This window comes from Corynebacterium sp. MSK012 (assembly GCF_030232435.1).
Lineage (GTDB): Bacteria > Actinomycetota > Actinomycetes > Mycobacteriales > Mycobacteriaceae > Corynebacterium > Corynebacterium jeikeium_D.
Window position 1 is genome coordinate 57,672 of record NZ_JASPJU010000003.1, and the last position, 44,034, is coordinate 101,705.

Genomic DNA, 44,034 nt, shown 5'->3' on the forward strand with positions numbered 1-44,034 from the left:
AAACAAAAATCCGCCCGGATTCTCCATTACAAGAATCCGGGCGGATTATGTCTGTGCGGCGAGAGGGTTTCGAACCCCCGACCGCTGGTGTGTAAAACCAGAGCTCTACCGCTGAGCTATCGCCGCGCTGCTGCGAAACTTTAACACACGGCAAACATAGATTGCCAATTGCGCACTACACACAGCGTTTATGCAGATTATTTCAATAGCTCGGCTAGTAGCCGATTCAAACGGGACAGCGAAAGCCGGCTAGCTAGAGCGCTGCACCAGGCAATTGCCCTGCCAATCCCCCAGACGAAGCGCCGAGGTGTTGGAGAAACCTGCCAGCTGTGCGGACTCATCAATCACGCCAGGATCAATGGCACCCGGCTGACCAGCACCCGGCGTGAGCAACCAAACGCGGCCTTCATCCTCCAAAGGGCGGGAAGCATCCACAAGACCATCGACCAAGTCGCCGTCTTCTTCACGCCACCACAGCAATACGACGTCGACAACCTCATCCGTGTCTTCGTCGAGCAGGTCTGCATCCAGGAAATTCTCGACCGACTCACTGATTGCTGAGTCACAGTCCGTATCCCAGCCAACCTCCTGGACTAGCTGACCTTCCTTGATGCCGAGCCTGCTCGCATATTCATGAGCAGCGCCTGTGGCGTTGACCACTTCCCTTTTCCTCCTCTAGAAAAAATATCCAGCTCGATTTTTCGAGCTATGTGGGGAAATTTTACCGCTCAAATACATTTTTCACAGCTGCAAAATAAGAATTTCCCCAAAAAGGTGCAGTTTTCGCAATGCTCGTCGTAAAGCGGAGCGGATTGTTCGGTGAAAGCGTGTGCAAGAAACGGCTAGGGGCACAACAAACGATTCAGACGTAGAGTGGAGAAAAATAACCTTTGCCTTTCCTTCAGGGACTGAAAGGAGCTCACAATGTCCGATACATCGTCAGGCACGCCACAAGCCCACTCTGATGAGTCAAACTTTGCCCTTATCCGTGATGGGGTCGCCTCCTATCTCACGGATGCAGATCCTGAAGAGACCAAGGAGTGGCTTGAGTCTCTCGACGGCCTGTTAGAAGAGGCAGGTCCGGAGCGCGCACGTTTCCTCATGCTGCGCCTGCTGGAACGTGCCACGGCAAAGCGCGTGGCTCTACCGCCGCTGACCTCGACAGACCTCGTCAACACCATCCCAACTGAGATGGAGCCAGAATTCCCAGGCGATGAGGACATTGAGCGCCGCTACCGCAAGTGGATTCGCTGGAATGCGGCAATTATGGTCCATCGCGCACAGCGTCCGGGTATCGGCGTGGGCGGACATATCTCTACCTATGCGGGCGCCGCACCGCTTTACGAGGTCGGCTTTAACCACTTCTTCCGCGGCAAAGACCACCCAGGCGGCGGTGACCACGTCTTCTTCCAGGGCCACGCTTCGCCGGGTATGTACGCCCGCGCATTCCTAGAGGGGCGTCTGACCGAAGAGGACCTCGACGGTTTCCGTCAGGAAGTCTCCCTCGGCGAGGGCAATGGCCTTCCCTCCTACCCGCACCCGCATGGCATGCCAGAATTCTGGGAGTTCCCGACGGTGTCCATGGGCCTTGGTCCGCTCAACGCCATCTACCAGGCACGCTTCAACCGCTACCTGCATGACCGCGGCATCAAGGACACCTCCCAGCAGCACGTTTGGGCCTTCCTCGGTGACGGCGAAATGGACGAGCCGGAATCTCGTGGCGCCATTCAGCATGCGGCGCTGAACAACCTGGATAACCTGACATTCGTCATTAACTGTAACCTGCAACGCCTCGACGGTCCGGTGCGCGGCAACACCAGCATCATCCAGGAGCTGGAGTCGTTCTTCCGCGGCGCTGGTTGGAATGTCATCAAGGTCGTTTGGGGCCGCGAGTGGGACGAGCTCTTCGCTAAGGACAAGGACGGCGCACTAGTCGACCTGATGAATAAGTTCTGCGATGGCGACTACCAGACGCTGAAGGCTAACAACGGCGCTTGGGTGCGCGAGCACTTCTTCGGCCGTGACCCGCGCACTGCCAAGCTGGTCGAGGACATGACCGACGAGGAGATTTGGAACCTCCGTCGCGGTGGCCACGACTACCGCAAGATTTACGCTGCCTACAAGAAAGCCTTGGAGACCAAGGATCAGCCGACCGTCATTCTGGCGCACACGGTTAAGGGCTATGGCCTCGGCCATAACTTCGAGGGCCGCAACGCGACCCACCAGATGAAGAAGCTGACGCTCGATGATCTGAAGCTTTTCCGCGATAACCAGCGCATTCCGATCTCCGACGAGGAGCTGGAGAAGGATCCCTACCTGCCGCCGTACTACAACCCGGGCCCAGAGTCCGAGGAAGTGCAGTACATGCTGGAGCGCCGCAAGGAACTCGGCGGTTTCGTGCCGGAGCGTCGCACTAGCTACGAACCACTGACAACGCCAAAGCCGGAAACCCTGAAAAACCTCCTCAAGGGATCAGGTAAGCAAAAGGTTGCCACCACTATGGCGACGGTGCGTGTTTTCAGGGACCTGATGCGCGATAAGGATCTCAAGGACCGCTTCGTGCCTATCATCCCTGATGAGGCCCGCACCTTCGGCATGGACTCCTGGTTCCCGACGCTGAAGATCTACAACCCGCACGGCCAGAACTACACTCCGGTCGACCATGAACTGATGCTGTCCTACAAGGAAGCGAAGGACGGTCAGATTCTGCACGAGGGCATTTCCGAGGCGGGCTCTGTGGGGTCGTTTACCGCTGTCGGCTCGGCGTACGCCACCCATGGCGTGGCCATGATTCCGCTCTACATCTTCTACTCGATGTTCGGTTTCCAGCGCACGGCTGACTCCATTTGGGCCGCTGGTGACCAAATGTCCCGCGGCTTCCTGCTCGGGGCGACAGCTGGCCGCACGACGCTGACAGGTGAAGGCCTGCAGCACATGGACGGTCACTCCCAGTTGCTGGCGGCTACGAACCCGTCGGTGGTCTCCTTCGACCCGGCATTCGCCTACGAGATTGCCTACATCGTCTGCGATGGCATTGACCGCATGTACGGCCCGGAGCGCGGCGAAGATGTCATTTACTACCTGACTATCTACAATGAGCCGACTTCGCAGCCGGCTGTCCCAGAAGATCTCGATGTCGAGGGGCTGCTTGGCGGTATCTACCGCTTCCGCAAGGCCGAGGGCGACAAGCATGTCAACCTGCTGGCTTCCGGCATTGGCATGCAGGAGGCGCTGCGTGCCGCAGACATCCTGGAAGACTACGGCGTGGCTTCCTCGATTTACTCGGTGACCTCGTGGAATGAGCTGGCTCGCGATGGACACGAGCGTGACACTGAGCGTCTGCACAACCCGGCTGAAGAGGTCGAAGACGCCTTCGTAACCCGCCAGCTGTCCGACACCGATGGGCCATTCATCGCAGTGACTGACTTCCAGCGTGCGGTCCCGGAGCAGATTCGCAAGTGGGTTCCAGGTGACTACACCGTCCTCGGCACCGATGGCTACGGCTTCTCGGATACCCGTCCGGCCGCTCGCCGCTACTTCAACTCCGACGGCGAGTCAGTCGCTGTTGCGGCCCTGGCCGCACTGGCACGCGCTGGCAAGCTCGACAAGAGTGTCGCCCAGGAAGCAGCCGAAGAGCTGCAGATTACCGACCCAACCGCAACCACTCAGGACGCTGAATAATGACCTCTAGCCTTGGAGATCAGCTCAGCGCCCTATTGGGCACACAGGTCACCGGAGCCGGTGACGCTGACGATGCCTCTCTCAATGCAGCGAACGCGGGCTCGAAGAAGGGTTCCGCCGACGCTGACCTGCCCGCAGGTCTTCACGGAGAGGTCGCGGCAATCGTCAAAAAGATGGCTAACGACGAGGTGGAGTCCCTAGAGCTCCCCACTCCGCTGACCGACTACGGCTTTGACCGCTTGAGCGTCGTAGAGTTGGCCGTCCGCTGTGAGGAAGGGCTGGGAGTCCGCATTGAGGACGAGGACATTCCCTCGTTTAAGACCCTTGGCGATGTAGTTGACTACATCGCCGCCCGGCGCGGGTAGAGCTGCAGCACGTTAGCTGCCTCTACCCCGCCGAGGTCTGCGTTGCCAGCGGTCGAGTTGCCGCTGGCACTGTCGGGTCCGGCAGGGGTGGACGTCGTAAAGCACTCTTCGGGGGCGTAGCCTGCCGTCATCATGCGCATCGGCTCTAACACGCGATCCCACGGCCCGCCGATGGCCGCGTCGAGGGCGCCTGCGATGTCGCCGCCGCGTGCCATGATGGAACGCAGCGCATCCTCGTTGACCACGATGTTTCCGGCGGCATCGGTCTGTCCGGCGAAAGTCCCCAGCTGCGGGGTATGACAGTAGCGCATGCCATCGATGGCGGAGCCGTCATCATCCACGGCTGGGTCTTGCGCCAGCTCGAAATAGAGGCGGGGCCACCTAGCCAGGTTGTCCACCAGTGTGGCGATGGTGTCAGCACTTGCAGTGAAAGGCACCTCGGCGCACAAAGTGGCATCCTGGTCGGTCGCACGCCAAATATCCCGGCGTGGCTTCGTGCCATCGGGCATGCTGAGTCGGGCCAGCGCCCACGTGATGTGTGGTTGCAGCGGCCCTGGCATGCTGTGAATCCACAGAACGCCTGAAAGTTGGGTGCGCATAGACGAAGGTCCTCGGAAAAGTTGCGGTCAATTGGTGTAAGACGAGATTCGTCTTCCCCTACGAACTCATCCAACGACACTTGCCACACTGCAGAAAAAAGCACTGCGGTAAAACAACACTTCTGAGGTTTGCGTTGCACGTGTTTATGATTGTTATTTCCGAGACGGCTGCTGGCAACCCTCAAGTTGTCCTTAATCCCCCAGATGTGATTTAACGCTGAGACGAAAAATCGGCGCCGCAAGCGACGCCGGCTTACTCCACATCCCCTTAATCCTCAGCGTGTTCTTCCAGCTCACTCCAGAGTTCGTCGTTGAAGTCGGCCCATAGAGGCTTTGCCCACTCGCCGAAATCTCGGTCGGTCAGCGCGATTGCCGCCCGTCCGGTTGGACGATGCAGCCACAGGAATGTGCCCGCTTGCCCAAAATGGCCTGCGACATCCTTGGGCATCGAGGCACCAAACCACAGCCCCTGCTTGGAATCGGGGTGCCCGAAGATTTCAAAGCCCAGGCCCCAATCGGCCGGACGTTGCATACCATAGCCAGGCACAACACCATTCAGCCCCGGGAACTGCACCGTCAACGCCTCAGTCACGGTATCGGGATGCAGAAGAGTCGGGGCGAGAATCTCATCGACGAAGGCCATGAGATTAGCGACGCTGCTACGCGCGCCATGCCCTGCCGATCCATCCAGCACGGAATCTGACATCCCCAGCGGCTCAAACACGGCCTGGCGCAGGTATTCACTAAACGGCATGTCTGCCTCCGCAGCGATGGCATCGGCGATGATTTCAAAGCCCGCGGAGGAGTAAATGCGCCGCTCCCCTGGTTCTTTTTCCAGCTCACGGCTGGCAAACCTCACCCCGCCGGCGTGCGCCAGAAGGTGACGCACAGTCGCGCCGTGACCGGGTGGCGTGAGCTCTTGGTCGAGCTCCACCGCGCCCTCCTCGACGGCCACAAGCATGCCCACAGCGGCCAGTAACTTGGTCACGCTAGCGAGCTCAAAAACGCGACCGCTATCACCGTGGGTATGCCAACTGCCATCGTCGGCACGCACGGCAGCCGCGACCGTGTCAACTGGCCACTGATCAACTTGCGCAAGAACAGAGGGCTTCCAAGAAGTCATGTCCTCAAGACTACGCAAGCGTGGCGGACTCGGATTTTTCGGCGGACTCGGACTTCTCAGCAGGCGCGTCTGCAGACTCGTCGGCTGGCGACAGGTCGGCGTTGGCGCTGGCGTCCCACTCGTCCTTGTCCCAGATTCCCGCACGCTTTGCGACGACCAATGGGACCACGGCCTGGCCAGTGACGTTCACCGCGGTGCGTCCCATATCCACAATCGGCTCAACAGCCAGCAGGAGGCCGACGCCGGCAAGTGGCAAGCCGAGAGTCGACAGAGTCAGGGTCAGCATGACGGTAGCGCCGGTGGTGCCAGCAGTTGCAGCCGAACCGATAACGGAGACGAAGATGATGAGCAGGTAGTCCGTGAAGTCCAGCGGTACCCCGTAGAACTGCGACACGAAGATAGCTGCGATAGCCGGGTAAATGGCAGCGCAACCATCCATCTTCGTGGTAGCACCCAGCGGCACTGCGAAAGAGGCGTACTCATCCGGCACTGCCAGACGACGCGAGACAACGCGCTCAGTGACCGGCATGACGCCCATCGACGAACGAGTAAAGAAGCCGAGCGAGGTCACTGGCCAGACGCGACGGAGGAAGTCGATTGGGCTAATGCCATGAATCTTCAGCACAACTGGGTACACAACTGCGATAACCAGGAACAGGCCAATGTAGATGGCAATGGCGAACTTGCCCAGGCTGCCAAGTGCTTCCCAACCGTACTCAGCGACAGCATGACCGATCAGAGCCGCAGTACCGATTGGTGCCAGACGGATAACCCACCACAGCACCTTCTGCACGATGGTCAAAAGAGAGCCGGAGAACTCGATGAACGGTTCAGCCTTCGGGCCGACCTTTACTGCGGCAATACCGAAGACAATCGCGATGACCAGCAGCTGCAGGACGTTGAAGTTCAGCGAGCCGGATACAGCACCGTCAGATTCGCTGATCTTCACACCAAGGCCGAGGAAGTTCTGCGGGACAATGCTCTGCAGGAATCCCCACCACGACCCCACAGAATCCGGTTCCTGTGCAGCCGAGGCATCGACGCCGGAGTTAACGCCCGGCTTGATAAGCAAGCCCAGGCCAATGGCAATAACCACCGATACAAAGGATGTTATGGCGAACCAAATAAGCGTCGAAACAGCCAGCTTGGCTGCGCCTGCGACCTGGCGCAGGTTGGCAATCGACACCACGACTGCGGTGACCACCAGCGGCGGAATGAGCAGCTTCAACAGCGTGACGTAGGTACTGCCGACCTCGTCCAGCGCTGTGCGCAGCGAGGAGTCATCGCCAGTACTGCGGGCCATGAAGCCCAAAATGAGACCAATAATCAGGCCATAGACAACTTGGGCACCGAAGCCGGTCGCCCATTTAAATTTATTCACTTTTCCTCCTGGAGTTTTATTTCTCTGAAAACACTTGTGCCGCGCCTTATGCCGTCTGACAAATGCGCGCGACGGGATCCGAGGCCGCTGAGCTCAGCCTCGAAGAGACAGGCGCAGCGAGGCGGAAGCCCCGAAGTGTTTAGCGACAGGAGGAAGTGGAGATTCGGCCGTAATCGAGCCAACGCCGCTTTGTGAGCATTTTCATGTTGGTCATTTCTATCTAGCAAGTCCGGTTAAGAGACAAACGATAAGACTGCCACGATTGATGTTGTGACACCAATTTCCAACACGGCCCCTCACCCGAATATTCCACATCGCTAATTCGACTTCTCAGCCTGCCTGCGCAACTGCAGTACCTTCAGCGAGCAGAGGAAGCCAATAGTCAACGCGCCGACAGCGGAATACAGCGCAAACTGCGTGGCATGTGCAAACGCATTTGTCAGCGGCACCAACACACCGTCGGGAGCACCCTGCGCACGCAGACCAATCAGCATCGAGCCAGCGGAATCCTTCAGCCCCTGCCCCATCTGCTCCAGGCCCGGCGACAGCTTCGCGATCTCACGATCCAGCCCAATCGTCAGCGCCATACCACCGAGCGCAGCACCGAGCGCCGAACCAATCTGCCGAATCGTCGACTGCGTTGCCGATGCCTGCCCCGACAGCCGCACCGGAATATCACCAAGCACCAACGAGGTCAGCTGCGCCGATGCCAGACCAAGACCCAGACCGTAGACAATCAATGCAAACACAACCAGCCACAGCGGCAGGTCAACGCGCTCTTCGGCCGCCAACTGCAGCGAACCAAAGACCTCGAGACCAAGGCCCACAATCACCACACCGGCCGGGGTAATCCGAGCTGCCAGATGACGCGCCATGGCACCTGCGAAGAACGCACCGAGAGCCATTGCTGCCAGGACCAGGCCGGTTGCGATCGTCGATAAGCCAATCGCCGACACCAAGTAGAGCGGCAGCACGAAGACCAGCGCGAACTCACCCACCGCGACGAGCATCGCCGTGGTATTCCCCCAGCTAAACGTGGCGTAGGAGAACATCGACACGTCCAACAGCGCAGAATCCGCGTTCTTCCGACGACGGTTTTCCCACAGCACGAAAGCGACAAGCACCACCGCACCAACCAAGAGCGTGACGACGGGTGCGGAGGGAAAAGCAAACCCTATCTTGGCGCCTTGAATGATGCCGAAGACCACGGCACCAAAGCCAATTCCAGACAACACCAGGCCAAGAACATCGAAGCGACCCGCGCCATTGGTATCGCCTGCGGTGTTCGGCACCCAGCGCAGCGCAAGGACAAAAAGCACGACGGCGATAGGCACGTTGACCCAGAAGATAGCTTCCCAACCAGCAAACTGCGTAAGCACGCCACCCAGGAGTGGGCCGACTGCTGCAGCACCAGACATGACCGCACCCCAGATGCCGAATGCGGTGGCACGATCTTTATCACGGAATAGTGCGTTCACGCTGGACAGTGTTGATGGCAGAATGCACGCGCCGCCAATGCCTTGGATGACGCGGGCAATGACCAGTGGCGCCAAGGCTGTGGAAAGTGCGGCCACGACGGAGCCGACCGTGAAGATGACCAGACCGACGAGAAAAAGCGTTCGACGGCCGAAGCGGTCGCCAGCGCGGCCAGAGGTCAGGAGTAGTGCGGCGAAAACGACGGAGTAGATTGTGGTGATCCACTGCGCGCCCACGATGTCGAGACTCAGCTCCGAAATGATGGTCGGCAATGAAACACCGACGATGGTGCCGTCCAGGACGATCATGCCGAGGCCAACCGCGAGCACGAGCAACCCCCACCATCGCTGTGGTGAGGCCGCGAACTCAGCGATCTGATCCTCGTTGGCGATTGCCATGACGGGGGTGCCCTTCGCTTTCGCTGTGGCACCGGCTTGTGCGTCGGCTGAGACGTCGGCGCTGCTCAAGGGAGGTTTTGTACTCATAGGATTAATGCTAGAAGTGTCCAAGCACTGATTCATCAACCGAAAGTCGTAACTTTGCGGGGGCTTTGGTTCGTTGAGGATGGGGAGGCAGCTTGCTTCATCCCGCCCGGGAGAGGAGGTCATTGAGAACGAGGGACAGATTCATTGGGCCTGTGTAACTGCTCCCAGAGTCGCTGGCTATAGGGCTTTTATCACCGCACGGTGGCAGATTGCTATGATGCTATGAGGTTTTGGGCATTGGTTCATAGTGCTTAATTGTCACTTCATAGTGCCCAATCCTTGCCCCTATAGCTCAGTCGGTTAGAGCAGAGGACTCATAATCCTTTTGTCGCAGGTTCGAGCCCTGCTGGGGGCACGATGTGAAGTCTCGCAGCATTCTTGACAGTGTGCTGTGGGACGTTTCCGCTTCCCAGCGCCGATTTTGGGGGCTGCTGTCTCGCAACCTGCTTGCCAAGGTGTCTCATGACATTGTTGACACTTTTAGGCGGTGGGGTTACTCCGGCAGGTGGGTGGTGAGCGGCGTGGGGCGAAGTCCTCTATGTTGGTTTTCTTTTGGTAGTTGGCCGTTGGGTCGATGATGTGTCGAGCCCTGGAAGACCGCTCGGTCCCCCATTGCGGGCGTTCGGCACGCCTGACTTGGGTTACCGAGTTAGCTATCACTATCGAGCCCACAGCCGGGCATAGGCCGGCGACGAATCTAGCAAATCCTCATGCGTCCCCGCTGCGGCCACGCGCCCGCCGTCCAACATAACGACCTGATCGGCAGCCGCCAACGTGTGCTCCTGATGCGCGATTACTAGCACTGTCGCCAATCCGCTGAGTTCGCGCAGTGCCTCCTGCACAGCCACGGCGGCGGACGCGTCGAGCGATGAGGTCGCCTCATCCAGCAGTAACACAGGCGCTCGCTTCAACACAGCGCGGGCCACTGACACACGCTGCCGCTCGCCGCCCGAGAGCAGTCTGCCACCTTCACCGACGCGGGTCGCCCACCCTTGTGGCAAGCGATCGACGATCTCGTCGACCCGAGCTATTTTCGCGGCGGCGTTCACCTCGGCGTCCGTGGCTTCTGGACGACCGAGCAACACGTTCGCGCGCAGGGTGTCGTCAAGGAGATAGACGTCCTGGAACACCAACGACGTTGCCCCGAGGACATCGGCACTGGCCATGTCGCGAACATCCACGCCGTCGAGCCGCACGGCCCCTGCGTCCACGTCATGGAAGCGGGCGATCAAGCGAGTGAGCGTGGTCTTGCCCGACCCGGATGGCCCGACGATGGCAGTAACTGATCCCGGCGCAACAGTCAGATTGAGATCATCAAACACCATCGCGTCTCCGTAGCCGAAGCGCACTGCGTCAATCGCAATCTCCGGCGGATGCGTCGGTGCTGGGACTGGCTGCTCGGGTTCCGGTAGCCCCGGCTCGTCTAGCAAATTGACCACCTGGTCGAGTTCACGATCCATGCGGCGCAGCGCCGTGCCGAGTTCAGAAAGTGTGCGGAGGGGGCCCATTACCTGGGTGACGATCAGGATAAGACCGATCATCACGAGCGGGTCCACACCGCCGAGACTGCGCCATACGGCCACGGTGACCACAGCGCCAAAGACCGTCTGTACCACGACACTCTGGACAATCATCGATGCGGCGGAGGCCAGCTGGGCCGACATACCGAGGCGACGTTGTCGGTCAAGTGAAGATGCCAGGGGTGCATAGCCAGAACCTGCCACTCGCGCCCCGCGCAGCGCCGTCTGGTGCTTGGCCAGGTCGAGCAGCGCGGCATCCGTGCGGTGTTCCGCGGTGGTGAGTCGGGCGTCGGCCCGGGCACTCCAGGAGCGAGCCAGCACAGTCGAGGCGTACACGAGCGGGACCCCGACGGCGAGCGAGAGTCCCAGCCGCCAGTCAAGGAAGAAGGTCACGAGCACTAGAGTCAACGGAGTCGCCACGTAACCGATGAGCGGAGCAAGCACGTCGCCGATCGCGGTGGCGACGAACATTGTGCCGCGGACCGAGAGCCGTGAGGCGTTGGCTGCGGACCCGCCATCGAACCACCCCATCGGCAGACGCATGAGCTGCCGCGCCAGTTGGCGATGCATCGACGACATCAGAGACATGGTCAAATCGACGCTCCCGCGCGTGACCCACACCGTGAGTAGGGCATGGACGCCGGCGCAAACCACCATTGCGATCAACCACCAGAGCGTCGAGCTGAAAGTCTCCTGGGCCAGGTGGGCCAGTACTGGGACCAGACATGCCAGTGACAGTCCCTGTGCGACTCCGGCCGCCACAGCCACTGCTGTGAATCGCTGGAGTGTTGAGCGTCCTTCTTGTCCAGCGATCCGTTCAATCTGCGTGATCATCGAGCACCTCCCGTGACGGCGGCCTGGTTGCGCCATAGCGCGGCGTACTGCCCATCGGCGGCGAGCAGGGATTCGTGTTCGCCTTGTTCGACGATTCGCCCTTGGTCGAGGACGACGATCTGGTCTGCGTGGGTGATCGTGCCAAGGCGGTGGGCGATCATGATGACCGTGCGTCCCCGGGTCAGTTCGGCGAGGGCCTGCCCGATCGCGGCCTCATTCTCGGGGTCGATCGCGGAGGTGGCCTCGTCGAGTATGAGCACGTGAGGGTCGGCGAGGATGGCCCGCGCGATGGCCACGCGCTGGGTCTCACCGCCGGAGAGCCGAGCGTCTTCTCCGACAACGCTGCCGTATCCGCGGGGTAGTTCGCGGATCCGCGCGTCGATCGCCGCTAGGGAGGCGGCGTGCTGGATGTCCTCGTCGGTCGCGCCCGGACGCCCGAGCGCGATGTTGTCGCGGATGCTCATGGAAGGCAGGCTCGGGCTTTGCAGCAGGATGCCGACGTGTTGATGGAGCACGTGCGGGTCGATGTCGCGCACGTCGACGTTGCCGATCCGGATCGCACCGGCGTCAACGTCACGGAAGCGGGCGATGAGAGATGCGAGGGTCGATTTGCCCGAGCCAGAGGCCCCGACCAACGCGGTGACCGATCCTTCTCGTGCGGTGAGCGACACCCCATGCAGCACCGGCTCATCTGGCGCGTACCCGAAGGTCACGTTCTCGATCGAGACATCGGTCCCGGCGGGCTCGAGGGGATGTTCAGCCACGAGGAGTTCGGGCTCGTCGAGAAGGGTGATGAGTCGTCCGGCGGCTTCTAGCCCGTCGTTGATGTGTTGTTGCCCGGCCCCGACCGTGAGCAGCGTGGCGGGCAGCGACAGAGCGATCATGGTGACCACGACGACGTCGGCGACATCGCTCCACCCGGCGGCGACCATGGCAGCACCGGGAACGACGACAGTCAGCGCGACGACCGGCAACCCCAGGGCCGTGAGAGCGATGGCGTGGGCACGCATCTGGGGTGTGACAAGCGTGCGGAACTCCGAGGTGAAGTCGTCTGACGCCCTGGTGAAGCGCGCCGAGCCAGTCTCCTCAGCCCCGAACACGCGCAGCACTGCGATCCCATCGACGAACTCGATTACCGCGGCGGAGACCTCGGAGAGCGACTCGGCAATCCGGGCCATGACAGAGCGCATGTCTCCGGGCGCGAGCACGGAGAACAGGACCATGTAGGCCACCGGACTGATCACGCAGCACAGCCCGAGTCGCCAGTCGATGGTCAGTGCGACGATGACGCCGACCACCGGTGTCAGAACCGCCGCGGTGATCTCGACCAGCGCGTGGGCGACAAGGTGGTGGAGGCTCGCGACATCGTCTTGGATTATGCGGCGGACGCGTCCGGAGGAGCTCTGATCGAACCATCCCAGTGGGAGTCGGCTCAGCTTGTCGGCCAGTTGCACGCGCAACTCGGCCTGTAGCCGCAGGTCGACCAGATGGGTGATGAGCAGCGCCAGCGACCCCAGGGCGAGTGCGCCACCGAGTCCACCGATGAACCACCATACTGCTGGCCACACCTTGTCAGTGCCCAGGAGTAGTTCATTGACGATCCGGACCAACGCCAGCAGTGGAATGGCACTGGCCAAGCTCCCGAGCACCTGCAGCAAAAGGGCGACGGCGATGGGGGCGGACACCGGGCGGAGAATGCGCCAGGCGGGTTTCTCCGTGTTCGCACTATCCTCCGTCGGCTGACTTGTCGGCTCCTTGGGCGCCGTGGTGGGTTCGTCAGTCGCGTCCGACACTGCGTTACCTCCTCAGTAGACAACCACTCTTGTTTTATATAAGGCTATCCTAACCTAACTAGTAACGCGTCTGTAAGTACGTCGGTGATTCCGAGGCACCCACAGCCATGAGCGGTGGACAGCCGGTACCGCCGAGGACATCGCGGTGTGACTGAAGAAGATCAGGTGTCCGTAGAGGTCAAGCCCCGTGTAGGCGCTTTGTGTTTAGAGCACGTATTTGACGACACCATGGTGAGTTTCGAGTAACACCCGAAGCGTTCGGTCTTTGGGCAGGGTTGGAGGTCAAGGGGGCTAGTTCATCGACTGCCGGGGCTATTCCCTTTTTGTCCCTTTTCCTCTTCGCCCGTTTTCTTGTCCCACTCCTAGCTCCCGGGACTACCCTAGGCAGCTCACGCCCACTTCCCCGACATCCGGTTGTAACAGCTGGCGCACAGGGAGATGTACTTCGGCGCTTCGAGTGCCTCAATTTCCACGGTTTCGCCGTCGAGGATAATGCTGCCGTCCGGATTCAACCGTGCAGTAAAGATGGCCTTCTGCCCACAGGTGCAAATTGTCTTAATTTCCTCAATGGTGTGGGCAACTTCGAGCAAGCGCTGGGAGCCTGGGAAGGCATGCGTGCGAAAGTCGGTACGCAGACCGTAGCAGAGCACCGGAGTACCGCGAAGGGTAATTCCCAGCAACTGATCGACCTGGTCAGGGGTAAGAAACTGTGCCTCATCGATGATTAGACAATCGTAGCCGTCGGCAAGCGAGGAGAGGTCATCGCCATCGTGGATGAGGTGTGCGCGTTCCGCGATGCCGATGCGGGAGTGCACGTCGCCGTCAGCCAAAGTATCCACGGCCGGCTTGGCGATCAACGGCCGCATATCGCGCTCGCGGTAGTTGTGGGCGACGCGGAGGACCTCGATGGATTTTCCGCTGTTCATGGTTCCGTAGCGGAAGTACAGTTTTGCCATAGCCATCGATTGTAGGGCATCGATTCGCGGGCTCTGACGGCTGTAAACTCGGGCCGCCAACACGGATTTGAATTCCCGACTATCCTATATTTTTATGCAGCCGATTCCTGACCTGAATGAGAATCCAACAGTTGTTGTATGTGGATCTATCCACCTAGATACCCTGGTACAGGTCGATAGCGTACCCGCAGAAGGTGGCACGCTCATCGTTGATGACGGCACGAATATGCTGGGCGGCAAGGGCGCCAACCAGGCCGTTGCTATCGCTTATGACGGTGTCCGTGCGATTATGGCCGGTACGGTTGGTGAGGATCGTGCCGCGGATTTCGTGGTCGAGGAACTCAACGCACACGGCGTAGATGTCCACTCCATTCAGACTTCCTGGGATTTGCCGACCGGCAGCGCTTTCGTCGCAACGAACCGCAAGGGTCGCCCGGTGATTTTTGTCCAGCGCGGTGCCGATGCGCTAACCGACCCCACCGATTTCGTCGACGAGTTCGCATCAGCGGATGTCGTGCTCGCACAGGGCGAGCTCCTCCCGGAAGCAACTGAGGCCATCGCGTCCGTCGCATCCATGTACAGCGCGCGACTGGTGCTGAACCTCAATCCGGTCGTAACCGTTACACCTGCCCTGATTGACCATGCAGATCCGCTGATCGTCAACATGAAGGGCGCCTGGGAAACAATCCGTCGCCTGGACATCGCCGAGGGCATCCGCGCTACCGACTACCGCGCACAGCTCGAGGCGCTTCTGCAGTACTGCCCCAGCGTCGTCATGCTCCGCGGCGACCACGGCTGTCTCTTCGCACAGCACTCCGACGGTCTCGATGACGAGCCGACAATCTACGAGCACCCCGCGCTCAAGCTGCCAGAGGAGAAGATTGTCGACGGCACTGGCTCCGGTGATGCGTTCGTCGGCACGCTCACCGCGGAACTGGCTAAGGGCACCTCGCTTTACGACGCCGTCCCCCTGGCCACCGCAGCAGGCGCAGCAGCTGTACAGGCGGTCGGCGCATGCTCCGCTTTTGTCCGTCGCGAAAAACTGCTGGAGATGGTCGAGGCGGAGGATTTTCCCCCTGTGAAAGAGTACGCGGGCTAAGAATTGTCAACAGCCTGGTGTTCGAGCTGGCGCCGATTAAGTCAGTGCCAGTGCAGCCAGTGGGGCCAGTGGGAGAACCTACCCAGCATTGTCTGGCAGAACGGGCTCAAGCGCCAGCATCACCAAGTACCAACTCAACGCGTACCCGATAAGGAAGACATAGGTAGCAATCGCGTAGATCTTCGCCGGGAAAAAGAATATGGCCGCGGGCACGATGAGAAGCGCCAAAACTGCGAGCGCAGTCCGCGGCAGGTTTTTGACGGTCATGCTGGTGGCCGTTGCCAGGGTTCGGCGGAGCGACGAGTGACCGTCGGAAAGCGAGCACAGCGAGTAGACCCACGCGGTAATTCCCAGCAGTATTAGCGCCCCGGAGGTAACTCCTGCGGCGAAGACTAGGCCGACAGTGCCGAGGTCCGCGCGGGAAATAACGTAAAACTCATAGCCAATGGCACCGGCGAGAACCACGGTGAATAGCCACCACACGGTTGGTGTGCGCCAATTGTCCAACAGTGCGCGCAAGAAGCGCCGGACGGGCCTCGAGCCTTCGTCCCGGACCATATCGCGAGCGACTACTACTCCAGCGCGAGTTGCGGCGCCTGCAGTGACTATCGGGATGGATGCGACGATCATCAGCAGGTTGATGATTACAAGGTCTGCTAACAGCGACCAGGCTGCGTAGAACTTTGTATCGGTGCTGAAAAATCTATCCACGGGTTCATATCCTAATAAAGGCTGATTAACAGACGAAAGCCTCAACCTACGCGGTTGAGGCTTTCGCTTTCGTAAAACACGGTGCTTGGTGCCCTATGCGCTAACGCTTAGGCGACTATCCCTTAACGGCACCCGCAGCAACACCCTCGATAATGTGCTTCTGGGTGGCGACGTAGAAGATCACAATCGGAATGATTGCGAGCACCAGCATTGCCATCATCGCGCCAAGGTCACGGTTACCGTTGGAGCCAACGAAGCTCTGCACGACAACCGGGATGGTCTTGTACTTAGTGGACAGGCCGATGACCAGGTACGGCAGCAGGTAGTCGTTCCAAACCCACATTGCGTTCAGAATGGCGACTGTCACTGCAGTCGGCTTGAGCATGGGCAAAACGATGCGGAAGTAGTTCTGCATCGGAGATGCGCCATCAATCATCGCGGCTTCCTCGATGTCAATCGGGATGGACTTGATGAAGCCGGCAAACATGAATACCGACAGGCCGGAGCCAAAGCCCAAGTAGAGAACCACAATGCCGATTGGGTTGTTCAAATGCAGCATGTCGGCGATCTTGACGGTCGGGAACATCACCATCTGGAACGGGATGACCATCGAGAACACAAACAGGTAATACAGCAGCGAGGTCCACCACGTCTTCACTCGCGTGATGTAGTAAGCCGTCATCGCAGAGAAGAACACAATCGCAATAACCGAGAGGATCGTGATGACAAAGGACCACACGATCGCCCAGCCGAAGCCCTCCTTCATCAGGCCGACGGCGTAGTTTTCGAACCCGACCCACATGTCACCTAGTGGCAGCTGGAAGGGATTATCTGAAATTGCGAACTTGGACTTGAACGAGTTGAAGATAATGAACGCGATTGGCCCCAAGAACACGACGGTCAAAAACACCAGAATCGCGTAGATGATGACCTTAGATACGCCTCCCACCTTGGCCTCGTCCTGCTTAGCGGGCTTGGCCTTGGGGAGCTTGGTGGCCGTTTCAGTGGTCATTGCAGCGTCGACAGACATTTATGCCTCCACTTCCTTGCTGCGAGTAGCACGCAGCTGCAGCATCGCGATCGCTACGACCACGACGACGAAAATTACTGCCTTGGCTTGACCAACGCCCTCCACACCAATTCGGTTGAACATGGTGTTGACGATGTTCAGAGCAACCATTTCTGTCTCTGAACCCGGCGCACCATTGGTCAGGGCCAAGTTTTGGTCGAAGAGTTTGAAAGTGTTCGACAGGGTCAAGAAGAGGCAAATGGTAATCGATGGCATGACCATCGGGATAGTAACGTGCCGCAGAATCTCCCAGCGTCCGGCGCCATCAATCTCCGCAGCTTCGATGAGCTCCGGTGGGACATTCTGCAGACCGGCAATATAGATAATCATCATGTAACCGACCAGCTGCCAGTTGATGAGGATGATCAGACCGGCGTAACCGAACTTCCAGTCGGACACAATCGTCGTACCGTACGATGCCAGCACGGCGTTAATCATCGACTGCCAGGTGTAACCGAGCACGATGCCACCGATAAGGTTCGGCATGAAGAAGACTGTGCGGAAGAAGTTCGTGCCCTTCAGCTTGCGCGTCAGAATCCATGCGATCCAGAACGCGAACAAGTTCACAGTAATGATGGAAACAACAACCACCATGAGAGTGAATCCGAAGGAAGCGACGAAGCCCTCGCGCTCACTAAATGCCTTCTGGTAGTTCTCGATACCAACCCACTGCGCATTAGTGATGGTTGTGAAGTCAGTAAATGATAGGAAGAAACCGATAACGAACGGCACCAGGAACGCGATTGCGAAGGCAATCAGCGTGGGTAGCACGAAAATTGGGAAATACTTTTTCAATGTTGCTTGCATCTACAACACCGCTCCTAAAGCTAAAGGCGGAGCCCGGTGCCTCGAGACCGGTTTAACAGGTCACCGAGCCCCGAGCTCCGCCTTGCCATTGGATGAACTCATTCCGTCGGTTGTTCATGCGCGAGAAGCTTTCGCTTCACACTCACCGATGGAATGGATCACCATTGATTTGCTGGTATTTAATTGTTCGGAGATTCCGCATTCCAGCTGTCGGCGAAAGTCTCGACAACCTTGTCCCACGGCATCTTTCCGGAAGCGTACTGCGCCAGCGCTGCGCCAAAATCATCCTTGAACTGCTGAGACGGGAAGTACTGGAAGTCCCACGGGATGGTGGTCAGGTCCTCGTTCTCAATTGCTGCGGCCACTTCCTTGGCCAGCGGGTCATTCGGAGTGTCGGCTTCAGTGAAGTTCTGGAACGGAGCGATGAATCCAAGATCCTCGACGACGTACTTCTTGCCCTCATCGGTGTTGAACAGCCAATTGACGAAGTCCTTCGTTGCCTTTTGGGAAGCCTCCGAAGCCTTAGAGTTGACCGTCAGGTAGTTCTCAGTACCAACCGAGATGCCGGTCTTATCCTCGTCCTTCAGGCCCATGTACATAGGCATGAACTTAATCTTGTCCTGCTTGACCACGTTGCCGGAGACATCGTTGATCTGGGACCATGCCCAGTTGCCATTCTGAACCATAGCGGCCTTGCCCTGAGCGAATTCAGCCATCGAGTCGGACACAGCCTTCGACGGGGCCAGAGTCTTTTCGACAGTGGAGTTATTCAGGTACAGATCAAAGAGGTTCTTGAACTCCTTGTTGTACTTGAACTTCACATCAGCGGTTTCCTTGGTGCCGAGGTCCTCGAATTCATAATGAACCGGTCCGTTGGCCAAGTGTGTCTGCCAGCGCCAATCCTCACCGGATGCGAGCGAGGTGGAAGCGAAGGTGCCGGAAATCCCCAGCTTGTCCTTCTTGGCCTGCATGTCCTCAGCGACTTCCTTCAGCTTTCCGAAGGCCTTAATCTCGTCGATGCTCTTGGCCTTGGCATCGGGCAGCGCGAAGTACTTGTCCATGATCTCTTCGTTATAGATCAAGCCAAACCCCTCGACTGCAAACGGGACGCCGTATACCTTGCCGTCCTCGCCCTTCAGCGGCTCGATGCCCTCGTTGAGGTTTTGTGCGATCTCAGTGTCAGACATGTCAGCCATGTATTCCTGCCAAGTACGCAGGCCCGCCGGACCATTGACCTGGAACAGTGTTGGCGCGTCCTTTTTACCAATCTCGGCCTTCAGAGTTTGCTCATAGGAATTCGAAGCAGCGGTAACGACCTTGACCTGGACACCAGTCTTGTCAGTGTATGCCTTCGCAATCTTCTGATATGCGGCATCCTGCTCCGGCTTGAAGTTAAGGAAGTAGACACCACCATCTGCAACCGCATCATCACTCGAGCACGCAACCAAACCAGCGGTTGCCATCAGGCCTGCTGCACACAGAGCTGAAAGGCGCTTGAAGTTCTTCACTATATTTTCTCCCTTGAGAAGAAAGGCCACTTCAATGGCATCCTCCGAGAAATTCGGACGAATATTTGCCAGCAGCCGTGGCCTAATTGGATTATCCCGCCCTGCGGCTAGAAGTAGCCTTTCATGCGAACTTCGACGCCACCCACGCGGGTATTCGGTCTCACCAAAATCTTACTTGACCAAAACCAATTTAGGTTGACCTTCAGCCAGCTGTGAACAAATGCAAAGGAGAAAAATAGCAAAAGCTCTCGAAAGCACACCTAGAATTCGAGCTGTTTTCGCTGAACAGAGCCGCCTACCGGCACCAAAGTAAGCACCTGGCCGCGACAATCACACGCAGACCCGACAACCACCCGACCACCAAAAGCACCCCTGTTTGGCGTGAATGTATATTTTTATAATATCCTGGCGAGTCGTTTACTTGTCACTTTTGAAATAATCGTACGCTCGACAGTCTGCTTCTAGAGAGCTACTCGACCTCATCGCTCGCCGGAAGATATACGGACTCGTCGCGATGCCCGGGCAACACTCGGTCTACGTAGCTCTGCACCGCTTCTTGAAGCGGCACATCCGCACGGCGTTTTTCTGCCATGTACCAGCGATGCTCCAAGACCTCGTGGAAAACCTGCGCATCCTGCAGCCTTCCACGCAGCCCCTCGGGCACAGCCAGGATTGTGGCCTCGAAAACTTCACGCAGCCATCGGTGCGCAACCTGCTCTAGCGGAACCCCTTCAAGACCTTCCGCCAACCGAAAGGTCTGCATACTATTGAGCATCCGCCTCGCTTGCCGTTCTTGAACATCCAACCCCGTCAGTCGCATTAACTGCCTATGGTGATGCCCTGCGTCAACCACTCGTGGTCGGAACACAACGCGGCCACCATCACTGGTGACTTTCAGCTCGCCAACATCGAAACCGAGGTCGTTGAGCCTGCGAATCCGCTCATCGACAAGCCAAGGCTCCTCAACACCAATAGATTCTTCCCCCGTCAGCTCTTGCCACAGGTCCTCATAACGCTCAATAATGCGCCTACCCACCGCAATTACGTCCAACTCAGGATCGAGGAATCCGCCGGCCTGCAGATCCATGAGCTCTCCGATGATGTTGGTATGGGCAACGTCAACGTCGTAAAGCCTGCGGGAATCTGAGAGTGTGCCTTGCAAATCTCCCGTTTCCGCGTCGACAAGGTAGGCGGAGAAAGCGTCTGCGTCACGACGAAACAACGTGTTCGACAGCGACACGTCGCCCCAGTAAAAACCAAGGAGATGTAACCGAACTAGCAGGACTACCAGCGAGTCAATCAGGCGGACCACAGTTTCGCGGGTGACCTGTTGAGAAAAAACTGCACGATACGGCAGCGAATACTCGAGATGTTCTGTGACGAGTGCCGCAGTTAACGGTTCGCCATCTGGATCCTTGCGGCCAGTAATGACCGCGAGCGGGCGAACCGATGGAGCACCGAGCCTGACCAGGTCACGCAGCATTCGATACTCATGATGAGCAGTGAACTCACCAATTTCTTTCACTGCAATGACGCGGTCATCCAAGTTGACGAATCGAACAATGTGCCGCGAAATTCCCTGAGGTAGGGCGGCCAACAAATCGTCTGGCCACTGTTCCAGAGGTATATGCCAAGGAAGGCGCAAAAGCTTTGAAGCCACCGTTGTCGCGGCTATTTTCATAGTTTCCGACACGGTGGCTCCTAAAACTGTCTTACTGTCCCACTGCCCTACCAGCTACTCATTTCATCTAAACGAAAGAGTTTAGGCCGGAAGGCGCATACCAGTCGACTTCGAGAACAGGTGCAGCATGCCCGGACGAATCTTGCCGTAAACTACCGAGCCCAACTGCGGCGCGGTGCGCGGGGCGGTACGAATAACCACCTGACCGTGTTCCTCTTCGTCCGGGTTAGAGGAAGATCCGGAGCTCAATGCTCCGCCACCGACGAGATCGCCATACATGAATGCATCGGAGCCCAATTCCTCGACCAAGTTAACCTGCACCGGAATGACGTCATCGCCCGGTCCCTCGACCAGGTCGAATGCCTCCGGACGGAAGCCCACGATAATCTGGTTCTGATCCTCCGGCACGATTGCAGCAAGTGTGGCTTCCGGCAGCTTAATCTTGGCCTCACCCAACGTGGCGTAACCATTAGAGACGTTGAACGTGCCCAGGTTCATCGCAGGCGAGCCAATGAAGCCCGCGACGAATTCGTTTGCCGGGGTTTCGTAGAGTTCCCGCGGGGTACCGACCTGCTGCAGAACACCGAAGTTAATGACCGCGATGCGGTCGCCCATGGTCAGCGCCTCAGTCTGGTCGTGGGTGACATACATGGTGGTCACACCCATCCGACGCTGCATGGCCGCAATCTGAGTACGGGTTTGAACACGCAGCTTCGCGTCCAGGTTCGACAACGGCTCGTCCATCAGGAACACCTGCGGCTTGCGCACAATCGCACGCCCCATTGCCACACGCTGACGCTGACCACCGGATAGAGCCTTAGGCTTACGATCCAGGAACTGAGTTAGATCCAGGGTCTTCGCAGCTTCTTCGACACGACGGTCAATCTCGTCCTTGTCCACACCAGCAATCTTGAGCGCGAAGCCCATGTTCTCGCGCACCGTCATATGCGGGTACAGGGCGTAGTTCTGGAAGACCATCGCAATATCGCGATCCTTGGGCGAGACATTGGTCACATCACGATCTCCAATGAAAATCTTGCCCTCATTGACCTCTTCCAGACCGGCAAGCATGCGCAGTGTTGTGGACTTACCACAACCGGAGGGGCCCACCAGAACCAGGAACTCGCCATCGGCAATTTCCAAGTTGAACTTGTCCACAGAAGGCTTCGTCGCACCAGGGTAAATGCGAGTGGCATCAGCAAAAGTCACAGTAGCCATGTGAATACAAACCTTTCATCGGCAGGTACGTGCCGAACGATCCGAGTGAAAGTAACCGCAGGAACAGCTCCTACGTATCTGCCTCACAAGCTTACTCTTAATCGAGTAGTCCCGTAACGAGCTCCGCAATCTTCGAGCGCTCCGAGCGCTTCAGCGTGATGTGTGCAAAAAGCTCGTTGCCCTTGAGTTTTTCAATCACCGCCTGCACGCCGTCATGGCGGCCGACGCGCAGGTTGTCACGCTGCGCCACATCGTGCGTAAGGATGACTCGGGAATTGCTACCAAGACGCGACAGCACCGTCAGCAGTACGTTGCGCTCCAGCGACTGTGCCTCATCGACAATCACGAAGCTGTCATGCAGGCTACGACCGCGAATGTGTGTCAGTGGCAGTACCTCCAGCATGTCGCGCGAGGCAATCTCATCCATCACGTTGTCTGAAACCAATCCCTCCAGGGTGTCGTAAACAGCCTGCGCCCACGGGTTCATCTTTTCGTCCTCACTACCTGGCAGGTAGCCAAGGTTCTGACCACCTACCGCGTAGAGCGGACGGAACACCACAATCCGGCGATGCAGTCCGCGCTCCAGCACCGACTCCAGTCCCGCGCACAGCGCAAGCGCCGACTTACCCGTACCGGCTCGGCCGCCGAGGGACACAATCCCTACCGAGTCATCCAACAGCAGGTCAAGCGCCACACGCTGCTCCGCCGACCGTCCCTTCAGGCCAAACGCCTCCGTATCGCCCCGCACAAGCTTGACGACGCCCGGGGCGCTCACCCGTGCCAGCGCAGACTGGCTACCAGCGCTGAGCTGCACGCCGCAGTGCAGCGGCTGATCCTGGATCTGCTCGAGCTCAAGGAACCCATTGGCGAAGAGACGATCAATTTCCTCCGGGTCGACGTCTACTTCCACCATTCCCGAGTACCCAGTCAGAACGACGTCCTGGGCGCGGTAATCGTCGGCAGGCAAGCCGACCGCACCAGCCTTGACGCGAAGCGGAATGTCCTTGGTGACCAGCACGACATCATGTCCATCGTGCTGAAGATTAAGGGCGCAAGCGAGAATGCGGTGATCGTTTTCGGCGGTGCGGAAGCCTGCGGGAAGGATGGAGGGATCGGAGTGGTTGAGCTCAATATGCATAAACCCGCCAAGATCATTGGCGGGCACAGGCCGGTCCAGGTGGCCGTAGCGGTAACGCAGCTCTTCGAGGAAACGGAGCGCTTCTCGGGCGAACCACCCCAGCTCTGGGTGGTGGCGCTTGGCCTCCAACTCACTCACCACGACCAGCGGAAGCACAACTTGGTGCTCATCGAACTTCTTGGTGGCGTGGGGATCGGACAGCAGGACCGAGGTATCAAGCACGTAGGTACGCATGCCCTCAGGCTAAAAGTCAGAGGTAGAAATTACGTGGTTGTGAGATGAATGCTTGGTTATCAGATGAACCACAGTTGGTTACAGGCTCTAATCCTCAAGTTGAACCCTAAGGAACTGGCCGAGCACCGAGCACCACTGCCCGGCCACTCCACTGCCCTTTTAATGGCGACTAGTCGTTGCAATGGTGACTAGTCGTTGTGACGGATTTGGCGACCCAGCAACTTGTGGCGAAGCGGATCAACCGCCAAGGTCACAGCGCCAACTGATACAACGCCCACGAGATACGCCAGCGCAACAACAAGGGAGCGTTGACCAAACGTGATTTCGTTCGCAATCGGTCCGAACATGGTGGCTCCCAACAGCGCACCCATGACAAAGCCGAAGATACTGGTCGCAAGCATGGGAAAGAATGTCTGCTTGAAAGTGACCGTGCGGTGGAAGTTGATTGGCGTCCCGATGAAGTCCAGCGCCTTTGTCAGCGATGCCTCTTCATAGACGGCTGAGGCCTGAGTCAGAAGCGTTGACACCAGCAGCAGAATGAAACCGATTACGAAAGTGATAGTCACACCGGTTGCAATATCGTGCGCGAACGTGACATCTGCAACCTCTTCAATCTTGTCTTCGCCAGGCACCATCATTGTGTAGCCAAGCAGCAGGGACAGGAAGGCCATGGAACTTACTCGACGCCACGATTCCTTAGCGTTAGTCGCGACTCGTCGCGTCGCCACAAAATCACTTGAAGTACCGAAGAAGCTGGAGATGCGGGCAACAAGCTGGATAAAGAAAGGCGCCACCAGGCCAATTGCCCAGACCATCAGGTACATCATCGCTGCGACACCAAGCGTGGCAGTGACGGTTCCACCCGCGATATTGGAGTTGGCAATCACGTACAGGACGATCGCACCGATAACAACGGCCACAATCATGCGCCATGCCTTCATCGACTTGGGCACTTCCTTGCGGCTAACGCCGAGTGGTGAAATCATCACCCTTCGCAAACCGACCACAGCGGCAAAGAGTGCGAGTAGCACCACGGCAACCCAGACCAGCGGGTAGCCCCACCAGGGCAGCAACATGTCCCAGGTATCCAGGTAGTCATTGTCGAACTTGATTATCGCCCAGAATGGCGCAGTGGCCACCGACAACAACGTGCCCACCACAAGCCCAACAGCTGCCAAGACGAGGGTTTCGATAACTACCATGCGTGTAACTGCCCCGTTAGACAGACCAATCAAGCGCAGAGTTGCCAATCGCTGCTCCCGCCCTGCAGCGCCAAGCACCGCCGACTGTGCCACCAGCGAAACCATTGCCGGAATCACAAAAACGCAGGCCACCAGTGCCAGCTGCAGGTACATCTCGCCCTGACCTTGATTCATGTAATCCTCGGGCGTTGGGTTCGGCGGCAGCTTTGGCTCAGCCTGCCAACGGCGGTAAAACATGGTCGTGCCACCGACGACGACCAACGCCAACCAGGTACTCACGGTCATCGCCACCACGGACAATGCGGATAGCCAGCCGTTTCCCGAATGGGATTCACGCCCGGCGCGCTGCAGCCGCGTGCTCAGGTCCGCTAGTGCGCCGGTAGGGATTCTCTGGGGTTTTGGTGCTTCAGTTACGGTGCTCACTTTGTAACCTCCGCTCCTGCCAGCAGGCGGTCGTCGTGAATCAGGCCATCGCGGATCTCCACACGTCGACGACACCAGTCGGCCACCTTCACATCGTGCGTGACCATCACCAATGTCGTGCCAGTCTGCTCCACCAACGCGGTGAGCTGCTGCATGACCTCATGGCCTGTGGACTGGTCCAGCGCGCCAGTCGGCTCATCGGCGAAGATGACACCTGGCTCGCCGGCCATCGCGCGGGCAATTGCCACACGTTGTGCTTGACCGCCGGACATCTGTCCTGGGCGACGGCGCGTGAGGTCCTTGAGCCCCAGGCGGTTGAGGACATCGTCGGCAAGCGCGAGTGACTTCGAGCGCTTCTTGCCCTGCAGAATCATTGGCAGAGCAACGTTTTCCCTGGCAGTCAGCTCGGGAAGGAGCTGGCCATCTTGGAAAACGAAGCCGAAGTCGTGCAGGCGGAGGGCGGAGCGGTCGGCGTCGGAAAGCGAACTGATCTTTGTGTCACCGAAGATGACGTCGCCGTCGTCCGGTAGCAAAACGCCGGACATGCAGTGCAGCAGCGTGGACTTACCAGAACCTGACGGTCCCATGACTGCAACCGTTTCGCCGGGCTCAATGGTCAGCGAAATGCCGGTGAGAACGGGAGCGGAATTGTAGGACTTGGTGATGTCGCGGATACAAAGTCGTGCGTTTCTGGGGCTGTTGTTCTCTGTCATGGCACTCATTTCACTCGCACGGAGGCGATTTCAACACCGTGCCCACTTTCCTTTTGCGGTAGTGCTAGGTCTACCATGCCGGAAATTAATTCCTCCGCACACAGAGCTTTCGTACCATGGGAAACTATGGAGCTGAAGGATTATTTCCGCAAATATATCGGCGCGAACCGTCGCGAAAAAGCGCATAAACGCAGCTACGAGGAATCCGCCGCCGCCCGCATCGCCGAACTTACCGCTTCACGACGAACAATTGCCGAAGCCTTTGAGATTGAACGTCGCCGCATTGAAAATGACCTCCACGACGGAGCTCAGCAATACATTGTTGCGGCTTCAATGAAATTAGGACTTGCGGAATTAGAGGCCTCCAATACTGGCAATGAGGAACTAATGCAGCTCCTGTCGGAAACGCGCGGCCATTTGGAGGATGGCCTGCGGGCCTTGCGGCGAACAGTCCATGGCATCCATCCGCAGGTGTTGCGCGATCGCGGACTGCAAGCGGCTGTTGAGGAAATTGCTGAAGGATATGGCCCTCACGTTGTTGTACACACTCCCTATCCGCTGCCGGAATTGGAGGAAAGCGTGCTCGCCGCGGCATATTTTTTCTGTGCAGAAGTGCTGACAAATGCAGCAAAATATGCGCCGAATGCTCCTGTTTCTGTGCTGCTCACCTCAGATCAAACACTGAATATTTCAATTACGGACCAAGGCCCAGGTGGGGCAAAATTGGGGCGCGGATTGCGGGGCATGAAAGAGCGCCTGGCCACTTTTGACGGTGCGATGACCATGCACTCTCCCGAAGGCGGGCCAACGCAGGTAATAGCCAGAATTCCCTTGATGCTAAATCGCTGGGAATCGGGCATTGGAGAAATAGAAGGCATGGATATGGAAAGCGTGGAGAAGAAAGGTGCGGCGAAATAATGAAAATTGTCATTGCGGATGACTCGGCACTCCTGCGGGAAGGAGTCGCGGGGCTCGTCGAAAAGCGCGGACATGAAGTGATTGCGATGGTCGACACTGCGCACGGTCTGGTGGCGGACATCGATGACCGGTTTGACGACTCGGGCGAGCTGCCAGACCTGGTGATTACCGATGTGCGCATGCCTCCGAAGATGAGTGACGACGGCCTGCGGGCCGCAGTGGAACTGCGCGAGCGTTATCCGCAGCTGAATGTCATGGTGCTGTCGCAGTATGTGGCGCCGGCGTATGCGCGTGAGTTGTTCTCGCCGGGAGGTGCTGGGGTTGGTACTGGGGCCGGCTCAAGTGGCAGCAGCTCGAGTGGCGGGACCGGGTATCTGCTCAAAGACCGCGTTGGCCAGGTGCTGGACTTCTTGGGTTTGCTCGAGGTCGTCGCAGGTGGTGGCGTGGTGATTGACCCTGATGTGGCGACGGCATTGATGCAGTCCGGCAAATCGGGGCTAGCCAGTTTAACGGCGCGCGAACGCGAAGTGCTCGAGCTGATGGCACGCGGCAAGTCCAATAAGCAGATTGCCGATGACCTCGTGCTTTCCGGGGCGGCGGTGGCGAAACACGTGTCCAACATCTTTATGAAGCTGCATCTGGAGCCCGGCGAGGAAAACCGCCGTGTGCGGGCAATTTTGGAATTTCTCACGGCGACGTCGGGGCAGATTTAGGGTCGGCAGCAATCGCATCTCTCGCAAAAGCGATGAAAAAATAAGTGTTGATTATGACACGAGTCACAATTTAAAGTTGGCTCATACGTTTGTTGTTTCCCTATAGAAAGGACGTGTCTACATGACTGTTTACGCCAACCCCGGCACCCCCGATGCAATCTTCACGTACAAGGAGCAGTACGAAAATTTCATCGATGGTAAGTGGACACCTCCAGTAAACGGGCAATACATGGACAACTCCACCCCGGTTACGGGCGAGGTTTTCTGCCGGGTTCCGCGGTCTAACGAGAAAGACATTGAGCTCGCTCTCGACGCCGCGCACAAGGCGAAGGACTCCTGGGCCTCGGTTCCTGCGGCCGAGCGGGCGCTGATCCTCCACCGCATCGCGGACCGTCTGGAGGAAAACCTTGAGAAGATTGCCGTCGCCGAGACCTGGGAGAACGGCAAGGCCATTCGCGAGACCCTCGCCGCTGACATCCCGCTCGCAATCGACCACTTCCGCTACTTCGCCGGGGCCACCCGCACGCAGGAGGGGCGCATCTCGCAGATTGACGACAACACGGTCGCCTACCACTTCCACGAGCCACTCGGCGTCGTCGGCCAGATTATCCCGTGGAACTTCCCCCTCCTGATGGCCGCATGGAAGATCGCCCCGGCCCTCGCCGCCGGCAACTGCATCGTGCTCAAGCCAGCAGAGCAGACCCCCGCGTCGATTCTCATGCTCACCGAGATTATCGCCGATTTGCTTCCGGACGGCGTTCTCAACATCGTCAATGGCCTCGGCACCGAGGCCGGTGCTGCGCTGACCGCAAGCGACCGGATCTCCAAAATTGCGTTCACCGGATCGACTGCCGTGGGCCAGCTAATCAACAAGGCAGTGTCCGACAAGATTATTCCGATCACGCTGGAGCTCGGCGGCAAGTCCCCATCCATCTTCTTCCCCGACATCATGGACGCCGACGACGCGTTCCGCGAGAAGTGCATCGAGGGCCTGGCCATGTTCGCGCTGAACCAGGGCGAGGTCTGCACCTGCCCGTCGCGAGCTCTAGTCCACGAGGACATCGCTGATGAGTTCCTGAAGCTCGCGGTCGAGCGCGTTAAGCAAATCAAGACCGGCAACCCGCTGGATACGTCGGTACAGATGGGTGCCCAGGCATCCCAGGAGCAGCTGGACAAGATCTCCGGCTACTTGGAGTCCGGACCGAAGGAGGGCGCACAGGTTCTCACCGGTGGCAACGTCGCCAAGCTCGAAGGGCTGGAGGGAGGCTACTACGTCGAGCCGACAATCTTTAAGGGCAACAACTCGATGCGTTTCTTCCGCGAGGAAATCTTCGGCCCGGTCCTGGCCGTGACAACCTTCAAGACCCTGGACGAGGCTCTCGAGATTGCCAACGACACTATCTACGGTCTTGGCGCCGGCGTGTGGAGCCGCAACCAGAACAACGCCTACCGCGCTGCCCGCGGTATCCAGGCCGGCCGCGTGTGGGTGAATAACTACCACAGCTACCCTGCTCACGCAGCCTTCGGCGGTTACAAGCAGTCCGGTATCGGCCGCGAGAATCACTTGATGATGCTCGAGCACTACCAGGAGACCAAGTGCATGCTCGTCTCTTACGACGAGAACCCGACTGGCCTGTTCTAAGAATCCGACCCCTTGGGGCTAGGCGATTTGTCGATTCCGATTCACGTCCGATGAAGGTGTCGACAATCGCCTCTGCCCCAAAAAACGCCCTCCGCGCCTGGCAGATTACGATGGTCGGCCTTAACCTGACGCACCAGGCGCTGGCGGCTCCAAAGTTAGAGGCCTAACTCACGGCCGCCAGCTAGGTCTCTCTTTCTTTCTTCGCTTTCCGGCGCCACCTACGCATCCGATTAATCGCGGCACTGGCGGCCCATCCGCCAAGAAATAGTAGCGGGATGTAGAAGAACACGACATAGGCGACGGCTAGGCCGTCCTGGCCATCGGGCGGCGTGGTGAGAAATAGGAATGCCAGATCGCCAAGCGCGGCAATTCCTGCGCCGGTAGCTGCTGCGACAATGCTCCGCGCGCTGGCCATCCCCCGAGCCAACGACCCATCACCGGCGAAAACGGCTATTGCTCCGACCAGCATTACTGAGACCAGCATGGACACAATCCACGACGCAATTCCTTCGTCGTAGGCGAGGTTGGGCTCCGGCAAGATGAGCCCACCTAAAACGCTCCACGCGACCGCGGCGAAAAAGGACGCCAGCAAGGGGCAGGTTATATTGTCGAGCCTCATGCGTCCCAGGTTACGTGAGATGACCTCCAGAAAGACCAAATCCCCCTCCCCAGTGGAGAATCGAGTCACGCCCGCAAGAGCAAAAATCCCCCGACCATAGAGTGGGTTAAGTAGCAAAACTGACAACCCCGAAAAATTATGGGCTGCAAATGTGAAACTGTGTGAGTTTATGACACTTTCAGGGCATTTTTCGTGCCATTTTTGACATAAACGCAGTCAGTAACTCGCATCCACCCAACGCCATCAGCCATAAACGCAGTCAGTAACTCGCACTGGGGTAAGTGGCGAAAGGTGCCCACCGGCGACGCACCGCCCAGACACGCTTTTCTTTACTTACCCCCATATTTCGGTTCACGAAGATACCTACGCGCTGGAGAAGCTGGCCGAGGTCAAGTCAGCGTGCAACCTCACCATGATTCTGACTCCTGGTAACCACGATCAGATTCACCCCAAGTTCCAGCCTGCGGTGCAGATGGAATGGATGGGCGCCTACCAGAACGTCTTTGACCTCATCAGCCTGAATCTCCAGATTAAACAGGGCAAGAAGGCCTATCTCGTCAACCACTACCCCGCGCTGATGGATCGGACCGCGTCCAAGAATGCCGTCCGCTGGGCTCCGCACGCTAATCGTTGGACCGGCATCGTTCACGGTCACACGCATTCGTCCGTGACGCTCATGCCTGGCCACGTCAACGTCGCGCCCGAAGCCCACGACCTGCAGATTATCCACAGTTCGACACTCTGGGACCTCCTAGATCAGGTCTAACCTTTAGCTTTACGACGGTCCCCGCGCCCCAGCCCAACCGCGCCACCTGCGGCTTCGGCTGGGGAACTCATAGCGCCCACGTCTCTAAGTACTCAGGTACTGGCTAGCTCGGGCAGCTTTGTGCCCCCCCCAAAAAAAAGTGCTCCATCGCCTCCTATGCGCCTGTCCATTTATGGCTTAACTGTCCGCCTATGGCCCAAAAGTGACCTGTTGCGCCAATGTGTACATATGGTCGCGTATACAGAGCCAAACGTTACTGTCGAGCCATACGTCATCTTCGAGCCATACGTGGCGTGCTGCCGCGATGCCGTGATGGCTCCTCTTCACTTGTCATTGCGCTATTGGGATTCTAGAACCCCCGCATAAGTGGCGAGTAAGTGGCAAGCTTTCGGCTCCAGCGCTCTGGCCCAAGACTCCAGCGACTTGTGGCCAAGGTATTCACCTATCGATGCGCTGGAGCGTGGCCATAAGTGAATACCTCATCGACATGTGAGAGACCCAGCCAATACCGTGCGCATAAGTGCCGAAAAACCATCGACAAGTCACCGACACCATCGACAAGACCCCGAAACTTGGCCATAAGTGGCGGAATAGAAAATAGACCGCTCACTCCCACGGCCCAACCCCTCAATAACCAGCCGGGGCGCGTCGGGGAAAGACACGAATTTTGTCCTTTGGCCCGAATATTTAATGATTGTTTTAGTGGATTAACACTGCGAATAAAAAACCAGGCCAGAGAAAAACTCCCTGACCTGGCCTAATTGCTCCTCCAGCTGGACTCGAACCAGCAACCCTTCGATTAACAGTCGAATGCTCTGCCATTGAGCTATGGAGGAATACTCACCGCCAAGAACCAGCTAACCCATACTTCGGCCACGCCGTTCCTTGCGACGGATAGATACTTTACCCAGACCCCCTGAAACTCACAAATCGCCAGGTCAAAGGTTAATTTAGGCATCTCATACCCATCGGCCATGACATTGTTGTGAGTTCTTGAAACCACACAATCCGTGCAATCCACATGATCCACGCAATCCACACAATCCGTGCAATCCGTGCAATCCACACAATCCGTGCAATCCGTGCAATCCACGCAATCTCACACAGCCCAACGAAGCCCCCAGCAGTACTGAAAACGCTTTCCATCATGCACTTTTCATACCGCGCTCATACGATGGGGCTTATGTCTGAACAAACCAACGGAACCGAAAACACCGAGCAAACCGCACGCGTTGTGCGCGGCGTTATCGCCCGCGAAAAAGGCGCACCTGTAGAACTTACTGATATCCACATCCCGTCCCCGGGCCCGAACGATGTCATTGTTGACATCCAGGCCTGCGGCGTCTGCCATACAGACCTGGCTTACCGCGACGGCGATATCACCGACGAGTACCCGTTCTTCCTCGGCCACGAGGCCGCAGGCGTGGTCTCCGAGATTGGCGAAGAGGTCACGCATGTTGCCGTCGGCGATTTCGTTGTCCTCAATTGGCGCGCCGTCTGTGGCGAGTGCCGCGCCTGCAAGCGTGGTGAGCCACAGTACTGCTTTAGCACTTTCAACGCCTCCAAGCCCATGACGCTTGCCGACGGCACCGTCCTCACCCCAGCACTTGGAATCGGCGCTTTTGCGGATGCCACCCTCGTCCACGAGGGCCAGTGCACCAAGGTCGATTCGGCAGCCGATCCGGCCGTTGCGGGCCTGCTGGGCTGCGGTGTCATGGCCGGCATCGGTGCGGCTATTAACACCGGCGAGGTCAAGCGCGGTGAATCGGTAGCCGTCATCGGCTGCGGTGGCGTTGGTACGGCCGCTATCGCCGGTGCCAAGCTGGCCGGCGCTAGCAAGATTATTGCCATCGATATCTCGAACGAGAAGCTGGACACCGCCCGCGAATTCGGCGCGACCGAGACTATTAACTCTGCGGAGCTGGCTAAGAGCGATAAGGGCACCGGGGAAGAGGATCCCGTCGTTAAGCGAGTGCGTGAGCTGACCGATGGTTTCGGTGCTGATGTCGTGATCGATGCGGTCGGCCGTCCGGAAACCTACAAGCAGGCGTTCTACGCCCGTGACCTGGCTGGACGTGTTGTGCTGGTCGGTGTTCCGGCGCCGACGATGGAGCTGGACATCCCGCTGGCGGATGTGTTTAGCCGCGGTGGTGCGCTGAAGTCGTCCTGGTACGGCGACTGCCTGCCGGAGCGGGACTTCCCGATGCTGGTAGATCTGTCGTTGCAAAACCGCCTGCCGTTGGAGGGCTTCGTAACGGAGCGCATTGGCATTGAGGATGTTGATGAGGCTTTCGAAACTATGAAGGCCGGTAAGGTACTGCGATCGGTGGTGACGCTGTGAACAAGGATTTGAGGGTCGACCACGTTCTCACGTCGGGCACGTTCTCGCTCGACGGTGGCACGTGGGACGTAGACAACAACGTATGGGTGCTCGGCGATGACCGTGAGGTCATTGTCATCGATGCGGCGCATGAGGCGCAGCCGATTATTGATGCGGTGGATGGCCGCAAGGTAAAGGCCATCGTGTGCACCCACGCACACAACGACCACATCACTGTGGCACCTGAGCTGCAGGAAAAGCTCGACGCTCCCCTGCTGGTCCACCCGGGCGACCAGATGCTGTGGGAGCAGTCCTGGCCGAACCTGGCGCACGAGGACCTCGCACACGGTCAGCGCCTGGAGATTGCGGGCATGGAGGTTGTCATTATTAACACTCCGGGCCACTCCCCTGGCTCGTGCTGTCTGTACGTGCCGGAGGCCGCGGAGCTGTTCTCGGGTGACACGCTGTTTTCCGGCGGTCCTGGAGCGACCGGTCGATCCTACTCGGATTTCGACACGATTATTAACTCCATCCGCGACAACCTGCTGACTCTGCCTGCGGAAACGACTGTCCGCACGGGTCATGGCGATCACACGACGATTGGCCGCGAGGCTCCGCACTTGGAAGAGTGGATTCGCCGCGGCTACTAGCCGCCCTACTAGTCGCTAGCTACTCAAACACGACCTTGACCGCCTCTGCTTGCAGTTCGCGGCGGTACTGCTCCATCGCGAGCAGGTCCGCGAACAGCGAGTTGTAGGCGGTTTCGTCATCTGAGGGCCGCATTCGCGAGAGCATCGCCTTCAGCTGTGCAATTTGGTCACCGACCCACACCTCCTGCAACCGCGCCAGAATCGCCTGCGCATACGGGCGCAGCGTCTCTGCATCGACGGCGATTTGCTCCACGCCCAGCTCAGTCACGAGATGCTTGACGACGTCCTCCCGCGCCTGATCCATAATTGCGGTCGCCCAGCTATGTGGCTGTGTGGCCGCCTCCCCACAGGCGCCCCCGGCAGCCATGATGGCGTCGAATACCGCTCGGTATGTCGGATGCCCAAAGGTCTCAGGTGCGAGCGCATCGAATACCGGGCCGGTGGTAGCGGGCTCTTGAATTGCCAGCTTGAGGGCCTCACGCTGCGCATAAAGCACAGGGTCCCGCGGGTTTGGATACGGCAGTGCCGGGTTGCGCCGGCGCCGCGCTTCCTCCGCCTCTTCGCGGGCCCGGGCCTCTTCTTGGCGACGCTGGTAGGGAGTGCGCTTTTCATTCTGTGGCCGACTGGCCTCCTCGCGGACGCGCTGCACAAGCTCGGCTTCATCATTCCAGCCAATCCAGCCGGCAACTTCGCGGGCATACTCATCGCGCAGCGCCGCGTCCTTGAGCTGGGCCAGGACAGGCACCACTCGGCGCAGCCCGGAGACCCTGCCATTAGCGGTGGTCAGGTCATAGTCGGCCAGAAGTGTGCGGAGGACAAATTCGATCAATGGCCGTCGTGAAGCGACGAGATCGCGGACTGCGGCCTCTCCCTTCTTCTGGCGCAGATCACACGGATCCATGCCGTCCGGCGCGACCGCGACGTAGGACTGGCCGGTGAAGTTCTGCTCGCCCTCGAAGGCGCGCATGGCGGCCTTCTGCCCTGCCTCGTCGCCGTCGAAGGTGTAGATGAGTTCGCCGCGGAAGAAGTTGTCGTCGAGCATGAGACGGCGCAGCAGCTGGAGGTGTTCCTCGCCGAAAGCGGTACCGCAGGACGCGACGGCCGTGGTCACGCCTGAGGCGTGCATGGCCATGACGTCAGTGTAGCCCTCCACGATTACAGCCTGATGACCAGCGGCAATGTCCTTCTTTGCCAGATCCAAGCCGAAGAGGACCTTGGACTTCTTGTACAGCATGGTCTCGGGCGTGTTCATGTACTTGCCCAGATTGTCATCGTCGAAAAGCTTGCGGGCACCAAAGCCGATGACATCGCCGGACATATTGCGAATCGGCCACATGAGACGACGGTGGAAACGGTCGATCGGCCCCATGCGCCCCATCTTGGAAAGACCTGCCTTATCCAGCTCCTCGAAGCTAAAGCCCAGGCGCTGCAGGTGCTTGGTTAGTGTGTCCCAGCCGGCCGGCGAGTAGCCACAGCCGAACTGGGCCGCGTGCTCGGCGGTGAAGCCGCGGTTTTCCAGAAACTCGCGCGCTGGCGCTGCTGCAGGCGTGGAGAACTGTTCGCGGTAGAACTTCTGTGCCTCGCGGTTTGCGGCGATGAGACGCTGGCGAGTTCCCGGTTCCTCGCGACGGCCCGTGCCGCCGCCCTCATAGTTAATGTGGAAGCCAATTTTCTCCGCACAGGCTTCGACAGCCTCCGGGAAAGACAGGTGTTCCATCTCCATGAGGAAGCTGAATACATCACCGCCCTTGCCGGTGGAAAAGCAGTGGTAGTAGCCATGATTGGGGCGTACGTGGAACGACGGCGTGCGCTCGTCTTTAAAAGGCGAAAGCCCTTTCAGAGAATCCGCGCCAGCCGGTTTGAGGTTCACGTATTCTGCAACGATCTCCTCAATCGGAGTCCGTTCGCGGATTGCCGCGATATCGGAGTCCGGAATTCTTCCCCTAGCCATGAAAATAACCTTACCCAAACCGTCCAATCGACTCCGCCGTAGAGGTTTCGCATGCCGACGAGCCGCCCGCGCCCAGCCCATAACGTGCCGGCGGCGACCGATATGGAAAGATACTAGCCATGGCTGAGTGGAAGAAGATTGCGAGCGGCGTCGGCGCTGCCGCCCTGGTGCTGGCTGGTAGTTACCTGGGACTCGATGGCGGAGATCAGAACGCATCGGGGTCGGAGGACTCACAGGGGTCGCAGAGTTCCGCTGCCTCTAGCGCGAAGTCGAATCCCAAGCCGGGTCCTAACTCGAGCAGCAACAAGTCGGGTGCAAAGGGTGCCACCTGCGCAGTAGATACCCTGCCGCAGGAGGCCGACGATGTTATCGACCGCATCCTGACCGACCAGGACCACATCTATTCGCAGCACGACGGCAAGCACTTCGGTAACTACGAGGGACGCCTGCCGAAGGAGCGCGGTGACTACTACCGCGAATACACCGTGACCACCCCGGGTAATTCCAGCCGCGGTGCACGCCGCATCGTTGTCGGCGGCGGTTCCGAAAACGATCCGGATGTCTGGTACTACACCGACGACCACTACGAGAGCTTCTGCGAGATTCCTGACGCGGAGGACTGAGCCAAAGTATCACTGCGGAATTAGCGCTACCCGATAAAACCGAGTTGATTTGCGCTCCGGGCAACAAGAACGATGCCAATTATTGCTGCCACCCACAAAACAGTGACCTTTGTTTCATATTCCAACCGGGGGATAACGCTCACTACCCGGCTGTAGACCTTATCTCCAAAGGCTGCGAAGAGCACTCCAACAATGACTGCGGGCAAAATCATCACTACACAGTAGAGCGCGAGGATAAGCAGTTGCACTGCGAAAGGCACTGCCATCGATTCAATAATTCCGATTGCCGCCAAGTACGGCAACATCGTACCGACCTCGACAACTGCTGCAGCTAAGGCTAAACCCACCATCGCTGGGAGACCGGCAGAACCTTTCTTAGTGTCCTCCGACCGAGATTCAATTACCTCTTCGACGGTCCGTTTCTTGGGATTCGGTGCCAGGATTCCGTAAGCAGCTAACAAAATACCCAACACCATCATCACCCAACTGAACCAAGTGTTGGATGCAATGCCCGAGACTGCGTCTAAAGCCTGACGCAGGCCGAAAAAGAGCGCGATGCCAACCGCAAAGTAGGACAAGACAATTGTCCCTAAATAAGTAACGTATTCGGCACCTCTCATCCTCCGCCAGACGATGAGCAGCACTACTGGAATCAGCAGGGTTCCAGCACTGAGACTGTCAAGAAGCGCAAGCCCCACAAGAACAAGATAGTCCATCTCCATCACTCCCTCGTACATTCGTATAGTAAACTATCATACAGTCGTACGGGAAGTGGCGCGAATGAAACCCCAAAGGAGTTTTAGGATATGAGCATGATGTCACCTCAAGAAAAAGCCATTTCCGATGCAGCAATCAAAGTGATTGTTAACCAGGGGTTCGACGTTGTCAGCGTTCGAAAAGTGGCTCAACAGGCGGGCGTAGCCCCTGGAACAGTGCAGTATTTTATGGGCACGAAAGACGAACTACTCAGCAGGGCACTTCTGCGCTCGGCAGCACGACAGCATGAAAGAGTCTCGTCGCTACGCTTTCAATCGAATACCTCGCCGCTAGAACAGCTCCACCGCTCCCTGCTCGAACTACTCCCCATCGGCCCAATACAGCGCGAAGACGCAGCACTGTGGGTTATCCTCGGTGCCGCTGCATCAACACGCAAAGTTCTGGCCCAGGAGTACCAGAACGAACTCAGTAGATTCCAGGACCATCTCATTTCAGCACTGTCCGCCGCAGACGTCCCTGGAGATATAGCTCAGACGGCCCGGCTCATCACAGCTATCGTAAATGGACTAGCCCTCGATTACATGCATGCGAAGCCCGACGCAGAGACTACGAAGGCGCTTTCCGATGACCTCAGTAGTAGCCTTCAGCGGATACTTCAAAAATAGTAATCGCTGACAGCACTACCCCCACGCCGCAGCCACACCAGCAATCTGGCGATCAAGCCGCTCTACACGCGATTCCGTCATCGACGCTAGCTGATCAACGATAACCCGCAGCCGCGCTTGGTCACTCTCCGCCCGGGAATAGAGCCACTGGAACATCGGATCAAGCGTCCCTGGAGCACCTTCCTGCAGATACTCGGCCACCCGGAAAAGACGATCGCGTTCACGCTCCTGACGGCGAATATGACGCGGAAGATCCATCACATACAGCACGGCGATGGTCTTCAGCATGGTGACCTCCGCCAGAATCGAGCTGGGCACGGCGAGGTCCGCGTCGTAACGCCCGAGCGGAAGCGTCGACCCGGAGGCAGCACGCGTACCCGCGACGGAAGCCGTGACGAAACGGCCGACCAGCTCCGAGGTCATCCGTTTCAGCGCGACCAGCGAGCGCAGCGAACCATCATAGGACGCCGCAGCTGATACCACCGGCAAGCTGGCAAGACGCCCGGCAGCCTCGACGAGCTCCGCTGGATCGCCACCAAATGCGGCAGCGCCCTTGTCAGCGAGTGCGGCCAGTTCCACCGTGTCCCACAGAACACCCAGGTCAACGCGGCCAGAGACGATGCCATCCTCGACATCGTGGACGGAATAGGCGACATCGTCAGACCAGTCCATGATCTGCGCCTCAAGACACTGCTTGCCGTGCGGAACGCCCTGGCGAATCCACTGCAGAATTGCGGCATCTTCCTGGTAGGCCCCGTACTTGTGGCGGAGCTGACCATCGGGACCGATTGGCGTCCACGGGTACTTACAAGCCGCATCGAGCGCCGCCCGAGTGAGATTGAGTCCGCAGGGCTCACCTGTACCATCGAGCACCTTCGGCTCGAGGCGAGTGAGAATACGCAGCGTCTGCGCGTTGCCCTCAAACCCGCCGCACCCAGCGGCAATCTCGTTGAGGGCGCGCTCGCCGTTGTGGCCATACGGCGGATGCCCGATGTCATGGGTCAGGCCGGCCAGCTCTGCGAGATCCTCATCTGCACCCAACTCGCTGGCGATTCCGCGGGAAATCTGCGCGACCTCCAGCGAGTGAGTCAGGCGTGTGCGGGGAGTATCGCCCTCCCCTGGCCCCACAACCTGGGTTTTGTCAGCCAGCCTGCGCAGCGCTGCGGAGTGCAGGACGCGGGCGCGATCTCGTGCAAACGCCGCCCGGTGGGTTTCCAAGGACTGCACCCCAGGCAGCAATGACTGCTTCGGAGACTCCTCGACAATACGAGCGAGTTCAAAAGATGAATACGAAAATTTACCGGCCACGTAATTATTGTTACGTATCCTTGTAGATATGTCTGACAGGAATCGCGTGTTTCGCCCCCTTTACCTTGCCGCATCGGGTGCTTTTCTCGGCCTGAGCATGCCGCTAATTACTGCCGCACTACCGGCACAGCCACCGGTTCACGCACCTGCTTCGCTGCTGGCACTCGCACCGTCAGCATCCCTGGCGCACGCCGAGGCACCGGCGGATGTGTCGGGCGAGGTGGCTGATCTCGCAGGTGTGCTGAGCGGCGGCGATGAAGCTCGTCTGAAGGAGCAGATTCAGCAGCTCAAGACAGAGAAGCGACTCCTGTTCTCGGTGTTTTATATCAAGAGCTTCGACGGCATTCAGGGCCAGCAGTGGGCACAGCAGGCCTGGGAACACCTCGGAGCTGCCGACAACCGCGGTGTCATCGTCGTCGCTGTGGAAGACCGAAACCTCGGCGCTTTCGTCGGAGACTCCTTCCCCCGCAACGCGGAGGCCATCAACAGGGCAGCTCAAGGGCAGTTGTTAGAGGATGACAACTGGGCAGCTGCGGGTGAAGCTGCCATCGCCGAGGCAGGCGGTGGCAGCGGCTCCGCCGGTGGGTGGGCGCTCGGTGCCGGCCTCGGTGGTGCTGCCGTTGTCGGTGGCGCCACCTGGGCCGTGGGCCGCCGCAATAAGAAGAAGCGCGATGAGGAGGAGATCGCTCGTGGCCGCAACATCGACCCCAAGGATGTCTCTTCGCTGGACTCGCTGAGCACCAGCTCGCTCGATGTTCTTGCGCACGATGAGATTGTCAGTACCGATGAGTCCATTCGCAAAGCCCGCACCGAGCTCGACCTCGCCCGCGCTGAGTTCGGCACCGAACGCATCCGCAGCTTCGACAACGCACTGAAGCACTCTCAGTCCACGCTCGAGCGTGCGTTTGCACTTCGCCAACAGCTTGACGACGGCTCCGTGTCCGACGAAATCGAGCGCCGCAGTGTCCTGCTGGAGATTATCTCCACCTGTGGTGTTGCGGATGACCAGCTCGACGGCGAGGCCGCAAACTTCCAGAAACTCCGCCAGGAGTTGATGAATGCTGAAGCGACGATTTCGAAGCTCACTCAGCGAAGTGTCGAGCTGCGTTCACGTATGCCGCGTGCCGGCGAAATTCTCGATGGTCTGCGCGCACGTTACGAAGAGCAGATGCTCAGCTCTGTGACCGACAATATCGACATGGCCACGGAGCACCTGAATCAGGCTGACCAGTCAATGTCTGAGGCCCGCCGCATCGCGGACCTACCTGCCGGTGAGCAAGGTGGTCTGATTGATGCGCTGTCGGCCACCGACTTTGCGCTCACACAGGCAGAGAGTCTTCTGGAGGCCATTGAACACGCCGATAGCGATATTCACGCTGCAGTCGCTGGACTGGCTTCCCTTATCGCCGAGGTCCGCGGTGAAATCGATGAGGCCTCGCACCTGATGTCGGCACCGCAAGGCGCCAACATCAACCGCGAGCGTCTCAATGCGGCCATCGAAGCAGGCCGTGAAGCACTCGGTGTGGCAGCCAATAAGTCCGAAGTGGATCCACTGAGTTCCTGGACCGCACTGACCGATGCCGATGAGCTACTCGACGAAGCCCTCGACTCCGCTCGAGACAAGGCCGCGTCGTTCGCCCGCGCTACCGCTACTTTGCAGCACAGCATGCAGGATGCCGACAATCACATTCGCGCCGCGGCTGACTTAATTGCTACCCGCCGCCGTGTGGTTGGCGCTGAGGCTCGCACTCGCCTCGCGGAGGCGCAGCGTGCTTACGGCTCTGCTCAGGGCTTGGCCAACGACGATCCGCGAAAGGCGTTGGCCTACGCACGTCGTGCGCGCAAGCTCGCGGCTGAGGCCGCTGACTTGGCCCGCCGTGACATCCGCCGCTACCAGGATCAGCGCCGCGGTGGCGGCAGCAACGGATCGATGGTCGCCGGCATGGTGCTGGGAAGCATGCTCAGCAACAACAGCGGCTTTGGTGGCAGCATCGGTGGCTTCGGCGGTTTCGGCGGAGGTTCGAGCCGACCAGGCGGCTCCGGCAGCACAATGGGCTTCTAGATTCCCGCCTAAATTCGCATCTGGCGTGGTCCATCCACAGACCACGTCGCCAGAGCGGCGGCAATCAGCCAGTCTTCGAAACTCCCCCGGAAGTCTCCTTTCTGGGCATAGACACCAAATACCCCTCGGCCTAGACTGTCCTCTCTGACGATTCGGGCGAGCTCATAGCCTGGCCGCTCGATGTCGAAGACCGTGCGAATTCCCCGTCCTTCTCTGTTTAGGACGAAAGAATCCCCCTCATCCGGATTCGTCATCACTAGCGCGTTCGTGCTAAAAAAGCGGGCTTTCACCTGCCAGCCACGCCCTTGTGACGAGGTGATCCAGAAAGCACTAAAGACCCCGTCCTGACAGCTCCAGCCGTCGGACAGGGCCTTTTGGTTCTCGTCGTAAACGACGCCGTCTGCAATAGTTGCTACACGATCCACACCCAAATCATATAGGCAATCAGCAAGAGCAAGCAGACAGTGAGAATCCAGGTAGAGGAAACCATGCGGGACTCCAGCACTCGACGAGCACTGTAGACCAGGAAGATCTTCTCCTCTTCCGGCAGCGCACGGCCCTCATCGGTGTCGAACTGCACCTCTGCGTGGCGCACGCCACGGGACGCACCGGTAAACTGACCCCACTTCTCGCCGGTCTTCGCATTCTCGATGACGTAGTTCGTCGATCCCTCGCACACCAGCTTGCCTTCAGGACGATCCGGCCCAAAGGTCACTGAAAGCTGCTTGGCTCGCGAAATCTTGTCACGGTCAGCAGCAACGGTCGAGAACACGCGGCCGTTGGGAAGCGTGGCGGAAACACGGTGATTAGCAGAGGCATCAATGACCCACTCCCCTTCCGGGGTGTTGAGGCGATCGCCCTGCTCATCACGGATGTACGTGCCGACTTCGGTGCTTTCCTTCAGAATCGGCCAGGTTTGCTCGGATTTTTCCCGAGAGCCGTCGCCGAGACTATAGGATTCCCAAAAAACTTCTTCGGCCATTAGCAGCCCACCAGGCGAGCTGCGAGGTAGCCTTCCAGCTCGTCAATCTTGACGCGCTCCTGCTCCATGGTGTCGCGGTCACGGACGGTCACAGCGTTGTCCTCGAGAGTATCGAAGTCAACGGTGACACAGAACGGAGTACCGATCTCATCCTGGCGACGGTAACGACGGCCGATAGCACCGGAGGTGTCGTAATCGACGGCCCAGTACTGGCGCAGCTTGTCCGCGACAGCCTCAGCGGTCGGAGTCAGGGTGTCCTTCTTCGACAGCGGCAGAACAGCAACCTTAACCGGCGACAGACGCGGGTCTAGCTTCAGCACGGTACGGGTGTCGGTGCCGCCCTTTGCGTTCGGCACCTCTTCCTCGGTGTAGGCATCACACAGGAAGGCCATCAAGGCGCGGGTCAGACCGAAGGACGGCTCAATGACGTACGGAACGTACTTTTCGCCGGTGACCTGGTCGTGGTAACGCAGGTCTTCCTTGGAGTGCTCGATGTGGCAGCCGAGGTCGTAGTCCGTACGGTTGGCGACACCCATCAGCTCGCCCCACTCGTTGCCCTGGAAGTGGAAGCGGTACTCGAAGTCGATTGTGCGTGCAGAGTAGTGAGCGCGCTCGTCCTTCGGAACGTCGAACTGACGCATGTTCTCCGGGTTAACGCCCAGGTCAATGAACCAGTTCCAGCAGGCGTCGACCCACTCATCGAACTTCTCTTCCGCCTCGTTCGGTGCGACGAAGTACTCGATCTCCATCTGCTCGAACTCGCGGGTACGGAAGATGAAGTTGCCCGGGGTGATCTCGTTACGGAATGCCTTACCGGTCTGGCCGATACCGAACGGTGGCTTCATACGAGCCGTGGTCATAACGTTCTTGAAGTTGACGAAGATACCCTGAGCGGTCTCCGGGCGCATGTAGTGCAGGCCCTGCTCATTGTCGACCGGGCCGAGGAAGGTCTTCATCAGACCGGAGAACATCTGCGGCTCGGTCCAGTTGCCCGGCTGACCGGTCTCCGGGTCCGGAACATCTGCCAGACCATTGGCCGGCGGGTGACCGTGCTTGGCCTCGTAGGCCTCCAGCAGGTGGTCAGCGCGGTAGCGCTTGTGGGTGTGCAGGGACTCCACCAGCGGGTCGGTGAAGGTAGCGACGTGGCCGGAAGCTTCCCAGACCTGGCGCGGCAGGATAATGGAGGAATCCAGGCCGACGACATCCTTACGACCGGTGACGAAGGTCTTCCACCACTGGCGCTTGATGTTTTCCTTCAGCTCCACACCCAGGGGACCGTAATCCCATGCCGAGCGGGTACCGCCGTAAATTTCACCACACGGGTAAACGAACCCCCTGCGCTTACACAGGTTGGCGACGGTATCGACAACTGACTTAGGTGCCACGGTCTAGACCACTCCTTATAAATGGCTTCGCATCGCACACCACACGCCTTTTCCGGGCACACAATTCAGCCCGTTCCGTGCGGCGAACGACATAATGAAAAGCAAAATGTACTGACCCCAACAGGCCAGTTAAAAGTTCCCCTATACTCTAGCGCATCTTGTCCAACCGATACCGGGTAGTGTCGGTTACATGGCTGGCGAAGATATGCACGAAGTTAGTTCTGGCGAAAACCCACGTGGTACGGGCTCCCCCGCTAGCACCGGAACACAAGCCTCCGCGCGGCCGGCCGCAACCCGCATCGGCCAGCGCAGTACTCGCCAACGCCGCGCCGTCGTGTCGATTATGAGTGAGGCCCCTAATTTTCGCTCCGCTGCTGACATTCATAAGTCGCTGACGGAACGTGGGGACAAGGTCGGCTTGACGACGGTCTATCGGACGCTCCAGTCCCTTGCAGAAATGGACATTGTCGATGTTCTGCACAATGCCTCCGGAGAGGCTCTGTACCGGCTGTGCGGTGACCACCACCATCATCACCTGGTCTGCACCGATTGCGGCAGCACCGTTGAAGTCGCCGGCGGCCCTGTCGAGCAGTGGGCGCACAGCCTTGCGGAGGAGCACGGTTTTAATCTGACCGGGCACACTGCTGAGGTCTTCGGCCTGTGCAGGGACTGCCAGAAGAAGTAGCCCGGGCTCCCT

General features: G+C 58.7%; 37 protein-coding genes and 3 tRNA genes. 14 read left to right on the plus strand and 26 right to left on the minus strand.

Annotated elements, in window-relative coordinates:
* Positions 1-54: 54 nt before the first annotated feature.
* Both QP977_RS02530 and QP977_RS02535 read right to left on the minus strand, forming a co-directional pair.
* A tRNA-Val gene (locus QP977_RS02530) sits at positions 55-126 on the minus strand.
* 123 nt (positions 127-249) lie between these two features.
* Positions 250-660, minus strand: coding sequence for a DUF3052 domain-containing protein (locus tag QP977_RS02535; RefSeq protein WP_005511050.1), 411 nt, complete (start codon positions 658-660; stop codon positions 250-252).
* Between the two features lie 264 nt (positions 661-924).
* Between QP977_RS02535 and aceE the strand changes: the two genes are divergently transcribed.
* Both aceE and QP977_RS02545 read left to right on the plus strand, forming a co-directional pair.
* Positions 925-3,681: a pyruvate dehydrogenase (acetyl-transferring), homodimeric type gene (aceE, locus tag QP977_RS02540; RefSeq protein WP_016423080.1), complete on the plus strand. Its 2,757-nt coding sequence runs from the start codon at positions 925-927 to the stop codon at positions 3,679-3,681.
* Positions 3,681-4,046 (plus strand): acyl carrier protein, encoded by a 366-nt coding sequence (locus tag QP977_RS02545; protein WP_083308422.1) that lies wholly within the window; start codon positions 3,681-3,683, stop codon positions 4,044-4,046. Before aceE ends, QP977_RS02545 begins: the two co-directional genes overlap by 1 nt.
* Here the strand turns inward: QP977_RS02545 and QP977_RS02550 are convergent.
* From QP977_RS02550 to QP977_RS02565, 4 genes are all read right to left on the minus strand, one after another.
* The gene (locus QP977_RS02550) at positions 4,022-4,645 is read right to left on the minus strand and encodes a DUF3145 family protein (RefSeq protein WP_070603002.1); all 624 of its coding nucleotides are present in this window, start codon (positions 4,643-4,645) and stop codon (positions 4,022-4,024) included. The genes QP977_RS02545 and QP977_RS02550 overlap by 25 nt on opposite strands.
* 268 nt (positions 4,646-4,913) lie before the next feature.
* Entirely contained in the window at positions 4,914-5,768 is an 855-nt protein-coding gene (locus QP977_RS02555) for a serine hydrolase domain-containing protein (protein ID WP_049189602.1), read from the minus strand.
* A gap of 10 nt (positions 5,769-5,778) precedes the next feature.
* Entirely contained in the window at positions 5,779-7,149 is a 1,371-nt protein-coding gene (locus QP977_RS02560) for a dicarboxylate/amino acid:cation symporter (protein ID WP_070827476.1), read from the minus strand.
* Positions 7,150-7,466: 317 nt separating this feature from the next.
* Entirely contained in the window at positions 7,467-9,110 is a 1,644-nt protein-coding gene (locus QP977_RS02565; RefSeq protein ID WP_083324593.1) for a DHA2 family efflux MFS transporter permease subunit, read from the minus strand.
* A 281-nt stretch (positions 9,111-9,391) separates the two neighbouring features.
* Between QP977_RS02565 and QP977_RS02570 the strand changes: the two genes are divergently transcribed.
* A tRNA-Ile gene (locus QP977_RS02570) sits at positions 9,392-9,465 on the plus strand.
* Between the two features lie 304 nt (positions 9,466-9,769).
* Here QP977_RS02570 and QP977_RS02575 read toward each other — a convergent pair.
* The 3 genes from QP977_RS02575 to QP977_RS02585 form a co-directional block, all read right to left on the minus strand.
* A complete protein-coding gene (locus QP977_RS02575) occupies positions 9,770-11,464 on the minus strand; it encodes an ABC transporter ATP-binding protein (protein WP_049189604.1) in 1,695 nt (564 codons plus the stop codon).
* Positions 11,461-13,257, minus strand: coding sequence for an ABC transporter ATP-binding protein (locus QP977_RS02580; protein ID WP_070827479.1), 1,797 nt, complete (start codon positions 13,255-13,257; stop codon positions 11,461-11,463). The genes QP977_RS02575 and QP977_RS02580 overlap by 4 nt, the downstream gene beginning before the upstream one ends.
* Positions 13,258-13,646: 389 nt before the next feature.
* Positions 13,647-14,213, minus strand: coding sequence for a thymidine kinase (locus QP977_RS02585; protein WP_048732776.1), 567 nt, complete (start codon positions 14,211-14,213; stop codon positions 13,647-13,649).
* Positions 14,214-14,307: 94 nt separating this feature from the next.
* On the opposite strand from QP977_RS02585, the gene QP977_RS02590 reads away from it, so the two are divergent.
* Entirely contained in the window at positions 14,308-15,312 is a 1,005-nt protein-coding gene (locus QP977_RS02590; protein ID WP_070827481.1) for a PfkB family carbohydrate kinase, read from the plus strand.
* Between the two features lie 78 nt (positions 15,313-15,390).
* Here the strand turns inward: QP977_RS02590 and QP977_RS02595 are convergent, their stop codons facing one another.
* From QP977_RS02595 to QP977_RS02635, 9 genes are all read right to left on the minus strand, one after another.
* Complete coding sequence (locus QP977_RS02595) at positions 15,391-16,023, minus strand: MusI family membrane protein (RefSeq protein ID WP_069359225.1); 633 nt, start codon at positions 16,021-16,023, stop codon at positions 15,391-15,393.
* 115 nt (positions 16,024-16,138) lie between these two features.
* Entirely contained in the window at positions 16,139-17,035 is an 897-nt protein-coding gene (locus QP977_RS02600; protein WP_042389412.1) for a carbohydrate ABC transporter permease, read from the minus strand.
* An 18-nt stretch (positions 17,036-17,053) separates the two neighbouring features.
* Positions 17,054-17,899 (minus strand): carbohydrate ABC transporter permease, encoded by an 846-nt coding sequence (locus tag QP977_RS02605; RefSeq protein ID WP_016423090.1) that lies wholly within the window; start codon positions 17,897-17,899, stop codon positions 17,054-17,056.
* Positions 17,900-18,078: 179 nt separating this feature from the next.
* A complete protein-coding gene (locus QP977_RS02610; protein ID WP_088611979.1) occupies positions 18,079-19,362 on the minus strand; it encodes an ABC transporter substrate-binding protein in 1,284 nt (427 codons plus the stop codon).
* A 514-nt stretch (positions 19,363-19,876) separates the two neighbouring features.
* Positions 19,877-21,088 (minus strand): DUF4032 domain-containing protein, encoded by a 1,212-nt coding sequence (locus QP977_RS02615; RefSeq protein WP_172620277.1) that lies wholly within the window; start codon positions 21,086-21,088, stop codon positions 19,877-19,879.
* Positions 21,089-21,169: 81 nt separating this feature from the next.
* Positions 21,170-22,306: an ABC transporter ATP-binding protein gene (locus QP977_RS02620; protein ID WP_069359226.1), complete on the minus strand. Its 1,137-nt coding sequence runs from the start codon at positions 22,304-22,306 to the stop codon at positions 21,170-21,172.
* A 97-nt stretch (positions 22,307-22,403) separates the two neighbouring features.
* A complete protein-coding gene (phoH2, locus tag QP977_RS02625) occupies positions 22,404-23,678 on the minus strand; it encodes an RNA 5'-3' helicase PhoH2 (RefSeq protein WP_042388806.1) in 1,275 nt (424 codons plus the stop codon).
* Between the two features lie 188 nt (positions 23,679-23,866).
* Complete coding sequence (locus QP977_RS02630; RefSeq protein WP_069359227.1) at positions 23,867-25,303, minus strand: FtsX-like permease family protein; 1,437 nt, start codon at positions 25,301-25,303, stop codon at positions 23,867-23,869.
* On the minus strand, positions 25,300-26,025 hold the full coding sequence (locus tag QP977_RS02635; RefSeq protein ID WP_410397544.1) for an ABC transporter ATP-binding protein: 726 nt from the start codon (positions 26,023-26,025) through the stop codon (positions 25,300-25,302). Before QP977_RS02635 ends, QP977_RS02630 begins: the two co-directional genes overlap by 4 nt.
* A 117-nt stretch (positions 26,026-26,142) precedes the next feature.
* Between QP977_RS02635 and QP977_RS02640 the strand changes: the two genes are divergently transcribed.
* The 3 genes from QP977_RS02640 to exaC all read left to right on the plus strand — a co-directional run bounded on the left by QP977_RS02640 (position 26,143) and on the right by exaC (position 29,289).
* A complete protein-coding gene (locus tag QP977_RS02640; RefSeq protein WP_083301589.1) occupies positions 26,143-26,934 on the plus strand; it encodes a sensor histidine kinase in 792 nt (263 codons plus the stop codon).
* Positions 26,934-27,647, plus strand: a complete 714-nt coding sequence (locus QP977_RS02645) for a response regulator transcription factor (protein ID WP_070438677.1) — start codon at positions 26,934-26,936, stop codon at positions 27,645-27,647. The genes QP977_RS02640 and QP977_RS02645 overlap by 1 nt, the downstream gene beginning before the upstream one ends.
* A 121-nt stretch (positions 27,648-27,768) precedes the next feature.
* Positions 27,769-29,289 carry an acetaldehyde dehydrogenase ExaC gene (gene exaC / locus QP977_RS02650; RefSeq protein WP_070827287.1) on the plus strand — a complete coding sequence of 507 codons (1,521 nt, stop codon included), beginning with the start codon at positions 27,769-27,771 and terminating at the stop codon, positions 29,287-29,289.
* Between the two features lie 181 nt (positions 29,290-29,470).
* Here exaC and QP977_RS02655 read toward each other — a convergent pair whose 3' ends face one another.
* Positions 29,471-29,908 (minus strand): hypothetical protein, encoded by a 438-nt coding sequence (locus tag QP977_RS02655; protein WP_049192879.1) that lies wholly within the window; start codon positions 29,906-29,908, stop codon positions 29,471-29,473.
* Positions 29,909-30,320: 412 nt separating this feature from the next.
* Here QP977_RS02655 and QP977_RS02660 point away from each other — a divergent pair, with 412 nt between their 5' ends.
* Positions 30,321-30,674 carry a hypothetical protein gene (locus QP977_RS02660; protein WP_049189619.1) on the plus strand — a complete coding sequence of 118 codons (354 nt, stop codon included), beginning with the start codon at positions 30,321-30,323 and terminating at the stop codon, positions 30,672-30,674.
* A 764-nt stretch (positions 30,675-31,438) separates the two neighbouring features.
* On the opposite strand, the gene QP977_RS02665 is transcribed toward QP977_RS02660, so the two are convergent.
* A tRNA-Asn gene (locus QP977_RS02665) sits at positions 31,439-31,510 on the minus strand.
* 347 nt (positions 31,511-31,857) lie between these two features.
* Between QP977_RS02665 and QP977_RS02670 the strand changes: the two genes are divergently transcribed.
* Both QP977_RS02670 and QP977_RS02675 read left to right on the plus strand, forming a co-directional pair.
* The gene (locus QP977_RS02670; protein WP_070653269.1) at positions 31,858-33,015 is read left to right on the plus strand and encodes an S-(hydroxymethyl)mycothiol dehydrogenase; all 1,158 of its coding nucleotides are present in this window, start codon (positions 31,858-31,860) and stop codon (positions 33,013-33,015) included.
* Entirely contained in the window at positions 33,012-33,644 is a 633-nt protein-coding gene (locus tag QP977_RS02675) for an MBL fold metallo-hydrolase (protein WP_049192878.1), read from the plus strand. Before QP977_RS02670 ends, QP977_RS02675 begins: the two co-directional genes overlap by 4 nt.
* A gap of 19 nt (positions 33,645-33,663) precedes the next feature.
* Here the strand turns inward: QP977_RS02675 and dnaG are convergent, their stop codons facing one another.
* The gene (gene dnaG / locus QP977_RS02680) at positions 33,664-35,595 is read right to left on the minus strand and encodes a DNA primase (RefSeq protein ID WP_080969560.1); all 1,932 of its coding nucleotides are present in this window, start codon (positions 35,593-35,595) and stop codon (positions 33,664-33,666) included.
* Between the two features lie 119 nt (positions 35,596-35,714).
* On the opposite strand from dnaG, the gene QP977_RS02685 reads away from it, so the two are divergent.
* Positions 35,715-36,218, plus strand: a complete 504-nt coding sequence (locus QP977_RS02685; protein ID WP_049189621.1) for a guanyl-specific ribonuclease — start codon at positions 35,715-35,717, stop codon at positions 36,216-36,218.
* Between the two features lie 26 nt (positions 36,219-36,244).
* Here the strand turns inward: QP977_RS02685 and QP977_RS02690 are convergent, their stop codons facing one another.
* A complete protein-coding gene (locus QP977_RS02690) occupies positions 36,245-36,940 on the minus strand; it encodes a GAP family protein (RefSeq protein WP_083229230.1) in 696 nt (231 codons plus the stop codon).
* Between the two features lie 84 nt (positions 36,941-37,024).
* Here QP977_RS02690 and QP977_RS02695 point away from each other — a divergent pair, with 84 nt between their 5' ends.
* A complete protein-coding gene (locus tag QP977_RS02695) occupies positions 37,025-37,600 on the plus strand; it encodes a TetR/AcrR family transcriptional regulator (RefSeq protein WP_048732681.1) in 576 nt (191 codons plus the stop codon).
* 15 nt (positions 37,601-37,615) lie between these two features.
* On the opposite strand, the gene QP977_RS02700 is transcribed toward QP977_RS02695, so the two are convergent.
* Positions 37,616-38,908: a deoxyguanosinetriphosphate triphosphohydrolase gene (locus QP977_RS02700; RefSeq protein WP_048732682.1), complete on the minus strand. Its 1,293-nt coding sequence runs from the start codon at positions 38,906-38,908 to the stop codon at positions 37,616-37,618.
* Positions 38,909-38,936: 28 nt separating this feature from the next.
* Here QP977_RS02700 and QP977_RS02705 point away from each other — a divergent pair, with 28 nt between their 5' ends.
* The gene (locus tag QP977_RS02705; protein ID WP_242458680.1) at positions 38,937-40,970 is read left to right on the plus strand and encodes a TPM domain-containing protein; all 2,034 of its coding nucleotides are present in this window, start codon (positions 38,937-38,939) and stop codon (positions 40,968-40,970) included.
* Between the two features lie 8 nt (positions 40,971-40,978).
* Here QP977_RS02705 and QP977_RS02710 read toward each other — a convergent pair whose 3' ends face one another.
* From QP977_RS02710 to QP977_RS02720, 3 genes are read right to left on the minus strand one after another with little or no spacing between them, the layout of a single operon-like run.
* Entirely contained in the window at positions 40,979-41,395 is a 417-nt protein-coding gene (locus QP977_RS02710) for a hypothetical protein (RefSeq protein WP_016423108.1), read from the minus strand.
* A complete protein-coding gene (locus QP977_RS02715; protein WP_016423109.1) occupies positions 41,383-41,952 on the minus strand; it encodes a hypothetical protein in 570 nt (189 codons plus the stop codon). Before QP977_RS02715 ends, QP977_RS02710 begins: the two co-directional genes overlap by 13 nt.
* Entirely contained in the window at positions 41,952-43,337 is a 1,386-nt protein-coding gene (locus QP977_RS02720; RefSeq protein ID WP_049189626.1) for a glycine--tRNA ligase, read from the minus strand. Before QP977_RS02720 ends, QP977_RS02715 begins: the two co-directional genes overlap by 1 nt.
* 190 nt (positions 43,338-43,527) lie before the next feature.
* On the opposite strand from QP977_RS02720, the gene QP977_RS02725 reads away from it, so the two are divergent.
* Entirely contained in the window at positions 43,528-44,022 is a 495-nt protein-coding gene (locus QP977_RS02725) for a Fur family transcriptional regulator (protein ID WP_070607075.1), read from the plus strand.
* The last annotated feature ends 12 nt before the right edge of the window (positions 44,023-44,034 follow it).

What these genes read in the sequence shown, in the direction of transcription:
- QP977_RS02555 (WP_049189602.1), bottom strand. Translation starts at nt 5,768, where the DNA reads ATGACTTCTTGGAAGCCCTCTGTTCTTGCGCAAGTTGATCAGTGGCCA.
- QP977_RS02590 (WP_070827481.1), top strand. Translation starts at nt 14,308, where the DNA reads ATGCAGCCGATTCCTGACCTGAATGAGAATCCAACAGTTGTTGTATGT.
- QP977_RS02715 (WP_016423109.1), bottom strand. Translation starts at nt 41,952, where the DNA reads ATGGCCGAAGAAGTTTTTTGGGAATCCTATAGTCTCGGCGACGGCTCT.
- QP977_RS02695 (WP_048732681.1), top strand. Translation starts at nt 37,025, where the DNA reads ATGAGCATGATGTCACCTCAAGAAAAAGCCATTTCCGATGCAGCAATC.
- aceE (WP_016423080.1), top strand. Translation starts at nt 925, where the DNA reads ATGTCCGATACATCGTCAGGCACGCCACAAGCCCACTCTGATGAGTCA.
- QP977_RS02545 (WP_083308422.1), top strand. Translation starts at nt 3,681, where the DNA reads ATGACCTCTAGCCTTGGAGATCAGCTCAGCGCCCTATTGGGCACACAG.
- QP977_RS02660 (WP_049189619.1), top strand. Translation starts at nt 30,321, where the DNA reads ATGATTCTGACTCCTGGTAACCACGATCAGATTCACCCCAAGTTCCAG.
- QP977_RS02685 (WP_049189621.1), top strand. Translation starts at nt 35,715, where the DNA reads ATGGCTGAGTGGAAGAAGATTGCGAGCGGCGTCGGCGCTGCCGCCCTG.
- exaC (WP_070827287.1), top strand. Translation starts at nt 27,769, where the DNA reads ATGACTGTTTACGCCAACCCCGGCACCCCCGATGCAATCTTCACGTAC.
- QP977_RS02550 (WP_070603002.1), bottom strand. Translation starts at nt 4,645, where the DNA reads ATGCGCACCCAACTTTCAGGCGTTCTGTGGATTCACAGCATGCCAGGG.
- QP977_RS02600 (WP_042389412.1), bottom strand. Translation starts at nt 17,035, where the DNA reads ATGACCACTGAAACGGCCACCAAGCTCCCCAAGGCCAAGCCCGCTAAG.
- phoH2 (WP_042388806.1), bottom strand. Translation starts at nt 23,678, where the DNA reads ATGCGTACCTACGTGCTTGATACCTCGGTCCTGCTGTCCGATCCCCAC.
- QP977_RS02610 (WP_088611979.1), bottom strand. Translation starts at nt 19,362, where the DNA reads ATGGCAACCGCTGGTTTGGTTGCGTGCTCGAGTGATGATGCGGTTGCA.
- QP977_RS02615 (WP_172620277.1), bottom strand. Translation starts at nt 21,088, where the DNA reads ATGAAAATAGCCGCGACAACGGTGGCTTCAAAGCTTTTGCGCCTTCCT.
- QP977_RS02620 (WP_069359226.1), bottom strand. Translation starts at nt 22,306, where the DNA reads ATGGCTACTGTGACTTTTGCTGATGCCACTCGCATTTACCCTGGTGCG.
- QP977_RS02585 (WP_048732776.1), bottom strand. Translation starts at nt 14,213, where the DNA reads ATGGCAAAACTGTACTTCCGCTACGGAACCATGAACAGCGGAAAATCC.
- QP977_RS02655 (WP_049192879.1), bottom strand. Translation starts at nt 29,908, where the DNA reads ATGAGGCTCGACAATATAACCTGCCCCTTGCTGGCGTCCTTTTTCGCC.
- QP977_RS02690 (WP_083229230.1), bottom strand. Translation starts at nt 36,940, where the DNA reads ATGGAGATGGACTATCTTGTTCTTGTGGGGCTTGCGCTTCTTGACAGT.
- QP977_RS02670 (WP_070653269.1), top strand. Translation starts at nt 31,858, where the DNA reads ATGTCTGAACAAACCAACGGAACCGAAAACACCGAGCAAACCGCACGC.
- dnaG (WP_080969560.1), bottom strand. Translation starts at nt 35,595, where the DNA reads ATGGCTAGGGGAAGAATTCCGGACTCCGATATCGCGGCAATCCGCGAA.
- QP977_RS02565 (WP_083324593.1), bottom strand. Translation starts at nt 9,110, where the DNA reads ATGAGTACAAAACCTCCCTTGAGCAGCGCCGACGTCTCAGCCGACGCA.
- QP977_RS02635 (WP_410397544.1), bottom strand. Translation starts at nt 26,025, where the DNA reads ATGAGTGCCATGACAGAGAACAACAGCCCCAGAAACGCACGACTTTGT.
- QP977_RS02645 (WP_070438677.1), top strand. Translation starts at nt 26,934, where the DNA reads ATGAAAATTGTCATTGCGGATGACTCGGCACTCCTGCGGGAAGGAGTC.
- QP977_RS02705 (WP_242458680.1), top strand. Translation starts at nt 38,937, where the DNA reads ATGTCTGACAGGAATCGCGTGTTTCGCCCCCTTTACCTTGCCGCATCG.
- QP977_RS02640 (WP_083301589.1), top strand. Translation starts at nt 26,143, where the DNA reads ATGGAGCTGAAGGATTATTTCCGCAAATATATCGGCGCGAACCGTCGC.
- QP977_RS02605 (WP_016423090.1), bottom strand. Translation starts at nt 17,899, where the DNA reads ATGCAAGCAACATTGAAAAAGTATTTCCCAATTTTCGTGCTACCCACG.
- QP977_RS02725 (WP_070607075.1), top strand. Translation starts at nt 43,528, where the DNA reads ATGGCTGGCGAAGATATGCACGAAGTTAGTTCTGGCGAAAACCCACGT.
- QP977_RS02575 (WP_049189604.1), bottom strand. Translation starts at nt 11,464, where the DNA reads ATGATCACGCAGATTGAACGGATCGCTGGACAAGAAGGACGCTCAACA.